49 protein-coding genes, 1 tRNA gene and 3 pseudogenes (1 of these 53 running past the window's edge) are annotated in these 56,240 nt (G+C 73.1%); 28 read left to right on the plus strand and 25 right to left on the minus strand.

What is annotated here, in order from left to right; genetic code table 11:
- Positions 1–12: 12 nt before the first annotated feature.
- The gene (locus AMK19_RS08585; RefSeq protein WP_073809718.1) at positions 13–261 is read right to left on the minus strand and encodes a DUF6879 family protein; all 249 of its coding nucleotides are present in this window, start codon (positions 259–261) and stop codon (positions 13–15) included.
- Between the two features lie 354 nt (positions 262–615).
- Between AMK19_RS08585 and AMK19_RS36980 the strand changes: the two are divergent.
- Both AMK19_RS36980 and AMK19_RS08600 read left to right on the plus strand, forming a co-directional pair.
- Positions 616–723: pseudogene (locus tag AMK19_RS36980) on the plus strand (VOC family protein); the annotation flags it as partial.
- A 96-nt stretch (positions 724–819) separates the two neighbouring features.
- Positions 820–1,479: an NAD(P)H-binding protein gene (locus tag AMK19_RS08600; RefSeq protein ID WP_073810790.1), complete on the plus strand. Its 660-nt coding sequence runs from the start codon at positions 820–822 to the stop codon at positions 1,477–1,479.
- A 36-nt stretch (positions 1,480–1,515) separates the two neighbouring features.
- On the opposite strand, the gene AMK19_RS08605 is transcribed toward AMK19_RS08600, so the two are convergent.
- Positions 1,516–2,493, minus strand: a complete 978-nt coding sequence (locus AMK19_RS08605; RefSeq protein ID WP_073809723.1) for an ROK family protein — start codon at positions 2,491–2,493, stop codon at positions 1,516–1,518.
- A 262-nt stretch (positions 2,494–2,755) separates the two neighbouring features.
- Between AMK19_RS08605 and AMK19_RS08610 the strand changes: the two genes are divergently transcribed.
- Together AMK19_RS08610 and AMK19_RS08615 are read left to right on the plus strand one after the other, a co-directional pair.
- Complete coding sequence (locus AMK19_RS08610) at positions 2,756–3,232, plus strand: DUF2690 domain-containing protein (RefSeq protein ID WP_073809726.1); 477 nt, start codon at positions 2,756–2,758, stop codon at positions 3,230–3,232.
- 31 nt (positions 3,233–3,263) lie between these two features.
- Positions 3,264–4,277, plus strand: coding sequence for a LacI family DNA-binding transcriptional regulator (locus tag AMK19_RS08615; protein WP_073809729.1), 1,014 nt, complete (start codon positions 3,264–3,266; stop codon positions 4,275–4,277).
- A 61-nt stretch (positions 4,278–4,338) separates the two neighbouring features.
- Here AMK19_RS08615 and AMK19_RS08620 read toward each other — a convergent pair whose 3' ends face one another.
- Entirely contained in the window at positions 4,339–5,031 is a 693-nt protein-coding gene (locus AMK19_RS08620) for a hypothetical protein (RefSeq protein ID WP_073809731.1), read from the minus strand.
- Between the two features lie 305 nt (positions 5,032–5,336).
- On the opposite strand from AMK19_RS08620, the gene AMK19_RS08625 reads away from it, so the two are divergent.
- Positions 5,337–7,283, plus strand: a complete 1,947-nt coding sequence (locus AMK19_RS08625) for a transglycosylase domain-containing protein (protein WP_073809733.1) — start codon at positions 5,337–5,339, stop codon at positions 7,281–7,283.
- Between the two features lie 21 nt (positions 7,284–7,304).
- On the opposite strand, the gene AMK19_RS08630 is transcribed toward AMK19_RS08625, so the two are convergent.
- Positions 7,305–8,597 carry a hypothetical protein gene (locus AMK19_RS08630; RefSeq protein WP_073809735.1) on the minus strand — a complete coding sequence of 431 codons (1,293 nt, stop codon included), beginning with the start codon at positions 8,595–8,597 and terminating at the stop codon, positions 7,305–7,307.
- 179 nt (positions 8,598–8,776) lie between these two features.
- Positions 8,777–9,832: a bleomycin resistance protein gene (locus AMK19_RS38570; RefSeq protein WP_443134995.1), complete on the minus strand. Its 1,056-nt coding sequence runs from the start codon at positions 9,830–9,832 to the stop codon at positions 8,777–8,779.
- A 241-nt stretch (positions 9,833–10,073) separates the two neighbouring features.
- Between AMK19_RS38570 and AMK19_RS08640 the strand changes: the two genes are divergently transcribed.
- Positions 10,074–11,675, plus strand: coding sequence for a cellulose binding domain-containing protein (locus AMK19_RS08640; RefSeq protein ID WP_073809738.1), 1,602 nt, complete (start codon positions 10,074–10,076; stop codon positions 11,673–11,675).
- 128 nt (positions 11,676–11,803) lie between these two features.
- On the plus strand, positions 11,804–14,197 hold the full coding sequence (locus AMK19_RS08645; RefSeq protein ID WP_073809740.1) for a glycoside hydrolase family 2 protein: 2,394 nt from the start codon (positions 11,804–11,806) through the stop codon (positions 14,195–14,197).
- A 44-nt stretch (positions 14,198–14,241) separates the two neighbouring features.
- Here the strand turns inward: AMK19_RS08645 and AMK19_RS08650 are convergent, their stop codons facing one another.
- Complete coding sequence (locus tag AMK19_RS08650) at positions 14,242–15,150, minus strand: aldo/keto reductase (RefSeq protein ID WP_073809743.1); 909 nt, start codon at positions 15,148–15,150, stop codon at positions 14,242–14,244.
- A 314-nt stretch (positions 15,151–15,464) separates the two neighbouring features.
- Here AMK19_RS08650 and AMK19_RS08655 point away from each other — a divergent pair, with 314 nt between their 5' ends.
- The 3 genes from AMK19_RS08655 to AMK19_RS08665 all read left to right on the plus strand — a co-directional run bounded on the left by AMK19_RS08655 (position 15,465) and on the right by AMK19_RS08665 (position 17,861).
- The gene (locus tag AMK19_RS08655; protein ID WP_073809745.1) at positions 15,465–16,130 is read left to right on the plus strand and encodes a DedA family protein; all 666 of its coding nucleotides are present in this window, start codon (positions 15,465–15,467) and stop codon (positions 16,128–16,130) included.
- A 160-nt stretch (positions 16,131–16,290) separates the two neighbouring features.
- Positions 16,291–16,971 carry an O-methyltransferase gene (locus AMK19_RS08660; RefSeq protein WP_073809748.1) on the plus strand — a complete coding sequence of 227 codons (681 nt, stop codon included), beginning with the start codon at positions 16,291–16,293 and terminating at the stop codon, positions 16,969–16,971.
- A 5-nt stretch (positions 16,972–16,976) separates the two neighbouring features.
- Entirely contained in the window at positions 16,977–17,861 is an 885-nt protein-coding gene (locus AMK19_RS08665; protein ID WP_073809750.1) for a Gfo/Idh/MocA family oxidoreductase, read from the plus strand.
- Here AMK19_RS08665 and AMK19_RS08670 read toward each other — a convergent pair.
- On the minus strand, positions 17,851–18,939 hold the full coding sequence (locus AMK19_RS08670; RefSeq protein ID WP_073809753.1) for a hypothetical protein: 1,089 nt from the start codon (positions 18,937–18,939) through the stop codon (positions 17,851–17,853). The genes AMK19_RS08665 and AMK19_RS08670 overlap by 11 nt on opposite strands.
- 115 nt (positions 18,940–19,054) lie before the next feature.
- Between AMK19_RS08670 and AMK19_RS08675 the strand changes: the two genes are divergently transcribed.
- The 4 genes from AMK19_RS08675 (at position 19,055) to AMK19_RS08690 (ending at position 23,760) form a co-directional block, all read left to right on the plus strand.
- Positions 19,055–19,138: transfer RNA gene (locus tag AMK19_RS08675), tRNA-Leu, on the plus strand.
- Between the two features lie 340 nt (positions 19,139–19,478).
- A complete protein-coding gene (locus AMK19_RS08680) occupies positions 19,479–21,680 on the plus strand; it encodes an MMPL family transporter (RefSeq protein WP_073809755.1) in 2,202 nt (733 codons plus the stop codon).
- Between the two features lie 152 nt (positions 21,681–21,832).
- Positions 21,833–23,083: a sensor histidine kinase gene (locus AMK19_RS37975; protein ID WP_073809758.1), complete on the plus strand. Its 1,251-nt coding sequence runs from the start codon at positions 21,833–21,835 to the stop codon at positions 23,081–23,083.
- On the plus strand, positions 23,080–23,760 hold the full coding sequence (locus tag AMK19_RS08690; protein ID WP_073809759.1) for a response regulator transcription factor: 681 nt from the start codon (positions 23,080–23,082) through the stop codon (positions 23,758–23,760). The genes AMK19_RS37975 and AMK19_RS08690 overlap by 4 nt, the downstream gene beginning before the upstream one ends.
- 49 nt (positions 23,761–23,809) lie before the next feature.
- Here AMK19_RS08690 and AMK19_RS08695 read toward each other — a convergent pair whose 3' ends face one another.
- On the minus strand, positions 23,810–24,136 hold the full coding sequence (locus tag AMK19_RS08695; protein WP_073809762.1) for a hypothetical protein: 327 nt from the start codon (positions 24,134–24,136) through the stop codon (positions 23,810–23,812).
- Positions 24,137–24,233: 97 nt separating this feature from the next.
- Here AMK19_RS08695 and AMK19_RS08700 point away from each other — a divergent pair, with 97 nt between their 5' ends.
- Positions 24,234–24,878, plus strand: a complete 645-nt coding sequence (locus tag AMK19_RS08700) for a TetR/AcrR family transcriptional regulator C-terminal domain-containing protein (protein ID WP_073809764.1) — start codon at positions 24,234–24,236, stop codon at positions 24,876–24,878.
- A 76-nt stretch (positions 24,879–24,954) separates the two neighbouring features.
- On the opposite strand, the gene AMK19_RS08705 is transcribed toward AMK19_RS08700, so the two are convergent.
- Complete coding sequence (locus tag AMK19_RS08705; protein ID WP_073809766.1) at positions 24,955–25,359, minus strand: peptidase inhibitor family I36 protein; 405 nt, start codon at positions 25,357–25,359, stop codon at positions 24,955–24,957.
- 329 nt (positions 25,360–25,688) lie between these two features.
- On the opposite strand from AMK19_RS08705, the gene AMK19_RS08710 reads away from it, so the two are divergent.
- A complete protein-coding gene (locus tag AMK19_RS08710) occupies positions 25,689–26,600 on the plus strand; it encodes an aminoglycoside phosphotransferase family protein (protein WP_073809767.1) in 912 nt (303 codons plus the stop codon).
- A 128-nt stretch (positions 26,601–26,728) separates the two neighbouring features.
- Entirely contained in the window at positions 26,729–27,676 is a 948-nt protein-coding gene (locus AMK19_RS08715) for a GNAT family N-acetyltransferase (RefSeq protein WP_073809770.1), read from the plus strand.
- A 56-nt stretch (positions 27,677–27,732) separates the two neighbouring features.
- Here the strand turns inward: AMK19_RS08715 and AMK19_RS08720 are convergent, their stop codons facing one another.
- Positions 27,733–28,581 carry a lysozyme gene (locus AMK19_RS08720; RefSeq protein WP_073809772.1) on the minus strand — a complete coding sequence of 283 codons (849 nt, stop codon included), beginning with the start codon at positions 28,579–28,581 and terminating at the stop codon, positions 27,733–27,735.
- 325 nt (positions 28,582–28,906) lie between these two features.
- Between AMK19_RS08720 and AMK19_RS08725 the strand changes: the two genes are divergently transcribed.
- Both AMK19_RS08725 and AMK19_RS08730 read left to right on the plus strand, forming a co-directional pair.
- Positions 28,907–29,782 (plus strand): metallophosphoesterase family protein, encoded by an 876-nt coding sequence (locus tag AMK19_RS08725; RefSeq protein WP_073809774.1) that lies wholly within the window; start codon positions 28,907–28,909, stop codon positions 29,780–29,782.
- Positions 29,783–29,850: 68 nt separating this feature from the next.
- On the plus strand, positions 29,851–30,432 hold the full coding sequence (locus tag AMK19_RS08730) for a GNAT family N-acetyltransferase (RefSeq protein WP_083646603.1): 582 nt from the start codon (positions 29,851–29,853) through the stop codon (positions 30,430–30,432).
- 108 nt (positions 30,433–30,540) lie between these two features.
- On the opposite strand, the pseudogene AMK19_RS38575 reads toward AMK19_RS08730, so the two are convergent.
- A pseudogene (locus AMK19_RS38575) lies at positions 30,541–30,639 on the minus strand (YkvA family protein); the annotation flags it as partial.
- A gap of 377 nt (positions 30,640–31,016) precedes the next feature.
- Here AMK19_RS38575 and AMK19_RS08740 point away from each other — a divergent pair.
- Positions 31,017–31,277: a hypothetical protein gene (locus AMK19_RS08740; RefSeq protein ID WP_073809776.1), complete on the plus strand. Its 261-nt coding sequence runs from the start codon at positions 31,017–31,019 to the stop codon at positions 31,275–31,277.
- Positions 31,278–31,336: 59 nt separating this feature from the next.
- Here the strand turns inward: AMK19_RS08740 and AMK19_RS08745 are convergent, their stop codons facing one another.
- Positions 31,337–31,918, minus strand: coding sequence for a hydrolase (locus tag AMK19_RS08745; RefSeq protein ID WP_073809779.1), 582 nt, complete (start codon positions 31,916–31,918; stop codon positions 31,337–31,339).
- Between the two features lie 135 nt (positions 31,919–32,053).
- Positions 32,054–32,545, minus strand: coding sequence for a glutathione peroxidase (locus AMK19_RS08750; RefSeq protein ID WP_073809781.1), 492 nt, complete (start codon positions 32,543–32,545; stop codon positions 32,054–32,056).
- 209 nt (positions 32,546–32,754) lie between these two features.
- On the opposite strand from AMK19_RS08750, the gene AMK19_RS08755 reads away from it, so the two are divergent.
- Together AMK19_RS08755 and AMK19_RS08760 are read left to right on the plus strand one after the other, a co-directional pair.
- Positions 32,755–35,088 (plus strand): heavy metal translocating P-type ATPase, encoded by a 2,334-nt coding sequence (locus AMK19_RS08755; RefSeq protein WP_083646604.1) that lies wholly within the window; start codon positions 32,755–32,757, stop codon positions 35,086–35,088.
- A 178-nt stretch (positions 35,089–35,266) separates the two neighbouring features.
- A pseudogene (locus AMK19_RS08760) lies at positions 35,267–35,971 on the plus strand (flavodoxin family protein); the annotation flags it as partial.
- A 72-nt stretch (positions 35,972–36,043) separates the two neighbouring features.
- On the opposite strand, the gene AMK19_RS08765 reads toward AMK19_RS08760, so the two are convergent.
- The 4 genes from AMK19_RS08765 to AMK19_RS08780 all read right to left on the minus strand — a co-directional run bounded on the left by AMK19_RS08765 (position 36,044) and on the right by AMK19_RS08780 (position 39,462).
- Positions 36,044–36,652 (minus strand): GNAT family N-acetyltransferase, encoded by a 609-nt coding sequence (locus AMK19_RS08765; protein ID WP_073809783.1) that lies wholly within the window; start codon positions 36,650–36,652, stop codon positions 36,044–36,046.
- A 156-nt stretch (positions 36,653–36,808) separates the two neighbouring features.
- Positions 36,809–37,783 (minus strand): hypothetical protein, encoded by a 975-nt coding sequence (locus AMK19_RS08770; RefSeq protein ID WP_073809786.1) that lies wholly within the window; start codon positions 37,781–37,783, stop codon positions 36,809–36,811.
- Positions 37,780–38,127: a PadR family transcriptional regulator gene (locus AMK19_RS08775; RefSeq protein WP_073809789.1), complete on the minus strand. Its 348-nt coding sequence runs from the start codon at positions 38,125–38,127 to the stop codon at positions 37,780–37,782. The genes AMK19_RS08770 and AMK19_RS08775 overlap by 4 nt, the downstream gene beginning before the upstream one ends.
- Before the next feature lie 351 nt (positions 38,128–38,478).
- Positions 38,479–39,462, minus strand: coding sequence for a LysR family transcriptional regulator (locus tag AMK19_RS08780; protein WP_073809791.1), 984 nt, complete (start codon positions 39,460–39,462; stop codon positions 38,479–38,481).
- A 218-nt stretch (positions 39,463–39,680) separates the two neighbouring features.
- Here AMK19_RS08780 and snpA point away from each other — a divergent pair, with 218 nt between their 5' ends.
- Entirely contained in the window at positions 39,681–40,307 is a 627-nt protein-coding gene (gene snpA / locus AMK19_RS08785; RefSeq protein ID WP_073809794.1) for a snapalysin, read from the plus strand.
- Positions 40,308–40,426: 119 nt separating this feature from the next.
- Here the strand turns inward: snpA and valS are convergent, their stop codons facing one another.
- The 3 genes from valS to soxR all read right to left on the minus strand — a co-directional run bounded on the left by valS (position 40,427) and on the right by soxR (position 44,403).
- Positions 40,427–42,970: a valine--tRNA ligase gene (gene valS, locus AMK19_RS08790; RefSeq protein ID WP_073809796.1), complete on the minus strand. Its 2,544-nt coding sequence runs from the start codon at positions 42,968–42,970 to the stop codon at positions 40,427–40,429.
- A gap of 72 nt (positions 42,971–43,042) precedes the next feature.
- Entirely contained in the window at positions 43,043–43,660 is a 618-nt protein-coding gene (locus AMK19_RS08795) for a hypothetical protein (protein WP_073809799.1), read from the minus strand.
- A 278-nt stretch (positions 43,661–43,938) separates the two neighbouring features.
- The gene (soxR, locus tag AMK19_RS08800) at positions 43,939–44,403 is read right to left on the minus strand and encodes a redox-sensitive transcriptional activator SoxR (protein WP_073809802.1); all 465 of its coding nucleotides are present in this window, start codon (positions 44,401–44,403) and stop codon (positions 43,939–43,941) included.
- Between the two features lie 95 nt (positions 44,404–44,498).
- Here soxR and fdxA point away from each other — a divergent pair, with 95 nt between their 5' ends.
- The gene (gene fdxA, locus AMK19_RS08805) at positions 44,499–44,822 is read left to right on the plus strand and encodes a ferredoxin (protein ID WP_073809803.1); all 324 of its coding nucleotides are present in this window, start codon (positions 44,499–44,501) and stop codon (positions 44,820–44,822) included.
- Between the two features lie 27 nt (positions 44,823–44,849).
- Here the strand turns inward: fdxA and lanL are convergent, their stop codons facing one another.
- The 4 genes from lanL to AMK19_RS08820 form a co-directional block, all read right to left on the minus strand.
- Positions 44,850–47,363: a class IV lanthionine synthetase LanL gene (lanL, locus tag AMK19_RS08810; RefSeq protein WP_073809806.1), complete on the minus strand. Its 2,514-nt coding sequence runs from the start codon at positions 47,361–47,363 to the stop codon at positions 44,850–44,852.
- Between the two features lie 2 nt (positions 47,364–47,365).
- The gene (locus AMK19_RS36445; RefSeq protein WP_198953271.1) at positions 47,366–47,521 is read right to left on the minus strand and encodes an SflA family class IV lanthipeptide; all 156 of its coding nucleotides are present in this window, start codon (positions 47,519–47,521) and stop codon (positions 47,366–47,368) included.
- 213 nt (positions 47,522–47,734) lie between these two features.
- Complete coding sequence (locus AMK19_RS08815) at positions 47,735–49,966, minus strand: MMPL family transporter (RefSeq protein ID WP_073809809.1); 2,232 nt, start codon at positions 49,964–49,966, stop codon at positions 47,735–47,737.
- Positions 49,967–50,088: 122 nt separating this feature from the next.
- On the minus strand, positions 50,089–50,571 hold the full coding sequence (locus tag AMK19_RS08820; protein WP_073809811.1) for a protein-tyrosine phosphatase family protein: 483 nt from the start codon (positions 50,569–50,571) through the stop codon (positions 50,089–50,091).
- Positions 50,572–50,907: 336 nt separating this feature from the next.
- Here AMK19_RS08820 and AMK19_RS08825 point away from each other — a divergent pair, with 336 nt between their 5' ends.
- Positions 50,908–51,792, plus strand: coding sequence for a hypothetical protein (locus tag AMK19_RS08825; RefSeq protein ID WP_083646607.1), 885 nt, complete (start codon positions 50,908–50,910; stop codon positions 51,790–51,792).
- 88 nt (positions 51,793–51,880) lie between these two features.
- Here AMK19_RS08825 and xylA read toward each other — a convergent pair whose 3' ends face one another.
- On the minus strand, positions 51,881–53,047 hold the full coding sequence (gene xylA, locus AMK19_RS08830) for a xylose isomerase (RefSeq protein ID WP_073809817.1): 1,167 nt from the start codon (positions 53,045–53,047) through the stop codon (positions 51,881–51,883).
- A gap of 318 nt (positions 53,048–53,365) precedes the next feature.
- Between xylA and AMK19_RS08835 the strand changes: the two genes are divergently transcribed.
- From AMK19_RS08835 to AMK19_RS08845, 3 genes are all read left to right on the plus strand, one after another.
- On the plus strand, positions 53,366–54,883 hold the full coding sequence (locus tag AMK19_RS08835; protein ID WP_073809819.1) for an FGGY family carbohydrate kinase: 1,518 nt from the start codon (positions 53,366–53,368) through the stop codon (positions 54,881–54,883).
- A gap of 35 nt (positions 54,884–54,918) precedes the next feature.
- Positions 54,919–56,163 carry an ROK family transcriptional regulator gene (locus tag AMK19_RS08840; protein ID WP_073809822.1) on the plus strand — a complete coding sequence of 415 codons (1,245 nt, stop codon included), beginning with the start codon at positions 54,919–54,921 and terminating at the stop codon, positions 56,161–56,163.
- A 61-nt stretch (positions 56,164–56,224) separates the two neighbouring features.
- Positions 56,225–56,240, plus strand: the start of a protein-coding gene (locus AMK19_RS08845) for an ArsR/SmtB family transcription factor (RefSeq protein WP_143200118.1). The gene runs 329 nt beyond the window's last position; only the first 16 of its 345 coding nucleotides appear in the window; it begins with the start codon at positions 56,225–56,227; the stop codon falls past the right edge of the window.

Below are 56,240 nucleotides of genomic sequence, written 5' to 3' on the forward strand. Positions count from 1 at the left end.
ACTCAATCAAGTTCAGTAGTCGCTCAACGGCCGGGTGGCGATGTGCACTCGCTGGACGCTGCGACCGGCCGCAGTGTGGTTCCTGAGCCTGTCGGTCCAACCGGACGTGTAGGCGTCCGGGTCGATTCGATTCCCGGCCAGGAAGTCCTCGATCTCTTCGGCCTCCCCTGCCACCTTGTATGCGGGCAGGGTCTCCAGTCGGAACGCCGACCCGGAGAACCCGTGCAGTTGCTGCTGCCAGCGCTCACCATCCAAGGACACGTACGGCCTCCTTCACCACTGCCACTGGCAGCTCCACAGCACCCTCGTGCGTCGGCACGGGAAGGTCGGCATACTGGTCGCCCTGAAGGACGAGGGTCCCCCGGTCGGTGACATGGACGTTGGGGCAGTCGCCGTCCTTGCAGTCCCCGTTGCCAGTGCCGGTGATTCTCGTGTGCGACATGCCAACCCCCTGGAGTGCACCCCGGATTGGGCTTCGGTCCGCAACGGTAGGGAACGCCGACGCCAGCTGTCCACGCACTCGGGGCACTATTCCCGTCGCGGACTGATGATCACGGTCATGGGTCGGCCGGAGTGCCGTGATGTATCCGGTCGTTGAGGAGGGCCCGGCTCTGACTGTTCCCCGATCGCCTTCCGCGTGCCGGTGCTGAACAGACGTACGCCGCCTACCTGGAGAACACCGACGGCTTCGAGGTCGAACTCGTCGCCATCGACACGCCCTGAGGCCTGGGTGGGGGAGAGGGTGTTGCTCGGCCGAACGGATGGATGGGCGGGGTCGGGTGCGAGGGGCGGTGGGGGGTGGGGACTACGGTCGGGGCCATGCGGATTGTCATTGCGGGTGGTCATGGTCAGATCGCGCTTCGGGCCGAGCGGTTGCTCAGCGCGCGGGGGGACGAGGTCGCGGGGGTGATTCGGCGGCCGGAGCAGGCGGGGGACCTGCTGGCGGCGGGCGCGGAGCCGGTGGTGTGCGACCTGGAGTCGGCGTCGGTCGCCGAGGTGGCACGGCATCTGGAGGGGGCGGATGCGGCGGTGTTCGCGGCGGGGGCGGGGCCCGGGAGCGGGGCGGCGCGGAAGGACAGCGTCGACCACCGGGCGTGTGTGCTGTTCGCGGACGCGGCGGAGGCGGCCGGGGTACGGCGCTTCGTCGTCGTGTCGAGCATGGGTGCGGACCGGGAGCCGGCGGAGGGGACCGATCCGGTGTTCGCCGCGTATCTGCGGGCCAAGGCGGCGGCCGATGCCGATGTGCGGTCACGGGCGGGGCTGGACTGGACGATTCTGCGCCCGGGCGGGCTGACGGACAGGCCGGGCAGCGGTCGGGTGGCGCTGGCGCCGTCCACGGGGCACGGGTCGGTGCCGCGCGACGACGTGGCGGCGGTGCTGGTGGCGCTGCTCGACGAACCGGCGGCGGTGGGACGGACGTTGGAGCTCATCGGCGGCAACTCGCCGGTGGACGAGGCGGTTTCGGCACTGGCGGGCTGAGCGTACCGCGGCTCGGGGGGCCTGCGGCGGCGTCCGTCAGGGGGCCGAGGGCGCGGCGTCGCGGGCCAGGGCGGCCGCGCCGATGAGGCCCGCGGTGGTGCCGAGGCGGGCGGGGGCGAGGGCGAGGCGGCGGGTGAAGGAGAGGGTCGCGTAGGAGTCGAGGTGGTGGCGGAGGGGGGTGAAGAGGGTGTCGCCGGCACCCGCGACGCCGCCGCCGATGACGGCGACGTCGAGCTCGACGAGGGTGGCTGTGGCGGCGATGCCGGCCGCCAGGGCCTTCGCGGCGCGGTCGAAGGCGGCCAGGGCGAGCGGGTCGCCGGCCTTCGCGGCGCGGGCGACGCCCGTCGCGGTGGCGTCGCCGTCGGGGCCGGGGCGCCAGCCGCTCCCGGCGGCGGTGCGGGCGATGGCGGTGCCGGAGGCGAGGCCTTCGAGGCAGCCGCGGGAGCCGCAGGGGCAGGGGCGGCCCTCGAAGTCGACGCTGATGTGTCCGAGGTGGCCGGCGTTGCCGGTGGTGCCGGTGTGCAGGCGGCCGTCGAGGACGAGTCCGGCGCCGACGCCGGTGGAGACGACCAGGCAGAGCGCGTTGCGGTAGGGGCGGGCCGCGCCGCGCCAGTGTTCGGCGGCGGTCATGGCGACGGCGTCCCCGCCGAGCACCACCGGCAGGCCGCGGACGGCGGGGTGCGCGGAGGCCTCGGCGTGGAGCGGGAACTCGCGCCAGCCGGGCAGGTTGACGGGGCTGACGGTGCCGGCGGCGATGTCGACCGGCCCGGCGCTGCCGATGCCGAGCGCACGCACCCGGGTCCACTCGGGGCGGCGGGCGAGCTCGTCCAGCACGTGCGAGACGGCGGCCATCAGTCGGTGGCGGTCGCCGTCCGCAGGAGTGGGGACCTGGAGTCGGTGCAGCAGGGCGCCCCGGGTGTCGACCAGGCCGCCGGCGATCTTCGTGCCGCCGATGTCGAGGCCCGCGAGCAGCGGTTCGTCGGGGGTGACGGGGCCGGCCGGGGGGTGGCTCATGGTGACGTCTCCGCAGGTGGGACGGGGAGCGCCGTGGTGCGTGGCAGGGCGCCGTCGGATCGATCCTGTGATTCTGGCCCGCTTTGACAACGTTGTCCAGCAGGTGCGGAAAGGGTGTTGCGGTGGCGTGGACCGCCGTGATTCCGCCATTCATGGGTCGTGTGCGGTCGATGAGGGTCGGGCGGCGCATGGGTGCGGCACGGGGCGGGGAGGTGTCCGGACGCCCGTGGGGATCCGTGCCCGCGGGAGAACGGAGGGGATCATGCGACGTGACATCGCCGCTGTGGCAGGCGTGTTGGCCCTGGCGGCCGGGGCGTTGACGATTGCGCCCTCGGCGCACGCGACGGAGACGACGGCAACGACCTTGACGGGAGGCTGCTGGTCCACCGGGTGCGACGGCAAGGACCCGTCGACGAACTGTCAGGGGGACGCCGTCACGGTGGGCAGCTTCTCGCTGCCGCAGGGCAGCGGATACCGGGTGGTGGAGATGCGCTACTCGCCGTCCTGCGAGGCGAGTTGGGCGCGGCTGTCGAACGGTTCGTACGACGTGCACAACGCCGCGCCGCCGTACACGAAGATCATCCGCAACAGCGACGGCCGGTCCTACCAGTGCACCGTCCAGACCAGCGGTGGCTCCTGCTACACGGCCATGGTCGGCGACCACAACGTCACCAGCTACGCGTACGGCTGGTACGACGCCGGCGTCGTGGTCTACACCGGTCGGACGGCGAACTACTGAGGCCGGGGGTGCCCGCACTATTCTCCGTGGCATGACGAGCAGCCTCCGCACCGGTGTCCGACCGACCATGAAGGACGTCGCCGCGGCGGCGGGCGTCGGCCTGAAGACCGTCTCCCGGGTGGTCAACGGGGAGCCCGGGGTGACGGACGGGACGGCGGGGCGGGTGCGGGAGGCGATCGAGGCGCTCGGGTTCCGGCGCAACGACAGCGCGCGGCTGCTGCGGACCGGCCGCACCGCGAGTGTCGCGCTGCTGCTGGAGGACATCAGCGACCCGTTCTCCTCCGCGCTGTCCCGGGCCGTCGAGCGGGTCGCGGCGGCCGAGGACTGCCTGCTGTTCACCGGATCCAGCGGCGAACGGGCGGAGCGGGAACGGGAGTTGGCTCTGGCGTTCTGCGCCCGGCGGGTGGACGGGCTGCTCGTGGTGCCCGCCGGGGACGACCACCGGTACCTGCTGCCGGAGATCGCCTCCGGCACGCCCGTGGTGTTCCTGGACCGGCCCGCCGGCGCCATCGACGCGGACGCGGTGCTCAGCGACAACGCGGGCGGCGCCCGCCGGGGCACCGCGCACCTGATCGCCCACGGCCATCGCCGGATCGGCTTCGTCGGCGACCTGCGGGCCATCCACACCGCCGCCGAACGCGAACGCGGCTACCGCGCCGCGATGGCCGAGGCCGGCCTGCCGGTGGACGAACGCTGGGTGGACTGCGGCCCCACCGACCGGGCCCGGGTCGGCGAGGCGGTGCGCCGCCTCACCACCGGACCGGACGCCGTCACCGCGCTGTTCACCGCCAACAACCGCGTCACCCTGGCCGCCCTGCACCACCTCCCCGCCGACCGCCGTCCGGCCGTGGTCGGCTTCGACGACCTGGAACTCGCCGACCTGCTCACCCCCGGCCTCACCGTGGTCGCCCAGGACCCGGCCGCCCTCGGCGCCCTGGCCGCCCGCCGCCTCTTCGCCCGCCTGGCCGGCGACCGCAGCGACCCCGCCCGGCTGGAGGTTCCGACCACCCTGATCGCGCGGGGGTCGGGCGAGATCCGGCCCTGATGAAGCGTCAGGAAGTTGATAGAAGCATGAGAGTTGATGCGCTATGGCTTTTGACGAATCATCAGGGCGTTGATGGCGAAGGCGAGTCGAGGAGTTCCAGCCAGTAGCGCTGGTCCGTGCCGATCCGGCCCGGCGGCAGGGCGAGCAGCCACCGCGTGAGCTCCGCGCCGACCGGGAGCTCGTCGTAGAAGCCGAACGCCAGCCCGGGCAGTTCGCCCCAGCGCAGCCACCCTTCCAGGACGTCGGTGAGGTGGCGGTCGGCGGTCGCGGTCCGGGTGGCCTCCCAGGTGCGCAGCCAGCGGGTGAGGCTGCCGGTGGCCGTTGAGACGGTCTCCAGGACCTCGGCGACGCCCGGCAGCGGGTCGGGCCGGTCCAGGGCGGCGGACCACCAGGAGTCCAGGACGTCGACGACCCGGTCGGCGTGCGGCCAGGCGTGCCAGTCGGCGGCGAGCAGCCGGGAGGCGATCAGCGGGCCGTCGACCCGCATCCGGCCGGTCGTCAACTGCCGCAGGATGCGCGGCGCGAGGCGGCGGTACAGGGCGGGGAAGTCCTCCCAGAGGTCGGTGCTCTTCGCTGCCGCCCGGTGCAGCAGGCGGTCCGGCACCAGGGCGGCGGGGCCGGACAGCAGGGCGAAGTCCTCGGGGTCCCAGCAGTGTTCGCAGCCGCGTACGGGCGGCCCGGGGCGTTCGGCCCGGCGGGCGGCGGTGTCGAGGGCGTCCAGGGTGTGGTGCAGGCGCTGCTGACTGGTCGTCATGGTTCCTGTCCTGGGGACTCCGCCGGTGCGAGCGGCGAAGAGCGCGACGCTACCAGAGGCGGTGGCCGGGCCCTGCGGGCGGGGCCACGTTGCGGGGGCGGCGGAAGGTTGCATCAAGGCTCCGTGGTGATCATCACACCGGGTGGGGTGAAACGTACGGACGGTGTGAGACGTCGAGATTCTGCGGGAGAGATTTGCCAATCGAGCAGATCGGGGTACGCATGGTGTCCGGCGAGCCGAGGGACGCGGTCGAGGAACAGCGGGAGGTCGAGGAAGGAGCACCGGGCGGGCCGCGGAGGCGCAGATTGCGCCGACTGCGGCCGGACTACCCACGCGCCGGCCGCCGGGGCGTGCGGCGCTGGCTCCCGTCCTGGCGTCAACTGGTGCTGCTCACCACGGGGTTCGTCGGTGCACTGACCGCCGCAGCGGTGGTGATGTACGCGCGGACGGACATCCCGACGGACCTGAACGCGTTCGCCACCCAGCAGAACAACGTCTACTACTGGGCGGACGGCACCGAAATGGCCCGCACCGGCCTGGTCAACCGGCAGGACGTGCCGCTGGAGCAGGTGCCGGAGAAGGTGCAGTGGGCAGTGCTCGCGGCGGAGAACGCGAGCTTCTACTCGGACCCCGGGGTCTCGGTGAAGGGCATCGCCCGGGCGTTCTACCGGATGGGGTCCGGCGGCGACACCCAGGGCGGCTCGACCATCACCCAGCAGTACGTGAAGAACGCCTACCTGAACCAGCGTCAGGACTTCACGCGCAAGCTCGACGAGGCGTTCATCGCACTCAAGCTGGACCGGCAGGTCGACAAGAAGGACATCCTCGGCGGCTACCTGAACATCAGCTGGTTCGGACGCGGCAGCTACGGCATCGAGCGGGCCGCGCAGGCCTACTACGGCAAGCACGTGTCCCAACTCAACGCCAGCGAAGGCGCGTTCCTCGCCGCCGTGCTGAAGGGCGCCTCGCTGTACGACCCGGCGCTCGGCGACGAGAACCGGGCCCGGGCGGTGGAACGCTGGGCGTGGATCCTGGACCGGATGGTCGAGATCGGGAAGCTGTCTGCCGAGGAGCGGGCCCAGTACAACGTCTTCCCGGAACCGCAGGCCCCGCAGCAGCAGGCCGGCCTGAGCGGGCAGACCGGCTACCTGGTGGACCTGGCGCGGGCCTACCTGCAGAGCCATGCCGATGTCTCGCCGGCCCAGTTCGACCTGGGCGGCTACCAGATCTACACCACCTTCGAGAAGCCCCGGCAGGGCGCGCTCACCCAGGCCGTCCAGGACGCCGCGAAGAACCTCGACCCGGACAACCGCCCCGCCGACCAGAACGTCCACCTGGGCGCGGCCTCGGTCGGCGCGGACGGGCGCATCCTCGCCGTCTACGGCGGACCGGACTACCTGAAGCAGGGCTTCAACAACGCCAACACCTCCAACGTGCCCGCCGGTTCGGCGTTCACGCCGCTGGTGTACGCCGCCGGGCTCGACCAGGGCGTCCAGCGCGAACGGCAGGGCAACCGCAAACCGGTCGGGCCCAGCACGTTCTACGACGGCGACAACGGCGTCGACCTGCAGACCCCCGAGGGCCCGTACTGGGCGCGGGACGGCAAGAAGGCCAAGTCCGCCAACGACGACGGCCGCAGCTGGGGGCCGATCAGCCTGCGGGCCGCCGTCGAACAGTCCGTCAACGGGCCGATGGAACAACTCGGCATGGACGTCGGCCTCGACAACGTCCGCCGCAGCGCGCTCGGCTTCGGGCTGCTGCCCGACAGCATGGGCGACCTGGTGCCCGGCTTCTCGCTGGGCAACTCCACGCCCAGCGCGATCCGGCTCGCCGACGCCTACACCGCCTTCGGCGGGCAGGGCATGCGCACCGACCCGTACTCCGTCGACCGGGTCAGCCGCAACGGCGCGGACATCGCAGTGGAACGCCCCGACGCCGTCCGGGCCGCCACCGTGACGGTGGCCGCCGAGATCGACACCGCGCTGCGCGGCGCGGTCAAGGACGGCACCGCCAAGGAGGTCGGGAAGGCCGTCCCCGACGCCGCCGGGAAGACCGGCGTCAACCAGGCGCGCACCGCGGGCTGGTTCGTCGGCTACCGGGGCGCCGTCGCCACCGCCGTCTCGCTGTTCCGGATGGACGCGAAGACGCTGGAACTCCAGCCGCTCACCGGGGTGGCCGGGGCGGCCCCGAACACCCCCGACCACACCACCCCGGCCGCGATCTGGGCTGCCTACACGAAGGCGGCGGGGTGATGAAGTCCTCGGCGCGACAGGCTACTTGAGGTAGGTCGGCCAGTCCGGGGCCTGGGCCGGGTCGAGGCGGCGGAGCTGGTCCAGGACCTTCGGGTCCTGGGCGTCCAGCCAGTCGGAGAGCTCCTTGAACGAGACGCAGCGGACGTCCTGCTTCTTGCAGACCTGCTTCATCACGTCCTCGATGGCCTGCATGTAGATGCCGCCGTTCCAGGTCTCGAAGTGGTTCCCGATGAACAGCGGGGCCCGGCTGCCGTTGTAGACCCGCGAGAAGCCGTCCAGGTATCCCTCGCGGGTCTGCTTCTCCCAGGAGGTGTACTTCTTCGGGTCGCCCTGGGTGCTGTCGCCGGACTGGTTGGCGAGGAAGTTGAAGTCCATCGACAGCACCTGCTTGTTGCCGAACGGGATCAGCTGGAGCGGAAAGTTCCACACCCCGCCGGCCTTCGACGGCCACACCTGGAACTCGCCCGGGGAGCTGGCGTCGTAGCGCCAGCCGAGCTCCTTCGCCACCGTCAGCAGGTTCTTCTGCCCCTCCAGGCACGGCGCGCGGCCGCCCGCGAGCTCCTTGCGGAAGTCGAACGGCAGCGGGGCCTCCTGGGTGAAGCCGGTGTTCGTCCTCCAGTTGGTGACGAACGAGACCGCCTGCTCGATCTCGCTGCGCCACTCGTCGGTGCTCCAGTCGCCGCCGCCCTTCGCGCCGCAGAAGTGACCGTTGAAGTGGGTGCCGATCTCGTTGCCGTCCTGCCAGGCCAGGCGCAGCTGTTCGAGGGTCTCCTTGACGTGCTCGCCGGTGGGGAAGGAGATGGCGGCGCTGCCCGGGTCGTGCTGCGGCGGGCGGTACAGCCCGTGCTTCGCCTCCGGGAGGAGATAGATCCCGGTGAGGAAGAACGTCATGCTGGCGTTGTTCTCCTTCGCCAGCTTGCGGAAGCGGGAGAACAGGTGGTCGTCGTTCTCCAGCGCGCCGTCCCAGGAGAACACCACGAACTGCGGGGGCTTCTCGCCGGGTTTCAGCTTCTCGATCTTGAGCTGGTTCGGCTGCGGCCCCGTGTCGGAGGTCGAGCCGTCGCCGAGCACCTTCACCTTGCCGTCCCAGGACGGGGAGGGCGACGTGCTCGGGCTCGGGCTCGGTGGTGGGGCGCTGCCCGTGGCGGGTGGTGCGGTGGAGAGCGACTGCTGCGCGGAGGACGAACCGCCGCCGGTGGTCAGGCTCACCGCGAGTGCGGTGACCGCGCCGGCCGCCACCACGGCCGCCGCGACCTGCGCGATTCTGACCCGCCGCGGCCTGCCGCCGCCGCCCGCCCGCCTGTCGTCCGTCATCGCTCGCCGTCCCCTCCGCCGTGCGGCCGCCCGGCTGGCAGACCGCTCGCTGGTAGGACGATCAGGATGATCGGAATGGTTACCTCGTGGCGGGAGGTATCAGCAGGCGGACGGCGTCGAGCTGACGCGACGTCAGGCCCGGCGGGCGGCGGACACCCCCGGGCGGATCTCGTTCGACCTCAGCTCGGGGAGCCGACGCGGTGCAAGGTGCCGTCCGGATCGACATAGCCGAACTCGCGCAGCCCGTACGGGGTGTCGGCCGGATCGGACAGCCGCCCCGGCGGATCGGCCGCCCTCCACTCGGCGTGCACCGCGTCCGCGTCCGACACGTACAGGTAGACCACCGCGCCGGTACGCAGCGGGTCGTGCTCCGCCCACTCGGTCAGGTGGAGCTCCACCGCGCCGCGCGAGACGAAGCCGTACCCGCGACCGCCCGCGTACGGTTCGGCCGTGAACCCCAGGCGGCGGTAGCGCGCCAGGGCGGCGGCCAGGTCGCGGACCGGCACCACCGGGGCGACCCGCTCGAACACGACAGGGCCGGGCTGTACAGACACGCGCTCCTCCTGGGGCCGGGCAGTGCGGTGGAAGTGCCAGTGTCCCCCGCCGTCCGGGGCCACGCCCTGCATGTCGGGTTCGGGCAGTGTCCTGTGGATCACTGCATAGAGGAAGTCGAAACCGGGTGGGCGTCCGCCTCGCGAGCCGCGCCGCCTGCGGTTGGCGATCTGGTTGGCGGGTTCCGGGATCACTGCCGTCCTGGTCCTGGGTCTTCCGCTCCCGATCCTGGGCACGCGGATGCCGCCCAGGTGAGCTCCGAACCCACCCGTCAGCGGCTGAGCAGGTCGAGGGCGAGGGTGCGGAGTTCGCGGTCGGCGTGGCCGCCGCCGGTGGGGGTGAGGGGGGGCGGGGGTCAGACGGTGGGGGGAGAAGGCGAGGGCGCGGAGGGTGGGGCGGAGGGGGTCGGGGGTGCGGCCGGTGGCGGCGAGGGCGCGGAGGGCGGTGAGGCCGAGGGCGGTGGGGGCGACGAGGGCGGCCAGGACGGGGACGGCGGGTGCGGATGCCGGGTAGACGCTGCCCTGGTGGTGCACCGTGCCGAACAGCTCGTGCACGGCCTCGTCGAGGGCCTCCGGATCCGGTGCGTACAGGGCGCGGATCAGCTCCGGGACGTCCTCGGCGGAGCCGTACGCGTGCGAGAGTGCGGCCCAGTCGAGCAGGTCGAGTTCGTTCGGCGGTCGCATGCTGTGCACTCCTCGGCGGATCGGGTGCGGCCGACGCTGTCGGGAGGTGGGGACAGCCGGCGGGGGCGTTGACAAGTCGCCCGGTACGTACGGGAGTTGAACGGAACATCGGCCTCGTTGACACCGTGCCGACAAGACCCGTACGGTCGCTCCACCTCAATCGGTCGACCGGTCGGGCCTGTCGGGGCTCACGCCGCCCGCCGGAGCCGAAGGAGCACCACCCTCCACGAAAGGGACACGCGTGCACCACGGACTCCGACCCAAGCCCCGCTCCCGGCGCCTCGCGCCGACGGCCCTCCTGCTCGCGGCCGTGCTCGCCGTCGCCGGCCTCGCCATCGGTCGAGCCGGCCGCGCCGAGGCCGACAGCGCGGACGCCTTCGCGACCCGCTGCGGGATCCACTTCTGCCTGAACGGCAAGGAGTACTACTTCGCGGGCGCCAACACCTACGACATGTTCACCTACGGCGGCAGCTACGGTGACACCGAGACCACGTTCATGGACAAGGCCCGGATCGACGCCCAGTTCGCGCACCTGCAGGCCGACAAGGTCGACGTCCTGCGGCTGTGGATGTTCAGCCACGAGGACTGGCACGGCTTCGAGAAGTCCAAAGGCGTGTACGACGAGCAGGAGTTCTCCGAGTTCGACTACATCATCCAGTCCGCCAAGGCCCACCAGGTGCGCCTGGTGCCGGTGTTCGAGAACTACTGGGAGGCGTACGGCGGCATCGACACCCGCCTCAAGTGGGAGGGCCTGTCCGGCGGACAGCCCGGACGGGCCGCGTTCTTCGACAAGACCCGCTGCCCCGGCTGCTTCACGTCCTACAAGAACTACCTGAACCACGCGCTGAACCGGGTCAACCACTACAGCGGCGTCGCGTACAAGGACGACCCGACCATCTTCGCCTGGGACTTGATGAACGAGCCGCGCTACCAGGACCAGAGCGCCGCCGAGAACGTCAACGGCACCACCTTGCGCGCCTGGGTCGACGAGATGGGTGCGTACGTCAAGTCCATCGACTCCAAGCACCTGTTGGGCGCGGGGCTGGAGGGTCACGGCAGCGCGTACGGCTTCGGCGGCGACGAGGGCAACCCGTTCGTGCAGGTGCAGCAGTCGCCGTACCTGGACTACACCTCCGCGCACCCGTACCCCACCGAATCCTGGGCGAACCTGAGCATCGACCGGACCAAGGCGCTGATCCGCTCCTGGATCTCCGACTCGCACGACAAGGTCGGAAAGCCGTTCTTCATGGGCGAGTTCAACGTCAACGGGGTCGACCGCTCGGCCTGGTGGGGGCAGCTGTACCCGGACTTCGAGGCGGCCGGCGGCGACGGCAGTGGGTTCTGGTGGTACGAGGACGGCAACGTGGACGGCAAGTTCGGCGTCCAGTCCGGCGCGCCCGAACTCTCGGTGTTCCGCGCCCACTCGGACCGGATGCGCGCCAAGTCAGGCCTCGGCGGCGGCACTTCGAGCCCCAGCCCGAGCCCCAGCCCGTCGCCCTCCAACAGCCCTGCGCCGGGCGGAAGTTGCTCGGTGCACTACGGGCTGTCGGACTGGGGCAGCTCCTTCAACGGGGACGTCACCGTCAAGAACACCGGCAGCAGCGCCGTCAACGGCTGGCAGCTGGTGTTCTCGTTCCCCGGCGGCCAGCAGGTGACGAACATGTGGAACGCGGTCAGCGCCCAGTCCGGCAAGCAGGTCACCGCGACCAACCCGTCCGGCTACAACACCGTGATCCCGGCCGGCGGGAGCGTCAACTTCGGCTTCAGCGGCAGCTCCACGGCCGGCACCAACGGCGTGCCGGCCGCGTTCACGCTGAACGGCGCGGCCTGCTCGACGTACTGACGGCAACCGGCCGGGCCGCCACCGCCGGAGCACGGCGGTGGCGGCTCCACCGGTTCGTGGACAGACTCGACGGGGCGGGGCTACGGTGCTGCTCGCGCCGCCCACCCGCCATCGAGGAGCCCGCACAGATGATGGACACCACCCCGCTCGACCAGGGCTGGAACCTGCACCACGACGGCGAGTTGCTGCCCGCGACGGTGCCCGGCTGCGTCCACACCGACCTGCTCGCGGCCGGGCTGATCCCCGACCCGTACCTCGACGCCAACGAGCTGGAGGTCGCCTGGGTCGGCCGCCGCGACTGGACGTACCGCCTCGACCTGCCCGCGTACGGCAGCGCCCACGAACGCACCGACCTGGTCTTCGACGGACTGGACACCGTCGCCACCGTCACCCTCGGCGGCGCCGTCCTCGGCTCCACCCGCAACATGCACCGCCGCCACCGCTTCGACGCCACCGGCCTGGCCGGCGAGCTGACGGTACGTTTCACCAGCGCCTACACGGAGGCCGAGCGGGTGCGCGCGCTGGTCGGCGACCGGCCCAACGAGTACCCCGAACCGTTCCAGTACATCCGCAAGATGGCCAGCAGCTTCGGCTGGGACTGGGGCCCGACCCTGCCCACCGCCGGCATCTGGAAGCCCGCCCGCCTCGAACACTGGTCCACCGCGCGGATCGCCGACGTCCGCCCGCTGATCACCGTCGACGGCGCCACCGGCCGGGTCGAGGTGCACCTCACCGTCGAACGCACCGCCACCGGCGCCGGACGCCCGCTCACCGCCCGCGCCACCGTCGCCGGCGCGCACACGGAGGCGGTCCTCGACGGCGACCGCGCCGTGCTGGTGCTGGAAGCCGCCGACGTCGAACGGTGGTGGCCACGCGGCCACGGCGCACAGCCCCGCTACGAACTCGCCGTCACGATCGCCGACGGCGAGACCCGACTCGACGCCTGGCAGCGGCGGATCGGCTTCCGCACCGTCGAACTGCACCGCACCCCCGACGCCACCGGCACCCCCTTCACGCTGGCCGTCAACGGCGAGCCGCTCTTCGTCCGCGGCGCCAACTGGATTCCCGACGACACCCTGATCACCCGCGTCACCCCCGCCCGCTACCGCACCCGCCTGGAACAGGCCGTCGACGCCAACGTCGACCTGATCCGGGTCTGGGGCGGCGGCATCTACGAACAGGACGCGTTCTACGACGCCTGCGACGAACTCGGCCTGCTGGTCTGGCAGGACTTCCCGTTCGCCTGCGCCGCCTACCCCGAGGAACAGCCACTGCGCGGCGAGATCGAGGCCGAGGCCCGCGACAACGTCGTCCGCCTGATGCCGCACCCCTCGCTGGTGCTGTGGAACGGCAACAACGAGAACCAGTGGGGCTTCCGCGACTGGGGCTGGGAGGAGAAGCTGAACGGCGACTCCTGGGGCGAGGGCTACTACCTCGGCCTGCTGCCCCGGATCGTCGCCGAACTCGACCCCACCCGCCCCTACAGCGCCGGCAGCCCCTGGTCCGGCAGTTGGGACCACCACCCCAACGACGTCGACCACGGCACCCACCACTCCTGGGACGTCTGGAACCGCGAGGACTTCGCCGCCTACCGCGCCACCGTCCCGCGCTTCGTCGCCGAATTCGGCTGGCAGGCCCCGCCCGCCCACGCCACCCTGCGCCGCGCCCTCCCCGGGGAGACCCTCGCCCCCGACTCGCCCGGCATGCGCCACCACCAGAAGGCCGGCGACGGCAACGGCAAACTCCGCCGCGGCCTGGAACGCCACTTCGGCCTCCCCGCCGACTTCGACCGCTGGCACTACCTCACCCAGCTGATCCAGGCCCGCGCCATCTCCACCGGCATCGAACACTGGCGCTCCCACTGGCCGCACTGCGCCGGCACCATCGTCTGGCAGCTCAACGACTGCTGGCCGGTCTCCTCCTGGTCCGCCGTCGACGGCGACGGCCGCCTCAAGCCCCTGCACCACGAACTGCGCCGCCTCTACGCCGACCGCCTGCTCACCCTCCAGCCCGCCGATCGCGACGGCGCACCCCGCACCGCCCTGGTCAACCAGTCCGCCCGGCCGTGGACCACCACCCTCCGGCTGCGCCGCCTGCACGCCGACGGCCGGCTGCTCGCCGAACACGCCGGGCCGGCCGTCGTCGCCGCCCGGTCGGTGCTCCGACTGCCGGTGGCGGAAGGGCTGTCGGCGTCCGGCCGGGACGAGTACCTGGTGGCCGACGCGGACGGGCTGCGGGCCGTGCACTTCCCCGTCGCCGACAAGGAATTCGCCTACCCGAAGCCCGAGTTCGACCTCGACGTCACACCGGCCGGGGACGGCGCGGCGGACGTCCGGATCACCGCCCGCACGCTGCTGCGCGACCTGCTGCTCCAGCCCGACCGCCTGCACCCCGCCGCCACCGCCGACCGCGGCCTGACCACGCTGCTCCCCGGCGAACACGCCACCGTGCGGGTGCACGGCGCGGGCCTGCCGACCGCCGCACAGGTCCGGGCCGCGCTGTTCTGCGTCGAACCCTCGTGAGCACCACTACACCGCAGGCGGGGCGCTGAGCCGACCCGCCGGGCTCAGGCCGGCGGGGCGTCCAGCAGGGCGAGGTGGGCGCCGGTGAGGCGCAGGCTCGCGGCGGCGAGGTTCTCGGCCAGGTGGGCGAGGCTGCCGGTGCCCGGGATGGCGAGGACGTGGGGGCCGCGGTGGAGGGTCCAGGCGAGGCGGACCTGGGCGGGGGTGGCGTCGAGTTCGGCGGCGACGGCGGCGACCCGGCGGTCCTGTTCGGCGGCCGCCGCGGCCTCGCGGTTGAGGCCGGCGATGGCGAAGAACGGGACGAAGGCGATGCCCAGTTCGGCGCAGAGGCCGAGCACGCCGGTCCGCTCGGCGTTCCGCCAGTCCAGCCCGAAGGAGTTCTGCACGCACACCACCGGGGCGATCTCCCGGGCCTCCCGGACGTGCTCGGGCTTGACGTTGGACAGCCCCAGGTGCCGGATCAGCCCGGCGTCGCGCAGCTCGGCGAGTGCCCCGAAGTGCTCGGCGACCGATTCGCAGTCGCGGCCGAGCCGGCGCAGGTTGACCACGTCCAGGTGGTCGCGGCCGAGCTGGCGCAGGTTCTCCTCGACCTGGCCGCGCAGCTCGTCCGGCCGGGCCATGCCCTGCCACTCGCCGGACGGGCCGCGGCCCGGGCCGACCTTGGTGACCACCACCACCTCGTGGCCCCGCCAGGCGGTCAGCGCCCGGTTGATCAACTCGTTGGCGGAGCGCAGCGGCGAGAAGTAGAAGGAGGCCGTGTCGACGTGGTCGACGCCGTGCTCGAACGCGGTGTGCAGCAGCCGGACGGCGTGCGCGCGGTCGATCGGAGCGCCGTCGGAGTTGCCCATCATGCCGTTGCCGGTGAGCCGCATCGCGCCGTAGCCGAGCCGGTTCACCTCCAGGTCGCCGAGCTTCCAGGTGCCTGCCGCCGCCGCCGGTGCGTCCGTGGCCATGGTGTTCCTCCCCGTGGGTGGTGCTGTCCGGTCACGGAGTATGGGGTGCGGCGAAGGGCCCGGAACAGCCCCGGCGGGTGCGCGGAATCTCACCCGAGGATCGGGAACGAACCGGCTGCGGCCGGGAGTTGGACCGGGTGTGGGCGAGCGGGGGAGAAGCCGCCCGGACCATGGCCGAGCTGCGCCTCAGGGGGACGCTCGGCCTGCGGGTCGGGAGCGGCTAGGCTGGCCGGGCTCGGGCCTTTTACCGAAGCTTTTCCCGTGTGCCGCCGTGCGTCGGCCGCCTGTCCCCGCCCCGACGGAGGTACTCCGCCTTGCACCTCGACCAGTGGATCGAGAGCGTTCCGCCGACCTCGGTGTACGTGATCATCGGACTGATCATCGGACTGGAGAGTCTGGGCATCCCGCTGCCCGGCGAGATCGCCCTGGTCACCTCCGCGCTGCTCGCCGCCAAGGGCGTCGTCAGCCCCTGGGGCGTCGCGGGCTGCGCGATCGCCGGCGCGATCATCGGCGACTCGATCGGCTACGCGATCGGCCACAAGGGCGGCCGGCCGCTGTTCGCGAAACTCGGCCGCAGGTTCCCCAAGCACTTCGGGCCCGACCATCTGGCCACCGCCGAACGGGCGTTCACGCGCTGGGGCATGTGGGCGGTGTTCTTCGGCCGCTTCGTCGCGCTGCTGCGGATCTTCGCGGGCCCGCTGGCCGGCACCCTGCGGATGCCGTACTGGAAGTTCCTGATCGCCAACGTGCTGGGCGGCGTGGTCTGGGCCGGCGGCACCACGCTGCTGGTCTACCAGGTCGGCAAGGTCGCCGAGCAGTACCTCCAGGGCGCCTCGTACATCGGCCTCGGCGCGGCCGCGCTGTTCGGCGTCGGCTCGGCGCTGGTGATCAAGCGGCGGGCGAAGAAGTCCCGCGCCGAGCACCCCGAGCAGTCCGGCGGCCCGAGCGGCGAGCCGCTCTCCGAGACGCTCGTCGACTGACCGCCGGCCGAGCCGCACCCGAGGCCGCCGCGTCCGTACCGGACGCGGCGGCCTCGGCGTGTTCGACGCTTCCGCAGCGGTGAACCCCGCCGTGTTCGGTGCACTCGCCGCCCCGGCCAGGGAGTAGGGTCGCAGCGCGAATCGATCACGGAGGTGGGGAATGAGCACGCAGCAGAACCCGGAGCAGTGGGCGGCGGTCGACGACTACGTCGCCGACCGGCTGATCGGCGAGGACGAGGCACTGGACGCGGCCCTCGAGGCCGCCGACCGGGCCGGGCTGCCGCCGATCGCGGTGTCCGCGAGCCAGGGCAAGCTGCTCCACCTGCTGGCCCGCATGCAGGGCGCCCGCCGGATCCTGGAGATCGGCACGCTGGCCGGCTACAGCGCGATCTGGCTGGCCCGCGCGCTGCCCGACGGCGGCCGCCTGACCACGCTGGAGATCGACCCGGCGCACGCCGCCGTCGCCACCGCAAACCTGGAGCGGGCCGGCCTCGCCGACCGCGTCGAGGTCCGGCTCGGAGCGGCCCGCGACACCCTGCGGCAGCTCGTCGAGGAAGACGTCGAGCCGTACGACCTGGTGTTCGTCGACGCCGACAAGCCGAACATCCCGCACTACCTGGAGGCGTCGATGGCGCTCACCCGGCCCGGCTCGGTGATCGTGGTCGACAACGTGGTGCGCGGCGGCAGGCTCGCCGACGAGCACAGCACCGACGAGGCCGTGCGCGGCGTCCGGCAGCTGCACGAACTGCTCGCGGGCGACAAGCGCCTGGACGCCACCACCGTGCAGACCGTCGGCCACAAGGGCTACGACGGCTTCACGCTGATCCGGGTGGAGGGCTGAGCGCCGTGCGGATCGGACTGCTCGGGACCGGCCCGTGGGCCGGGTTGGTGCACGCCCCCGCCCTCGCGGCCCATCCGGACGTCGAGTTCGCCGGCGTGTGGGGCCGTCGCCCGCAGGCCGCCGCCGATCTCGCGGCCGCGCACGGCGTGCCCGTGTACGAGGCGGTCGACGACCTGCTGGCCGCGGTGGACGCCGTCGCCGTCGCGCTGCCGCCCGACGTCCAGGCCGAGTACGCCGTCCGCGCCGCCGCGGCCGGCAAGCACCTGCTGCTGGACAAGCCGGTCGCCGCGACCGTGGACGCCGCCCGCGCCGTCGAGGACGCGGCCGCCGCGGCCGCCGTCGCCTCGGTGGTGTTCTTCACCGTCCGGTTCGGCGACACGCAGGGCGCCTGGATCGCCGAACAGGCCGAGCGCGGCGGCTGGTTCACCGCCCACTGCCACTGGATCGGCTCGGTGTTCACCACCGACAGCCCCTACGCCGCGTCCCCGTGGCGGCAGCAGAAGGGCGCGCTGTGGGACGTCGGCCCGCACGCGCTGTCCGTGCTGCTGCCCGTCCTCGGCGACGTCGAACGGGTCGACGCCGCGCCCGGACCCGGCGACACCGCGCACCTGATCCTGCGCCACGCCGGCGGCGCGTCCAGCACCGTGACGCTCAGCCTGACCGCCCCGCCGGAGGCCTCCGCGAACGGAGCGGGCGTCGAACTGCGCGGCGCCGCGGGCGTCACGAGCCTGCCCGACCGGGACGCGCCGCCCACTGCCGCGTACGGCCGCGCGCTCGACGCCCTGCTGGCGGCCGTCGCGACCGGCGCCCCGCACCCGTGCGACGTCCGGTTCGGGCGGCGGGTGGTGGAGGTGCTGGCGCAGGCCGAGGAACAGCTGCTCAGGGGTTGACCGGGCGGCGGTCGGCCGGGCGGCGCGGCGGGATCGGGGTCGCGGCGAAGTCCCGCGGACCGGTCCACAGCGCCGGCACCGCATCCGCGCGGCGGGCCAACTCGTAGGCGATCGCCTCGTAGTTGACCCGCCAGCCGCGGAAGTGCGCCCACGCGTCCGCGATCGGCCGCTCCAGCCGCATCCCGGCCGCCGTCACCATCGCGACCGCCGCGTCGAACTCCGCGAACGTCAACCGGATCGGCTCCTCCGGCTCCGGGTCCGGTTCGAACGGGATCCGCAGCGCCGTCGCGATGTCCCGCAGCGCCGTGAACCCGGCGCGCAGCAGCAACCGTGCCTCCGGCGGGGCCGAACGCGGGTTCACCGCCAACTGCATGGCCGCCGCGTCCATCACCGCGATCAGGCCCACCACCCAATTGCGGTACGGCTGCGGGGAACGGAACGAGATCAGCACCGGATAGTTGGAGTGCCCCTCGCCGAGATCCGCCGCCAACCGCTCCCAGTCCCGGTACAGCTCCGGCAGTTCGCTCTCCGTCCGCACCAGCGCCTGCCGGGCCAGCAACTCCGGCCCCCAGGCCGGCTCGCCTGCCCGCGACTGCAGCAGCGTCACCTCCAACTCCCGCCGGTTGTACGCCGAGTACAGCGTCGGCAGGTAGGCGATCAGCAGCGCGATGATCAGCGGACCGTTCGCCGCCGCCAGGAAGTCGATCACCGACAGGTGCAGGCGGTCGCCGCTCGCGAAACCCAGCGTGAACAGGCTCGACCCGGCCTCCCGGAACGCGACGTGCCACGGCAGGTCGGACGTCCCTATCAACAGCAGCGTGTACGCCGTCAGCGTCGACAGCAGCCAACACCCCAGCATCCCCAGCAGGATCAGCGGAGCCAGCCACGTCTGCGCCCGGTCGATCGCCCGGTACCCCCCGAACGGTGCGGCCACCGTCCGCACCAGCCGCCGCAGCACCGACCACAACCGGATCGCCAACGCCGAGTACAGCCCGCGCGGCACCACCAGCGTCCGCAGAATGCTGGCCGCCGTCCAGGCCAGCAGCGCCGCCCCGACCACGGTGAGGATCACTCTCATCCGGCCATTGTGACGCCCCGCCACCGCCCCACCCCGGACGGAGGCCCCCGAAACCTGCGGTAAGCTTCTCAGCAGGTCGAACGGGGCAGAAGAGCAACCGGCGGCCACACCCTTTGCGCGGGTGGCGGAATAGGCAGACGCGCTGGATTCAGGTTCCAGTGCCCGAAAGGGCGTGGGGGTTCAACTCCCCCCTCGCGCACAACGGTCATCCGACCCAATGCGGCCGGTCGATCCGACATCATGTCGGATCGACCGGCCGTTTTGCGTTCCCGGGCACCGGTCGGGCGGGTGTAAAGGCCGGGGACGCCGGGGGGTGTGACGGTCCGTCGGGCACCGGCGGGCGGTCCGTAGGGAGGACCGGGCGGTCGGGGACCTACTGCGGACGCAGTACACAGCAGCCTGCACAGGGACGACGACGCAGGTGGGGGCGGTGACGAACGATGGAACACGCTGTGGGCGGACCGCGCCGGAACCGGTGCGCGGCGCCGCCCGCGGCATGTTCCGCGACCGTGCACCGAACCGAAGGAGGCCGCACCCCCGTGGCCACGTTCCTGTACCGCCTGGGCCGCTGGGCCTTCGACCGGCGCAAGCTGGTGACCCTGCTGTGGGTCGCCGTGCTCGCCGTCGGCGGAGTGCTCGCGGCCAAGGCGCCCGCCCCGCCCGCCGACGGCTTCTCGATACCCGGCACGGAGGCGCAGCAGGCCTTCGACCTGATGAACGAGCGCTTCCCCGGCGGCCACGCGGACGGCGCGCAGGCCCGGATCGTGTTCGTCGCCCCCGACGGGCAGAAGATCACCGCCGAGCCGAACCAGCAGATCGTGCAGAAGACGGTCGGCGAGCTGGCGCACGCCGCCGAGGTCACCGGCGCGGTCGACCCGTTCCAGGCGCACACCGTCTCCCAGGACGGCACCACCGCGTACGCCACCGTCAGCTACTCGGCCAAGGCCGGCGAGCTGTCCGGGGAGGCGACCGCCGCGCTGGAGCAGGCCGCGCAGCACGGCCGGGACGCCGGGCTGAAGGTCGAGATGGGCGGCACCGCGCTGGCCGGCCACGGCGAGGCGGGCGGCAGCAGCGAGGCGATCGGCATGGCGCTGTCCGCCGTCGTGCTGGTGATCACCTTCGGCTCGCTGGTCGCGGCGGGCCTGCCGCTGCTGACGGCCGTGGTCGGCGTCGGCCTCGGCATGGCGCTGATCACCGCGCTGGGCAGCACGCTCGGCCTGTCCTCCACGACCGGCACGCTGGCGATGATGCTCGGCCTGGCGGTCGGCATCGACTACGCGGTGTTCATCGTCTCCCGCTACCGCGCGGAGCTCGCCGAGGGCCGCGCCCCGCGCGAGGCCGCCGGGCGGGCCGTCGGCACGGCGGGCTCGGCCGTGGTGTTCGCCGGCCTGACCGTGGTGATCGCGCTGGCCGGCCTGTCCGTGGTCGGCATCCCGATCCTGTCCAAGATGGGCATGGCCGCCGCCGGAACGGTCGTCATCGCCGTGCTGGTCGCGCTGACCCTGGTGCCCGCGCTGCTCGGCTTCATCGGCCGCAAGGTGCTGCCCCGCAAGGAGCGCAAGGCCGCCGCGAACGGCGCCCGCCGGGCGGCCGGCGACAACGGCGGCACCCGCTGGGCCCGGTTCGTGCTGCGCCGCCCGCTGCTGGTGCTGATCGGCGGCGTGATCGGCCTCGGCGTGATCGCCGCCCCTGCGCTGGACCTGCGCCTGGGCCTGCCCGGCGACGAGGCGAAGTCGACCTCGACCACCGAGCGCCGCGCCTACGACCTGCTGTCCCAGGGATTCGGCCCGGGCTTCAACGGCCCGCTGACCGTCGTGGTCGACGCCAAGGGCACGCCCGACCCGAAGGCCGCCGCCGAGCAGGTCGCCAAGACCGTCTCCGGCCTGCCCGGAGTGGTCGCGGTCGCCCCGCCGATCTTCAACCCGGCCGGGGACACCGCCCTGGTCAACGCGATCCCGGAGACCGGCCCGGCCGAGCCGAAGACCAAGGACCTGGTCCAGACGATCCGCGACGACGCGGCCGGCCTGAAGTCCGCCACCGGCGCGACCGTGCTGGTCAGCGGCACCACCGCGATGAACATCGACGTGTCGCAGAAGCTCAGCGACGCGCTGGTGCCCTACCTCGCCGTGGTGGTCGGCCTGGCCGTCGTCCTGCTCCTGCTGGTGTTCCGCTCGGTGCTGGTCCCGGTGAAGGCCGCGGTCGGCTTCCTGCTCTCGGTGGCCGCCGCGCTCGGCACCGTGGTCGCGGTGTTCCAGTGGGGCTGGCTGGCCAGCCTGATCGGCGTCGACCAGACCGGGCCGGTGATGAGCATGATGCCGATCTTCATGGTCGGCGTGGTGTTCGGCCTGGCCATGGACTACGAGGTGTTCCTGGTCACCCGGATCCGCGAGGCGTACGTGCACGGCGAGAGCCCCTCCGAGGCGATCGTCACCGGCTTCCGGCACAACGCCCGGGTGGTCACCGCCGCCGCGCTGATCATGATCTCGGTGTTCGCCGGCTTCATCGGGATGAGCGAGCCGATGATCAAGATGATGGGCCTGGGCCTCGCCGCCGCCGTCGCGCTCGACGCCTTCGTGGTCCGGATGGCGCTCGTCCCGGCGGTGCTGGCGCTGCTCGGCCGCCGCGCCTGGTGGCTGCCGAAGAGCGTCGACAAGGTCCTGCCGGACATCGACGTCGAGGGCGCCAAGTTGCAGTCCGCGGCCGACGGGACGGCCGAGGACCGGCAGTCCGTCACCGTCTGACCTGCGTCACCGTGCTCCGGGCTCGGACGGTTGTTCGGGCCCGGAGCGTTACCGTTGCAGAACGGGGCCACCCCCTGCGGAGCAGGCCCCGCCGCCGCGCGCCGACCCGGCGCACCCCCCGTCGAACCCCAGGGCCCGGCCCGGAGAGCACCGTGACGACCACCGACCTGTGGCAGCGCCTGCGCCGCGACCACCCCCGGCTGCTGGACGCCGCAGGCGGCACCGGGCTGCTGCTGGTCGTCGCCCAGGGCGTCAGCGCCGACCAGAACAACGGCCACTTCTTCCTGCCCGGCGCGGCCTCCGTCCTGTTCGCCGCAGCCTCCACCGCCGCCGTCTTCCTGCACCGCCGCTTCCCGCGGGCCGTGGTCGCCGCCACCCTGGCGTGCACCATGGCGCTGGGCGTGACCAGCGCCCGGCTCACCGTCGCACTGGCCGCGCCGCTGCTGGCGGCGCTGTACTGCCTGGCCGTCCGCACCGACCGCTCCACCGCGCTGCGCGCCTCGGTCGCCAGCGCCGTCCTGCTCGCCGTGACCGCGCTGGCCTTCGGCCCGGACGGTCCGGTCGGCGAACGGCTGGGCGTCCTGGCCTGGGCGCTGCTGCCCGGCGCCCTCGGCGACTCGGTCCGCAACCGCCGCGCCCACCTGGCCGCGATCGAGCGGCGCGCCGAACGCGCCGAGCGCACCCGCGAGGAGGAGGCCCGCCGCCGGGTCGCCGACGAACGCATCCGGATCGCCCGCGACCTGCACGACGTGGTCGCCCACCACATCGCCCTCGCCAACGCCCAGGCCAGCATCGCCGTCCACCTGATGGACCGGCACCCCGACCGGGCCCGCGAGGTGCTCAGCCACCTCACCGACGCCACCGGCTCGGCCCTCCAGGAACTGCGCGCCACCGTCGGCCTGCTGCGCCGCGCCGAGGAACCCGCCCCGCTGGAGCCCGCGCCCGGCCTCGACCGGCTGCCGGACCTGATCACCGCCTTCGAACAGGCCGGGGTCCCGGTCCGGCTGACCGTCGCGGGCGAGCCCCGCCCGCTCTCCCCGGGCGTCGACCTGACGGCGTTCCGGATCGTCCAGGAGGCACTGACCAACGTCGCCAAGCACGCCCGCGGCACCGACGCCGAGGTCACCCTCGCCTACACCGGCAGCCGGATCGCCCTGTCCGTCGCCAACGGCCGGGGGCTCGGACGGCCGGCCCCGGCCCCGCTCCGCCAGGACGGCCCCGGTGGCCCCGGTGGCTTCGGCCTGATCGGCATGCGCGAGCGGGCGGGCGCGGTCGGCGGCCGGCTCACCGCGGACGGCCGCCCCGACGGCGGCTTCCTGGTCACCGCCGACCTGCCGCTGCGCACCGGCAGCCGCGACACCCCCGCCTTCGCCGACCCCGAGGAAAAGGACTCCCCCCGATGACCATCCGCGTCCTGCTCGCCGACGACCAGGCCCTGCTGCGCGGCGCCTTCCGGATGCTGATCGACGCCGAGGACGACATGGAGGTGGTCGGCGAGGCCTCCAACGGCCGCGAGGCGGTCGAGTGCGCCCGCGCCACCCGGCCCGACCTGGTGCTGATGGACATCCGGATGCCCGGCGGCGACGGTCTCGCCGCGACCGCGGAGATCTGCGGCAGCGAGGAGCTGTCCGGCACCCGGGTGCTGATCCTGACCACCTTCGAGATCGACGAGTACATCGCCCAGGCCCTGCGCGCGGGCGCCGACGGCTTCCTCGGCAAGGGCGCGGCGCCCGCGGAGCTCCTCGCCGCGATCCGCACCGTGGCGGTGGGCGACGCCCTGCTGTCGCCCGCCGCCACCCGCGCGATGATCGACCGGTTCCGCGCCCAGCCGGGCCCGGCCGCCGGGGCGCCGGCCGGCGCCGAGCGGCTGGAGGTGCTCACCGCCCGCGAGCGCGAGGTGATGGCACTGACCGCGACCGGCCTGACCAACGAGGAGATCGCCGAGCGGATCTTCGTCAGCCCGTTCACCGTCCGCACCCACGTCCACCGGGCGATGGCCAAGCTGGACGTCCGCGACCGCGCCCAGCTCGTCGCCCTCGCCTACCAGTGCGGCCTGGTCCCACCGGGCCGCCCCGCCTGACGGCCCGTCAGGCGGGCGCCGAGGGCTCGGGCGGGCCCACGTCGCCGCGTCAGGCGGCGATCGGGTGGGCGAGGGCGTCCTCCGAGACGATGCGGTAGACGGCGTTGACGGTGGGCTCGCTCACCAGGTGGCGGATGCGCCGGTAGCGGCGTTCCTCGATCGGGGCGAGGCGTTCCATCCAGCGCGGAATGTCCTCGGCCTCGACGCCCTCGATCAGGGCGACGGTGCACAGTTCGCGCGGGTTCTCCAGGTTGAGGGCGCTGAGGACGACGCGCGGGTCGTCCGGGACGACCTCGTCCGGGATCCAGGCGCGGCGGAACTCGTCGTAGTCGACGCCCTCGTTGAGCGAACGGATCATCACGGCAACGAGCTTCACGGTGGGTCCTCCCCTGTCGGCATCGATTCTTACGCTGTAAGAATCGTGAGGGGGATAGATTTTCTTGCACTGTAAGAGATGTCAAGGAGGATGCTGCATGGCCGATCGGCGCTCCCGCCCCCGCACGGGTCTGACCAGGGAGAAGATCCTCGATGCCGCGATCGCGTTCGTCGACGAGCACGGACCCGAAGCCCTCTCCACCCGCCGCCTGGGCGCGGCGCTCGGCGTGGAGGGCATGACGCTGTACCACTACGTCCCCAGCAAGGCCGTGTTGCTGGACGGCATGGTCGAGCGCCTTGTTCTGCAGGCCGCCGACGAGGCCGGCCCGGCGCAGGACGCGCCCTGGACGGAGGTGGTCCGTGACACCGCGAACGCCCTGCGCGCCGTCCTGCACCGGCACCCCGGCATGCTCGCCGTCATCGCCACCCGCCCCGTCAACTCCCCGGCGGCGCTTGTCCTTTTCGATCGCACCCTGGGCCGTCTGCATTCCCAGGGCGTTCCGCTCGACCTCGCCATGGACGTCCTGAACGCCGCCATGACCTTCACCATCGGCCATACCCTCGCCGAGATCGGCCGCACCCCCGGCACCCCTGCCGCCGCCTTCGAGTCTGCCTCTCCCTCCGACGCCGGCCCTCACCTCGGCGAGGCTCTCGCCGTCGGTGCCGGCCTCGACTTCGAACGCCGCCACCACCGCACCCTGGCCATGATCATCGACGGCTACGCGGCCCTGGCGGTGTGCTGACCGGCGCGGGGGTCCGGACGGCGTGGAGCCCGTGCGGGTGCGGGTGCACCGGCACGGGCTCGTCGGGGGGTGCCGGCTACTGGGGGCGGAAGGAGCGGATCTGGTAGCTGCCCTGGAGGTTGCCCGCGCCGCCGGAGGTGGTGGAGCCGACGCGGTGGTTGTAGTTGGTGCCGGTGTAGTACTGGACGCGGTGGTCGGTCCTGTTGGCGACCGAGCGCACGGGGTGGCCGTTGCGGATGAACGAACACATGTCCGCGGTGTTGGCGACCCGCGGGTACTGCCAGGACGCCCAGGAGCACTGGGTGCCGCCGCCGCCCCAGTCGCTGTAGATGCAGAAGTAGCCCGTGCGGCAGTGGTCGTACGACCGGACGGCGGCCGTGCGGGCGGTGCTCGCGGTGTCGGCGGCGGCGGCCGTCGGGGCGAAGCCGAGGGTGGTGGCGATGAGGCCGGCCGCGAGGGCCGGTGCGACGCGTCGGAACATGGTGCGTGGCTCTCTTCCTGGACGACGGGCGGACGGGGAGGATGGCGCGCGGCCCTGCGGCGTGCGGTCGGTGACGCCCGGGCGACGGCGCGCTCGTTCGGTCGGCGGCGGCTCTTCGGACTCACAACCTGCGGTCACACAAGGTGACTTGGGGAAATCCTAATGACATGACGGGGTGTGGCAAGGAGCGCGCGGCCCCGCTCGGCGGGCGGGCCGGAGCACGCCGCAGCGCCCGTGGCCGTGGTCCGCCCCGAGGACGAAGGGCACCACCCGGCGCGGCAGCGGGGGAGTGCGCCCGGTCACGGGGAGGAGGCGTAGCGTGGGCGGGCATGAGCATCGAGGAGTCCGGGATCACCGCCGAACTGATCACCCGTCTGCTGCGCGAACAGCACCCCGACCTGGCCGAACTCCCGGTCCGGTTCGGGGCGTTCGGGTGGGACAACCAGCTGTGGCGGCTCGGTGAGGACCTTGCCGTCCGGATGCCGTGGGCGACCGGCGACGCGGACGCGCTGCTGCGCAAGGAGCACGCGTGGCTGCCCGCACTGGCGGCGGACCTGCCGCTGCCCGTGCCGGTGCCGCAGCGGCTCGGCGAGCCCAGCACGGCGTTCCCCCGGCCCTGGCTGGTCACCACCTGGGTACCGGGCGAACCGGCCGACCGCGCCCCCGTCACGGACGGTGCGGCCGCCGCCGACGCCCTGGCCGGGTTCCTGACGGCCCTTCACCGGCCCGCCCCCGCCGAGGCCCCGGCCGGACGCGGACGCGGCGGCCCGCTCGCCGAGCACGACCGGTCGTTCGAACAGGGCCTCGCCGAGACCACCCGCCTCGGCCTGATCACCGACCCGGACGGCATCCGCGCCCTCTGGCGCGACGCCCTCGCCGCACCCGCCTGGACCGGCCCGCGCAGCTGGCTGCACGGCGACCTTCACCCCGCCAACCTCCTTACTGCAGACGGCAGTTACAGCGGCGTCGTGGACTTCGGCGACCTCTGCGCCGGCGACCCCGCCTGCGACCTCGCCGCCGCGTGGACGCTGCTCCCCGCCGACGCCCGGGACCGCTTCCACCACGCCTACCGCCCCGCCGCCGACCCCGCCACCCGCCGCCGCGCCCGGGGCTGGGCCGTCCTGCGCGCGTTCGGCGGCCTCCTCATCGGCGAGGCCGGCCGCGCGGGCCGCCCGGGCGGCAAGCCCAGCTGGCTGCCGCCCGCGCAGGCCGCGATCCAACGGCTGCTCGACGCGGCGTGACGCGGCGGGTCCCCGGCGGCCACCCGCATCGGCCACCCCCGGCGCTGCGCTCAAAATCCTTTCCGCCCAAGGGTGTTGAAGCGGTAGAAAGGCCGGGTTTGCGGATCCGACGGCGAAGGAGGGGGAGCGTGGCGCTTCCGGAGGGATGGACGGTGCGGGCGGCGGAGCTCGGGGATGCCGAGGCCGTGTGCGGGTTGCTCAACCAGGTGGACGAGATCGAGGTGGGGCGGGCGTTCACCGATCTCGCGGAGGTCGAGGAGGACCTCGGGCACCCGTCGATGGACCTGGCGCGGGACTCGTGGCTGCTGCACGACGCGGGCGGGCGGCTGATCGGATACGGCGTCGTGCGTGACCGTTCGGCGGGGGAGCGGATCGACCTCGACCAGTACGTGCTGCCGGGCCACACCGACGCGGGGCTGCACCTGTTCGAGCTGATGGAGGCCCGGGGCGCGGAGCACGCGCGGGCCAACGGCGCCGACCGGGCCGTGCTGCACCTGATGCTGAGTGCCCGACCGACGTTCGACACCGTCGCGTTGGCCGGTCGCGGCTGGCGGCAGGTGCGCCGTCACCACGCGCTCACCCGGGACGTCGACCCGAAGGCGGACCCGTTCCCGGACGCCCCGGCGGGGGTGCGGGTGCGGGCGTGCAGCACCGAGGACGACCGGCGCACCGTGCACCGGCTGATCCACGAGACATTCGCCGGGCACTACGACTTCCGGCCGCGCAGCTACGAGAAGTGGTGCGCGGACACCGGTGCGGACAGCGCCGACTGGTCGCTGGTGTGGATCGCCGGGCTCGACGGGCTCGGCGACGTGGCCGTGCTGCGCACCCGGGACGACCGGTCGGACGCGGCGTGGGCCTCGCACATCGGGGTGAGCGAGGCGGTGCGCGGCCGGGGCCTGGGCGGCTTCCTGCTGCGGTACTTCTTCGCGGTATACGCCGAGCGCGGCCGCACCCGGGTCGGTCTGGGGGTGGACACCGAGAACGCGACCGGCGCGCCCGCGCTGTACCGCGACCACGGGATGGTGCTCGACTTCGCCGTCGACAGCTGGGAGTTGATCGTCCCGGTCGGGTGAGCCGCAGGTCCGCCCGCGACCGGAGCGGGGTGGAATCCGGTCGCGGGCAGGGGACGTCAGCCGTTGGCGAGGGCCTGGACGCGGTCCGGGGCGCCGTTGAACCAGTTCTGGTCGCCGGGCAGGGTGCCGGAGTCGGCGTACTGCCAGATGGTCTGGTACGACCAGCCGGCCGGCAGGGTGCCGACGGAGGAGGCGTAGCGGGCGATCCAGAGCGGGTTGGTGGCGCCGAAGGAGCTGTTGTTGCCGGTGCAGGTGGTCCACCAGTCGGTGGTGGTGTAGATCACCGGGTAGCGGCCGGTCTTGGTGTGGACGGTGTTGGAGAAGTCCCGGATCCAGCTGACCATGCCGGCCTGGCTCAGGCCGTAGCAGGTGGCGCCGTAGGGGTTGTACTCGATGTCCAGGGCGGGCGGCAGGGTCTTGCCGTCCTTGGACCAGCCGCCGCCGTGGGCGACGAAGTACGCGGCCTGGGTGGCGCCGGAGGAGGCGTTCGGCAGCGCGAAGTGGTAGGCGCCGCGGATCATGCCGACGTTGTAGGAGCCGTTGTACTGCTGGGCGAACGAGGGGCTGGTGTACGTGGTGCCCTCGGTGGCCTTGACGTAGGCGAAGCGGCCGCCGTTGGCGTAGGCGGTGCTCCAGGCGACGCTGCCCTGCCAGTTGGAGACGTCCATGCCCTTGGTCTGGGTGGCGGCCAGTGCGGCGATGCCGTTCGGGGCGGCGTCGCCGCGGCCCTCGTGGGCGACGACGGTGGAGCCCGCGTGGTCGAGCTCGGGGTGGAAGTTTGCGGGGGTGCTCGGCTTGGCGGCCTGGGCCGGTGCGGCGGTGGCGACCGCGCCGACCAGCAGGGCGGCGGACGCGACCGCGGTGGCGGCGCGGCGGAACGTGCGGCTGGTGCCGGAAGCGGGCATGACGAGTCCTCAGTGGGGTGAAGGGCGGCGGCCGGTTTTCGGTCGCCGCGGAGAACATATAGTCATGGACCCGTCAGTCAACAGAGTGTTGAAACCACACATCGTCAGAAGGTATGTAGAGCAAACAAACATAGGTGCGACTACCGAACACCTGGGGTTCCACCGGATGTTGACGCACCGACAGGGACGGGCTCGTGCTGGCGTCGCCGACCACCCGGCGGTAGCGTGTCAACGCGCGTCCCACTGCCGGGATGCGCCGACGGATCCGCACCGATGCGTCGGCGGGCCCGGCCGACCGGCCGGCGGACACACAACTGGGGGAGCGGTGGCGGATTCACGCCTGCTCGCGGTAAGCGACCTCCACGTCGGCGTCAGCGAGAACCGGCCCGTCCTCGACGCGCTGCGACCGACCGGCCCGGACGACTGGCTGATTGTCGCCGGTGACGTCGCCGAACAGGTCGACGTCGTCGCGGACACCCTGGGCCTGCTCGCGGAGCGCTTCGCCAAGGTGGTCTGGACGCCCGGCAACCACGAACTGTGGACCACCACCCAGGATCAGGAGCCCGTCGACGCGCCCGAACGCTACCGGCACCTGGTGGAACGCTGCCGGGCGATCGGCGTCGCCACCCCCGAGGACCCGTTCCCCGTCTGGTCCGGCCCGGACGGCCGCTTCGCGGTCGCGCCCGTGTTCACGCTCTACGACTACAGCTTCCGGGTGCCGGGCGTGCGCACCAAGGCCGAGTCGCTGGCCCGCGCCCGCGAGAACGGCGTGGTGTGCACCGACGAGTTCCGGATCAGCCCCGCGCCCTACGCGGGTGTCGACGACTGGTGCCGCGAGCGCGTCGAGACCACCGAGAAAGCGCTTTCCGCACACGACCCGGACCTGCCGCTGGTCCTCGTCAGCCACTGGCCGCTGGACCGCCGCCCCACCGACGTCCTGCACTACCCCGACTTCGCGCAGTGGTGCGGCACCGAGCTCACCGCCGACTGGCACCGCCGCTTCAACGTCGCCGCCGTCGTCTACGGTCACCTGCACATCCCGCGCACCACCTGGTACGAGGACGTCCGCTTCGAAGAGGTCTCGCTCGGCTACCCCCGCGAGTGGCGCCGCCGCGGCCACCCGCGCGGACTGCTCCGGCAGATCCTGCCCTACCCGGGCCCGCCCGAGCAGCCCGTCCCGGCGGCCGAGCCCACGCCCTGACCGGGCCGGCGGTCGGGAGGGGCCGTTGTGGCACGATGGGCGTTCGAGCACCCGAAGGAGCGCACCGCATGACCGCCGAGCCCACCGCCTCCCGCCTCGCCGACGCCGGCCCCGACGCCGGCCCCGACGCCGGCCCGGCCTTCCGTGCCGCGCGGCCGCAGGACGTGCCGGCCGTGGTCGCGCTGGTCGAGTCCGCGTACCGGGGCGACGCCAGCCGGGCCGGCTGGACCACCGAGGCGGACCTGCTGGACGGGCGGCGCACCGACGAGGCCGCCGTCGCCGAACTCCTCGGCCGCGTCGAGTCGGTGGTGCTGCTGGCCGAACAGGAGGGCCGCCTGCTGGCCTGCTGCCACGTCGAACGGCGCGGCGCCACCGGCTACTTCGGCATGTTCTCGGTCTCCCCGGCCGCCCAGGGCGGCGGCCTCGGCCGGCAGGCGCTGGCCCGCGCCGAGGAGTGGGCCCGCGCCGAGTGGGGCGTCACCGCGATGGAGATGACCGTCATCGAGCAGCGCGCCGACCTGATCGCCTGGTACGAGCGCCGCGGCTACACCCGCACCGGCGTGTACGAGCCGTTCCCGTACGGCGACGAGCGGTTCGGCATCCCGCTCCGCGCCGACCTGCGCTTCGAGAAGCTGGTCAAGTCGCTGTAGCGGCAGGGGAGTTCAGCTGTCGGCGGGAAGCTCGCCGACAGTGCCGCCGCGACCCGCCCACTCCAGGTACCGGCCGGACTCCCGGGTCAGGCCGACCAGGAACCACAGCAGCAGGCCGGTGTCGTCGCTCCAGCCGATCACCGGGATGAAGTCCGGCAGCACGTCGATCGGGCTGACCAGGTACACCGCGACCGCGAACGCCAGCACCAGCAGCTTGCCGGGCCCCACCCCCGGGTAGCGGCGCAGCAGCACGTCCCGCAGCAGGCGGGGCAGCGCCCCCACCCGGGCCGACAGGCCGGGTGCGCCGGGCCGCCGGGTCTCCCGGTACAGGCCCCACGCCGAACGCGTCACCGCCAGGCCGTCCAGCCCGCGCATCCGTGCCGCCGCCGCACCCTTCGACGCCTTGCCCTTGCCCACGCGGTCCTCCCGACGAACCCTCCGATGTGCCTTCCACGGTACGGGACCGCCCGCCGTCCACCGGAGGCCGTGACGCTCCCGGTACACCCGCCGCCGAACGGTGACACCTGCGGCGGCACCGGCGGTGCGAGCGTGCGCGGCGGCGGGGCGCGGCCGAAGCTGGCGGCATGACGACCACCAGCAACACCACCAGCAGCAACGGGACGGGCGCGGCCGGCGAGCCCCTGGTGCGGGTCGCGGAGTTCCGCACCGACAGCCGCTACCGCCTCGTCCACTTCAAGGACGAGGGCTGGAAGCCGCTCGCCCCCGAGGAGTTCGAACCCGAGGTGAAGCACCACTACCCCGACCTCGACCCGCACGACCCCGTCCGGGTGCACTGGGACGACCGCCCCTGGCAGTGGCCGACCTGGCACCCCGGCGAAGCCTGAGCCTGTTCTCGAACCCCGGAACCCGCCCGGCAGCACGCCCGGACGGGTTCCGGCGCGTCTCAGCGGGTCTTGGCCAGCAGGTCGAGGATCTCCTCGGTGGTGCCGGTCTCGCCCAGGCGCGGGAAGATCCGCTGCACGCTGTTGCGGTGCGCCTCCGGATCCATGTCGGTCATCGCGTCCACGGCCGTCGTCACGTGGTAGCCGTGCTCGTACGCGGCGCGGGCGGTGGACTCCACGCCGATGCTGGTCGCGACGCCCGTCAGCACGAGCTGCGTCACCCCGCGGCGGCGCAGCTGCACGTCCAGGTCGGTGCCGTGGAACGCGCCCCAGTTGTGCTTGGTCACCACCACGTCGGTGGCCGGGTCGTGCAGCTCGGGCGTCAGGGTGTCCCAGCCCTCCGGCATGGCCCTGCCGGGGCGCGGCTGCTCGGTGCGGCCGGGCAGCAGGTCCGCGCCGTCGGCGGCGAACGACACCCGCACCAGCACCACCGGGAGCCGTGCGGCGCGGAACGCCTCCGCGAGGCGGACGTTGCGCTCCAGCACCTCGCGCATCGGGTGCGGGTCGCCGGGCACGGCGGTGATGGCCTGCTGGAGGTCGATGACCACCAGGGCGGTGGTCGGGTCGAGCGCGGTGACGGACACGGGAGTGCCTTTCGTCGTAACGGGGGCAGCCGGAACGGGCCCGGACTGTCCAGTCTCACTGCGCAGGTTACCTGTACAGTTTTGCCGCCCGCAGGCGGTACCGGACAATCCGGGCCCGTTCCGGGCCGCGAGCCGTCAGCCGCCCAACTGCGCCTCGATCGCCGCCACCAGCTCCGACGACTCCGGCTCGGTCCGAGGCCGGAACCGCCCGACCACCTCGCCGTCCGCGCCGACCAGGAACTTCTCGAAATTCCACTGGACGTCGCCCGCCTCGCCCGAGGCGTCCGCGACCTCCGTCAGCCGCGCGTAGACCGGGTGCCGCCCCGCCCCGTTCACCTCGACCTTCTCGAACAGCGGGAACGACACCCCGTACGTGGTCGAGCAGAACTCCTGGATCTCCTCCGCCGACCCCGGCTCCTGCCCCGCGAACTGGTTGCACGGGAACCCGAGCACCGTGAACCCGCGCTCCCCGTACACCTCCTGCAACCGCTCCAGACCCGAATACTGCGGCGTCAGACCGCACTTCGACGCCACATTCACCAGCAGCAGCACCTTGCCCCGGTGCTCCGCCAGCGACGACGGCTCACCCGCCAGCGTCCGGATCGGAAGCTCGAACAGCGACTCCATCTGCCCCACCTGCCCTCTGTACGCCGGACCCCGGACACCCCGGGGACCGGACGGGAACACCAACGCCCCCGAACCTACCCCGCCCGCACCCCCGACCGGGGGACCCGGGATCATGCGGCCCCCACCCCGGGACCGACGGCCCCTGGCCGGACCGTCCGCGGAGAGGTGCACTGGAAAGGACAGCCGCAGCCCGAGCGGAGGAGACGCCCATGGCACCGCACACCGCACCCAGCGAGCAGGGCGGCGCCCGACAACTGCTGAGCGGCGGCGGCATCGAACCCGTCCTGCTCGGCGCGGTCGCCGTCGCCACCCTCGCCGGCCTGATCGCCTGGGCCGCCGGCGCCCACGGCGTCGCCGACCAGTGCTGGATCGTCGCCACCGCCGCCGCCATCGCCCCCGCCCTGATGTGGGTCGTCCAGGCCCTGCGCCGAGGCCGCGCCGGCGTCGACCTGATCGCCGTCCTCGCCCTCGCCGGCACCCTCGCCACCGGCGAATACCTGGCCGGCGCACTGATCGCCCTGATGCTCTCCGGCGGACGCTGGCTCGACGCCGCCGCCGAACGCCGCGCCACCCGCGACCTGCGCGAACTGCTCCGCCACGCCCCCCGCACCGCCCGCCGCCGCACCGGCGACACCACCGAGACCGTCCCGCTCGCCGACATCCGGATCGGCGACCGCCTCGTCGTCGGCCCCGGCGAGACCGTCCCCGTCGACGGACGCATCACCGGCCACCGCGCCGTCCTCGACGAATCCGTCCTCACCGGCGAATCCGCCCAGGTCACCCGTCGCATCGGCGACCCCGCCCGGAGCGGCGCCGTCAACGCCGGCAGCGCCTTCGACCTGCGCGCCACCGCCACCGAGGAGCACTCCACCTACGCCGAGATCGTCCGCCTCACCCAACAGGCCGGCGCCGAACGCGCCCCCGTCATCCGCCTCGCCGACCGCTACGCCGCCTGGTTCCTGCCCGTCGCCCTCGCCGCCGCCGCACTCGCCTGGCTGCTCAGCGGCGACGCCGTCCGCGCCGTCGCCGTCCTGGTCGTCGCCACCCCCTGCCCGCTGCTGCTCGCCGCACCCGTCGCCATCGTCTCCGGCATCTCCCGCGCCGCCCGCAGAGGCGTCGTGGTCCGCGACGGCGCCGCCCTGGAGACCCTCGGCCGGGCCCGCACCGTCTGCCTCGACAAGACCGGCACCCTCACCACCGGACGCCCCCGCGCCTTCGACATCGCCACCGCCCCCGGCCACACCCCCGCCGAAGTCCTCGCGCTGGCCGCCGCCGTCGACCAGTACTCGCCGCACGTCCTCGCCGAGGCCATCACCGCCGCCGCGGCCGAACGCGACCTCACCCTGCCACCCGTCCACGACGTCTCCGAACAACCCGGCACCGGCGCCGTCGCCACCCTCGCCGACGGCAGCACCGCCACCGTCGGCCAACGCGACACCACCGACCTCCCCGCCTGGGCGCGCGCCGCCGACAACCGGGCCGCGCTCGACGGCGCGGCCCTCGCCTGGGTCACCGTCGACGACCGCCCCATCGGCGCCGTCCTGCTCCGCGACCCCGTCCGGCACGACGCCCCCCGCACCGTCCGCCGCCTGCGCGCCGCCGGCGTCACCCGACTGCTCATGATCACCGGCGACCGGCCCGAACCCGCCCGCGAGATCGCCGCCGTGGTCGGCCTCGACGACGTCCGCGCCCGGCAGTCGCCCGCCGACAAGGTCGCCGCCGTCCGCGCCGAACGCGCCCGCGCCGTCACCGTCATGGTCGGCGACGGCGTCAACGACGCCCCCGCGCTCGCCGCCGCCGACGTCGGCGTCGCGATGGGCGCACGCGGCGCCAGCGCCTCCTCCGAAGCCGCCGACATCGTCCTCACCACCGACCGCGTCGACCGCCTCGCCGACGCCGCCCAGATCGCCACCCGCTCCCGCCGGATCGCCGTCCAGTCCGCACTCGGCGGCATGCTGCTCTCCCTCGTCGCCATGGGCTTCGCCGCCTTCGGCCTGCTGCCGCCGGCCGCCGGCGCCCTGCTCCAGGAACTCATCGACGTCGCCGTCATCCTCAACGCCCTGCGCGCGCTGCGGCCCGGCCGCGGCATCGGGCCCGAAATCGACGCCTCCACCGAGGAGTTGGTGCAGCGCTTCGCCGCCGAGCACGACGACCTGCGGGACGTCCTGGAAGCCGTCCGGGAGGCCGCCGACCGGCTCACCTCGTCCTCCTCCGCCGAGGCGCTCGTCGCCGTCCGGCACGTCGACCAGCTGCTCACCACCCGCCTGCTGCCGCACGAGGAGGCCGAGGAACGCGAGCTCTACCCCGCCCTCGCCGACGCCCTCGGCGGCCCCGAGACCACCGCCACCATGAGCCGCGCCCACACCGAGATCCACCGGCTCGCCCACCGCATCACCACCCACCTCGCGCACGCCGAGACGGCCGGCGCGCTCGCCCCCGAACAGCACGACGACCTGCGGGCCTGCCTCTACGGCCTGCACTCCGTGCTGCGGCTGCACTTCGCACAGGAGGAGGAGAACTACTTCTCGCTGAGCGCCGCCTGACGGGTTTCGCGACGGGTTTCGCGACGGGTTCCGCGACGGGCTCCGTGAGGGGTTCCGCGACGGGCCGCCGTCGAGTGGCGCGCCGGGGCGTCCGCCGGACGGCCGACGGTCCTCCGGCGGCGGACGGCCGCATAGTGCGATGGGCCTCTGCCTCCCCGCTCCCCGCCCCTCGGAACGGATGCCGATGGCCACCTCCACCGATCTGCGCGCCGTCTTCGTCAACTGCACGCTCAAGCGTTCCCCCGAACGAAGCCACACCCAGGGCCTGATCGACCTCAGTGCCGGCATCCTCCACCGCCAGGGCGTCCAGGTCGAACAGATCCGCGCCGTCGACCACGACATCGCCACCGGCGTCTGGCCCGACATGACCGAACACGGCTGGGACACCGACGAATGGCCCGTCCTCTACTCCCAGATCATGAACGCCGACATCCTCACCCTCGCCGGACCGGTCTGGCTCGGTGACAACTCCTCCGTCATGAAGCAGGTGATCGAGCGGCTGTACGCCTGCTCGTCGATCCTCAACTCCCATGGCCAGTACGCGTTCTACGGCCGGGTCGGCGGCTGCCTGATCACCGGCAACGAGGACGGCGCGAAGCACTGCGCGATGAACATCCTGTGCAGCCTCCAGCACCTGGGCTTCGTCATCCCGCCCCAGGCCGACGCCGGCTGGGTCGGCGAGGCCGGGCCCGGGCCGTCGTACCTCGATCCCGGCTCGGGCGGGCCGGAGAACGACTTCACCAACCGGAACACGACGTTCATGACCTGGAACCAGCTGCACCTGGCGCGGATGCTGAAGGACGCGGGCGGCATCCCGGCCCACGGCAACCAGCGCTCCGAGTGGGACGCGGGCTGCTGGTTCGACTTCGAGAACCCCAAGCACACCGTTGAGCGCCGCCTCGCTCGTACAGCGTTCGCGCCGTGGCCCGGCTGTCGGAGCAGGGCGCTTTCGTGCTCAGGCGCCGGGGTGGAGGTCCAGCATCATGTCGAGCGACAGGGAGCCGTCCGGCTCGGTGAACGAGCCGATCGGGCGGAAGCCGTTCTTCTCGTAGTAGCGGACGGCGCGGGGGTTGTCGGCGCGGACGCCGCCCCACAGGATGATCCTCGTCCTGCCGAGGAGTCGTGCGGTCTCCGCGACGAGTGGCAGGACCAGCGTCCCGAGGCCCCGGCCCTGGTGGTCGTCGGCCAGGGTGGGGCCGAACCGGCAGTCGGTGGACTCGTCGAGGCGGATGCCCGCGCTCCGGTAGCGCGCGATGTCGGACGGGACCAGGGCGAGGCCGAGTTCGAGCAGGCCGACGATCCGGCCGGACGGCCCGTCCTCCAGGACCAGCCTGAGCTTGTCGTAGCGGGCGATCGCGTCGCACAGTTCGCGGGCGTGGGCGAGGTCGTACCCGTCGAACGTGCTGAACCGTCTCGACGCGGGGGACAGCGCCGCGAGGAAGTCGGCCAGGCGTCCGCTGTCGGCGTGCGTCAGGGGGCGGAAGACGACCACCGAGCCGTCCTCGGCGTTCGGACGGCGCGTCAGGCGGAGCGGATTCTCGGCGATGTCGGTCAGAGAGAGCACGTCAACGGTCCATCCGTGCAGCAGTTTTGGCGGGGTGAGCCGAGCGGCTTCCGGAACTCGACGCGATCGGCACGGCCGACGCCTCCGTCCGGCCAGGTGCGCGCCCGTCCGGCCGGGTGGTGCCGGAGGTCGGACGGGCGGGGTGCGGGTGGCGGGTCAGGCCGGGTTGGGCGGTTCGGTCGCGCGGGGCCGGCGGAGGAGCTGGACCGCTCCCGCCGCTGCGGCCGCAACGGCGAGCGGGACGAGGCAGAAGCCGGTGAACCAGGCCGCCAGGCCCTGCTTGTCGGGGTCGGTCACGGCCGCGACCGCGAGGTGCGCCAGCCAGGGCAGGGTGGCCAGGACGACTCCGACCGCCCGGAGCGTGTCGGGCCGTCGTCCGGACAGACGCCGCATCAGCACCACGGCCGACACCGTGCACAGCCAGATCGGGAGCAGGCCGATGGTCGCCACCGTCACGCCGCCGACGACCACGGCGCCGAGCCGGTTCGCCACGATCATCGGCAGTGCGACGCCCAGCGCGATGCCGGCGATCTCCCACCGCCCCCGCGAGGTGACGTTCACCAGGTCGGACGGCGCGAGGAGGAGCAGCAGGCCGACGACCGCCAGGCCCGCCATCTGACCGATCTGCCACACCGCGTGCGTCCCCTCCCACCACTGGAGGGCGACGGCGAGGAACGCGGCGAACGCGCCGGCGGCCCGGGCGAGCCGCCACCGGCCCGCGACGGCGAGCACCAGGGCGAGCAGCCACGGCAACTGGTCGGCCAGCAGCATGACCGCGCTCACCAGGGCGTAGACGAAGCCGAGGCCGAGGTACGGGTGGCGGACCCGGTTCGCCGCCTCGTGCAGATACGGCAGCAGGAAGAACATGCAGCGGCCGACGCCGAGGGCGAGGGCGACGGGCGCCGCGCTCGCGAGCACCCGGCCGGCCGGGTCGGTGGGGCCGATGCGCAGCCGCAGCCGCAGGGCGTGCGTGGCGAGGTCGAGGCGCTCGCGGAGCATCGCGCGGCCGCCCATGCCCTCGGTGGTCTCGGTGAAGACGGTGGCGATGTCCTCGCCGTGGGCGGCCCGGTAGCGGGCGGGGTAGAGGCTCATCAGCAGGCGGCCGGTGCGCGGGACGTCGTGGGCGGTCATGCGGTGGCTCCGTTCGGGCGCAGGCGGGCGACGGCGAGTCGGCGATCGGCCTCGGCGACGGCCCGGCGGAGGCGTTCGGTCTCCTCGGCCAGCAGGTTCTGGCCCTGGGACGTGAGGCTGTAGGTGCGACGCAGCCGTCCGCCGACCACCTCCTCGCTCTCGATCCCGACCAGCCCCTGGTGCAGCAGCCGGTCGAGCGCCGTGTACAACGTCCCGGTGCTGAGCCGGGTGCGGCCGCCGGAGACGGCCAGCACCTCCTGAATGATCGCGTACCCGTGCCGAGGCGCATCGGCCAGCACGGTGAGCACGAGCCGCGTCGGCTCGCGGAGTTGATGGTCGGTCATGGGCAGAGCATAGGTCCAGTATCGCCATATGTCGATTGGCTACCCATTGGCTCGGTCGAGGCCCTGGTGGCCGGCCGAGGGAGGCGGCGACGGTCGCGAACTCCGGCGTCGGGCCAGGTGCTTGCGCATCCGCGCGCACATCGTCCGGTGTCGCTGGAGGGAGCTGTCCTCGGCTTCCACGTCCCAGGAGTCGAGTGCGCGGCCGAAGGCGCAGTGGCCCAGGCGTTCGTAGAGGGCGCGGATCCGTTGCTCGGCGGAGCGGATGAGCCGCGTGCCGATCCCGCAGGACTGCGGGGCCGGGTGGGCGCCGAGCTGCCGGAGCGTGCCCGGGCGGGTGCGGGCGTCAGGGCGTCAGGGCGGCGGGCCTGCCGGGGCGAGGAGGGTGTGCAGGGGGCGGTTGTGGTGGCGCAGCCAGGCGCGGTAGGCGGGGTTGGTGCTGGCCAGGTCGAGGTAGGCGTGGCAGAGGTCGACCCAGAGGCCGTCGAGGGCGGGGCCGCCGACGGTGTCGGGGCGCCAGGTGAGCAGTAGGCGGACGGCGAGCGGGTCGCCGTGGACGGGGCGCAGGGCGGTGCCGGGGCCGGGTGGGGAGGTGGGCTGGCAGGGGCGGACGGCTTCGCCGGAGGCGACGAGTTCGGCGGCGGTGGCGTTGTCGCGGACCTGGACGACGCGCGGGTCGAGTCCGGCTTCGGCGAAGACCCGGCGCAGTGCGGCGTACTCGTGGTCGGCGGTCGGGTCGACCATCCAGGTGTCGTGGGCGAGGTCGGCGAGGGTGACGACGGGCCGGCCGGCGGCGGGGTGGGTCTCGGCGAGGGCGACGAACTGGGGTTCGCGGGCGACCAGCACCCGCTGCTCGGTGCCGGTCGGCACCTGGAGCGGAAATCCCTCGCTCTCGTGGACGAAGGCGATGTCGAGCTGTTCGGCGGCGACCAGGTGGATCAGGGCGATCGCCGAGATGTCGATGTGGATGGTGGTGTCGGTCTCCGGGAGCCGGTCGTGGATGCGGCGCAGCCAGGCGGCGACCGCGCGGCTGCCGACGCTGCCGATCCGCAGTCGGCGGCGGCCGGGCCAGGCAGCCTCGGCGCGGGCGGCGGCGAGGAGGGCGTCCATCCCGGTGATCACGGGGCGGGCGCGGGAGAGCACCGAGTGGCCGAGGGCGGTGGGGCGGCTGCCGGTCTGTTCGCGGGTGAACAGACGTCCGCCGACGGTCCGTTCGATGCGGTGCAGCTGGGTGGTCAGCGACGGCTGCGTCATGCCGAGTCGACGGGCGGCCTTTCGGACGCTGCCGGTGTCCGCGATGGCGCACAGCACCCGCAGGTGTCGGACGTCGAGCTCCATCACGGGAGCATAGCCAGGGCGCCCACTCTTCGCCAAGGGCATGTCAAGAACTGTCGACGGTCCGTCAGATCAAGGGTCGCGCACGGGTATTGCCCCGAGCTATCGCCGGTTGCCATCTCCGCACCCGGCCCGCCCTGCCCCAAGCTCGGTGCAACAACTCGTCACCGCGTCCCGGACGGCCTCCCCTCGGTCCCGGGACCCGCGAATGGAGTCCCCACATGAACCGCTCCATGACTGTGCTCGCCGCTGCCCTCGGGCTGGTCCTCGCGGCCGGCACCGCCGCCGTGCCCGCCGCCGCAGCCACCACCCAGGGCTACACCCCGTCCGCGGGCATCGCCGCCAACTCCTCCGAGGACGCCAACAACAAGGCGTTCTTCGAGGCCGTGATGAAGTCGGCCCGCGCCAAGCAGGCCGCCAACCCCTACCTGGCGGCCGTCACCGTCACCTACGACGCCAGCTCGGCCCCGACCTTCCGCACCGTCATATCCCAGAGCGCGTCCATCTGGAACTCCTCGGTCGGCAACGTCCAGCTCCGCTCCGGCACCAACGCCGACTTCCGCTACTACGAGGGCAACGACTCGCGGGGCTCGTACGCCTCCACCGACGGCCACGGCCGCGGCTACATCTTCCTCGACTACGCGCAGAACCAGCAGTACAGCTCGGTGCGCGTCACCGCCCACGAGACCGGCCACGTGCTCGGCCTGCCCGACCACTACTCCGGCCCGTGCAGCGAGCTGATGTCCGGCGGCGGCCCCGGCACCTCGTGCACCAACCCGTACCCGAACGCCACCGAGCGGAGCCGGGTCAACAGCCTCTGGCAGTACGGCCTCGCCAACGCCGGCTGACATCGAGCACCCCCAGCCACTTCGGGGGACGCAGGGAAGGCCGCACCGCAGACCCCCGCCGACTTCCGGTCGGCGGGGGTCTGCGGGCGCGACCACAGGGCGATCTACCGCAGAGCGATCTACTGCAGGGCGATCTCGTAGGTGAGGGCTTCGGCGTCGGACTCCTCGAGGGTCAGTTCGCCGACGCGGCCGGCGGAGCGGACGTCCGGGGCGACCTGGCGGAGAGCGGCCAGGAGGGGGGACGGGCCGTGGGCGGTGAGGGTGGCGACGTCGGCGCGCATGGAGAGCCGGGCGGCGCTCTTGGCCTTGCGGACGGCGGCGATGGCCTCGCTCGCGAGGTCGAGGAGGGCGGCGTCGGCGTCGGCCGGCGGGGTCTCGGCGGGCCAGGGGGCGCGGTGGACGGAGCCGGGCTGCCACCAGCTCCAGGCCTCCTCGGTGGCGAACGGGAGGTAGGGGGCGAGCAGGCGCAGCAGCACGGACAGGGCGTGGGCGAGGGTGGCGCGGGCGGATTCGGCGGCTGGGTCGCCGGGGTCGCCGTAGGCGCGGTTCTTGACCAGTTCGAGGTAGTCGTCGCAGAAGAGCCAGAAGCACCGTTCGGTGACCTCCAGGGCGCGCGCGTAGTCGTAGCCCTCCAGCAGCGCGGTGGCCTCGTCGGCGACCTGGGCGAGGCGGGCGAGCAGCGCGCGGTCGAGCGGTTCGGTGACGGCGGCCGGTGAGGCGCCCGCGCCGAGGCCGAGGACGAACTTCGTCGCGTTGAGGATCTTGATGGCCAGGCGGCGGCCGATCTTCATCTGGGCGACCTCGAACGCGGTGTCCGTGCCGGGCCGCGCGGAGACCGCCCAGTAGCGCACCGCGTCGGAGCCGTGCTGGTCGAGCAGGTTGAGCGGGGTGACGACGTTGCCCTTGGACTTGGACATCTTCTTGCGGTCCGGGTCGAGGATCCAGCCGCTGATCGCGGCGTTGCGCCAGGGCAGTTCGTCGTGTTCGAGCTCGGCGCGGACCACGGTGGAGAACAGCCAGGTGCGGATGATCTCGTGGGCCTGCGGGCGCAGGTCCATCGGGAAGACACGTCGGAAGAGGTCGTCGTCGACGCTCCAGCCGGAGGCGATCTGCGGCGTCAGGGAGGACGTCGCCCAGGTGTCCATGACGTCCGGGTCGCCGGTGAAGCCGCCCGGGGCGTCGCGCAGGTCGGCGGTGAAGCCCGGCGGGACGTCGCTGGTCGGGTCGATCGGCAGGGCGTCGTCCGGCGGCAGGATCAGCTCGTCCGTCGGCTCGCCCGCCGCGTCGCAGCGGTACCAGAGCGGCACGGGGACGCCGAAGTAGCGCTGACGGCTGATCAGCCAGTCTCCGGCCAGGCCCTCGACCCATGCCTGGTAGCGGTGCTGCATGTGCTCCGGGTGCCACGCCAGTTCGCGGCCGCGGGCGAGCAGCCGTTCGCGCAGCTCGGCGTCCCGGCCGCCGTTGCGCAGGTACCACTGCCGGCTGGTGACGATCTCCAGCGGCTTGTCGCCCTTCTCGTAGAACTTCACCAGGTGGTTGAAGTGCCGCGGCTCGCCCGCCAACGCGCCTTCCGCGCCCAGCAGTCGGACGATCCGCTCGCGGGCCGTGTGCGGCGTCGCGCCGGCCAGCTCGGCGTACCCGGCGCGGGCCCGCTCGCTGTCGAGGCCGGCCGGCGCGTCCGGCAGGAAGCGGCCGTCGCGGCCGAGGACGCCGCGGGTGGGCAGGTCGAGTTCGCGCCACCACACGACGTCGGTGGTGTCGCCGAAGGTGCACACCATGACCAGGCCGGTGCCCTTCTCCGGGTCCGCCAGCCGGTGCGCGAGGACGGGGACCTCGACGCCGAAGACCGGCGTGGTCACCGTGGTGCCGAACAGCTTCCGGTACCGCGCGTCCTCCGGGTGGGCGACGAGGGCGACGCACGCCGGAAGCAGCTCGGGCCGGGTCGTCGCGATCTCCAGCGGCCCGAACTCCGCGCTGTGGAACAGGAGATGGTGGTAGGCGCTGGGCCGCTCGCGGTCTTCCAGCTCGGCCTGCGCGACCGCCGTGCGGAAGGTGACGTCCCAGAGCGTCGGCGCCTCGGCGCGGTACGCCTCGCCGCGGGCGAGGTTGCGCAGGAACATCCGTTGGGAGATCGCGCGGGCCAGGCCGTCGATGGTCTGGTAGGTGCGTCCCCAGTCGACGGAGAGGCCGAGGCGGCGCCAGAGGCTTTCGAAGACCTTCTCGTCCTCGACCGTCAGACGTTCGCACAATTCGATGAAATTACGGCGGGAGACGGGGATCTGCTGCTTTCCGGGATTCTCCGGCGGTGTGAAATCCGGGTCGTACGGCAGCGAGGGCTCGCACCGCACCCCGAAATAGTTCTGCACCCGGCGCTCGGTGGGCAGCCCGTTGTCGTCCCAGCCCATCGGATAGAAGACCTGCTTGCCCCGCATTCGCTGGAAACGCGCGACGGCGTCCGTCTGCGTGTAGCTGAAGACGTGGCCGACGTGGAGCGAGCCGCTGACCGTGGGCGGCGGGGTGTCGATCGAATAGACCTGCTCGCGCGATGCGGAGCGGTCGAACGCATATACACCCTGCTCGTCCCAGAGCGGGGCCCACTTGGATTCGAGGCCGTCCAGCGTGGGCTTGTCGGGCGCGCCCGGGCGAGCGGAGGTGTGCGTCATGCCTGCCGATGGTAGCCGCCGGGTGGGGGCGGCGAACAACGATTAATCGGCGCGGTGTGACGCACCGTCAATTCAGCGGAGCAGCGCGAACACCGTGGCGGCGACGGCGCCGAGAGCGGTGGCGGCGAGGACCTGGGCGAGGGTGTGGGCCTTCAGCACCAGGCGCGACCAGCCGATCGCCGCTGCGCCCGGTGCGGCGAGCAGCATCCACGGGCCCATGGCGAGCACCAGGATCATCACGGCGCCGCCGGCCATGCTGTTGTGGATGGAGATCTGCCATCCGACGGTGACCAGCAGGGTGGCGACCAACCCGACCAGCATGGCGACGACCAGCGCGAACACCTCGGCGGGCGCGTGCAGGACGTACAGCAGGACGATGCCGGCGACCACCGAGACCAGGCTCAGGGCGAGGGGCAGGATCCGCTGACGCCGCACGCGGATGTGCTTGTCGGTCAGGCCGCCGCGCCGAACGCCGAACTCGACGATGCCGATCGGGACGACGCCGCAGAACAGCGCGGCGAGCAGCCCCCAGCCGACGCCGGACCAGGAGTGGGTGCTGTGCCGGCCGATCAGCAGCAGGAGCGCGATCACCAGGTTCGCCGGCGCGAAGCCCTCCGTGACGATCCTCGCGATCCGCTGCCGGGCGGTGCTCTCGGCGAACCTGGGTGGTACGGGCGGTGCGAACGTCACGTGACGGCTCCGGGGGTCTGTGGGCGTGGGGCGATCGGACGAGGTCGGCGTAGCGGATCCGGCTCGGCGGGTCCTGTTCCTCGATGTGGGCCGCTGAACTGCTTCGGTGCGCCGGGCCGGCCTCAGCAGCCGCCGGGTGCGTTCGACGGCTTCGTCCGTGAACCGGTCGAATTCCGACGTGACTCTCGGAGGCCGGTCGGCCGGTCGGCCGGTCGGCCGGTCGGTCGGAGTCGGCGCGGTCGGTCGGTCGGTCAGAGTCGGCGCGGTCGGTCGGTCGGTCAGAGTCGGCGCGGTCCGGCGCCGTCCTCGGCGAGGGCGTCGCCCGGGTTCAGCAGGGCGCAGGCCTTCATGGAGAGGCAGCCGCAGCCGATGCAGCCGGTGAGTTCGGCCTCCAGCCGTTCGATGGCCTGCCGGCGCTCCTCCAACTGCCGCCGCCAGACGCGCGAGGCGCGCTGCCACTCGGCGTGGCTCGGCGGGCGGTCGAGGGGGACGTCGGCGAACGCCTCGCGGAGGTCCTGCAGCGGGATGCCGATGCGTTTCGCCACCGAGACCAGGGCGACCCGGCGCAGCATGTGCCGGGGGTAGCGGCGCTGGTTGCGGTCGTCGCGCTCGGAGGCGATCAGGCCGAGCTCCTCGTAGAACCGCAGCGCAGACACCGCCACCCCGGTCCGCGCACTGACCTCGCCGATGCTCAGCCAGTCGTCCGGGGCGGCGCCGTTCTCGTCGCGTCGATGGCGCGTCATCCACAGCCTCCTGTTGACCTCAACATTACTTGAGGTCCTACGGTCGGCCGTGCCGGAGCGGCAAGCAGCACCGACCAGGAGAGGAGGGCGGCCGCATGACCTTCGTCATCGCCCAGCCCTGTGTGGACGTCAAGGACCGGGCCTGCATCGACGAGTGCCCGCTCGACTGCATCTACGAGGGCCCGCGGATGCTCTACATCCAGCCCGAGGAGTGCACCGACTGCGGCGCCTGCGAGCCCGTCTGCCCCGTCGAGGCGATCTGGTTCGAGGACGACGTCCCGGAGCAGTGGCAGCACTTCACCGCCGTGAACGCCGAGTTCTTCGACGACCTCGGCGCCCCCGGCGGCCACACGAAGCTCGGCCCGATCGCCCACGACCACCCGACGGTGGCGGCCCTCCCGGCCCAGGGCACCGAGTAGCCGAGCAGCCGAGCAGCCGAACAGTGGTTAGGGGAGCAGGGTGGGGCCGGGGGCGTGAGGGGAAGCGAGGCGGCGGAGGAAGGTGAGGACGCCGGCGGTGCCGGTGGCGAAGGGGAAGGCGGGGGCGGTGAGGGTGGGGTCGGGGAAGACGGGGTGGTGCGGGGGGCCGGCGGCGCGGGTGAGGAGGAGGGTGGCGACGGTGTCGGCACCGGTGCGGAACTCCTCTGTGGCAGGCGCGAGTTGGAGCATCAGGTGGCCGACGCCGGCCAGGCCGCAGCAGTGGGTGACCAGGGGCATGCGAGGGGCGACGGCCAGGCAGGTGCGGGCGGACTGTTCGGCGAGGGCGCGGTGGGCGCGGTCGCCGAGGACGTCTGCGGCGTGGGCCAGGACGGTGCCGATGCCGGCCAGGCCGCGGCACCAGGAGCCGTAACGGCGGCTCGCCGCAGGGTGGTTGGCGGCGGCGATGATCGCGGGGGTGGCGGCGGCGAGCTGCGCGCAGGCGCGGTCGGCGTGGTCGAGGGCGGCCGGGTCGCCGGTGGTGCGGGCGTATTCGAGGAGGAAGTGGGCGACCCCGGCATCGCCGTGGGCGAGGCCGTGGGTGAGGGCGGCGTCGCCCGGGCGCGGGTCGGCAGTGGGGGTGAGGCGGGCGCCGCCGGTGGTGAGCAGGTCGTGGCAGGCGGCGGCGACGGCGAGATGGCGGGCGTCGTGCGGGGTGTCGTGCGGGGTGTCGTGGCGGGCGAGCAGGAGGTGGCCGAGGCCGATGCCCGCGACCCCGTCGATCAGATCGGCCTCCGGGGGGCCGCTGCCGTCCGTGCCGTGGGTGGGGAGGGCGACGGTGGCGGCGGGTGGGCGGCCGGCGGCGGCGAGGAAGAGGTCGACTCCCGTCCGGCCGGAATACAACCCCGCTGGCAGCGCCCGGGTTTGGCGGGACGTCCAGTCGGCGAGCGCCGTGACGGCGTCGCGGGCACCCGGGCGGTCGAGGTGGTGGAGGAGTTCCAGTCCGAGGCCGGCGCTGCCGCCGTACAGGTCGATCGGGGTCGGGACGGCGGCGCGGGCGGCGAGTTCGGGGTCGGCGATCCGACGGGCCTCGGCGACGCAGTACGCGGCGGTGCGGTCGAGGATCTCGGCGAGCAGGTCGGGGGAGAGGCGAGGGGGCAACGGGCGGGTGGAGCGCGGCGGTTGAGTGGAGCGGCGGAGGTGCTCCGCGCCCGCCGTGCGGACGGCCGCGTCGAGGTCCGTCAACTCGGCGACCAGCAGCCGGAGATGGCGGTGCGCCGGCTCGGGAAGGGCGAACTCCAGTGCAGCCAGGGTGCGTTCGCGGTTCACGGCCGGGTCTGGGTCCAGGATCACCGGGTCCATGCCGGTGGCGGCGAAGTGCAGCGTCATGCCCAACGCGTAGTAGTCGTCGGCGGGTTCGGGCGCGACGCCGGGGCGGACGAGCGGGTCGCTGTAGCCGGGGGTGGAGCCGGCGGGGCCGGTGCCGTGGACGGCACTGGTGCCGAAGTCGATCAGGTGGGGGCGGCTGTCGGGGGCGAGGACCACGTTGTTGGGCTTGAGGTCGCGGACGACCACGCCCCGGCGGTGCACGCCGTCCAGGACGCGGAGCAGCTCGCGGGCCAGCGGCAGCACCGCGCGCGGTCCCAACTGGGCATCCTGGTACGGGCCTTGGGTCTGGACCTCGCGGCGCAGGTCGCGGTCGCCGCAGCTGGTCATCACCAGGTACTCGTCGTCGCGGTGCCGGAAGTGGTCGAGTGTGCGCGGCACCCCGGGTGTGTCCGCGAGCAGGTCGAGGACGGCCCGTTCGTGGCGCAGGCGGTCGCGGGTGTCGGCGCCGCTCTCGTCCTCGGCGACGTACGCGCGGGCCTGCTTGACTACCACGGGCGTGCCGGTGGACCGGTCGAGCGCGCGGTAGACGTTGCCCTGCGGCTTGCGGGTGATGCCGACGGTGACGCGGTAACGGCCGCCGCCAAAACCGGAGTTGGCCGGATCTGGGGCCTGGGAGGCGGGCGGCGGGGCGAACGGGTCCTCGGCCCAGGGCGGGCAGCGGTAGGCGGTGCCGGCCAGGCCGTCGAAGACGCGGCCGTCGGGGCCGGTCATCACGGACTCCAGGCGGCCGCTGCGCCCGGTGCGGTACTCGCCGGTGAACGGGCCGTACCGGTAGTACACCGGTGCGTCGGGGTCGAGGCGGCGGTCGCTGACGATCTGTGGGCCCGGCCGGCCGTGCAGTGCGGCGACCAAGGCCCGGGCGAGCGGCCGGAGTTCGTCCGGCGCGGGGTAGACGGTGAGCGCCTTGCCGACCGAAGCGGCGTTCTTGGCACCGGAGTTGAGGGCGCGCAGGGTGTCCGGGTCGCGGGCCCACTTGGCGTGGCAGACGTGCTGCTCCAGCAGTGGCCGGACGGCGGCGAGAACGGCGTCCAGGGTGCCGGGGCGGGCGGAGATGTGGAGCTTCCAACCGTGCTCCATCGCCGGCATCCGCGGGTCGAGCAGGTACGACCAGATCTCGTCGGACCAGGCGCGGCGGCCGGCGATGGGCGCGGTCACCGTCAGAAGTCGCAGGCGACGCGGGTGGTGGCGGTCACCCACGGGTCGGCGAGACAGGCCGTGGGGTCGTGGTCCGCACGGTCGTCGTCCTCGAAGACGAGGAGCTCGTCGTCGACCAGCAGCGGACCGGCGTCGCGGATCTCGGTGGCAACGGGCATGTGGCGCCTCCAGGTCGTGTGGTGTCTCCGGCGCCGCGCCGCGGGTCGGCGAACGCCGTGGACCGCCCGGCCCGGTGGGGCCGACGTCCTGGAGCACGAAGGTAGGGAGCATCGGTGAACCTGACAAGAGGGCGCGGCGGATCGCTTTCACAGGACAAGCACAAATGGGACGTGGGCAATCGGATTCCGAAGACGTGATCAACTGCCGTGGAGCTACTCGGCGTTGTGACCCTCCGTGTCGATATGCGGGAGCACCCGGTCCAGTGCGCGGGGCGTCCACCAGGCGGCGGGGCCGAGCAGCGTCATCGCGGCGGGCACCATCAGCAGGCGCACGACGGTCGCGTCGATCAGCACGCTGACGGCCAGGCCGAGGCCCATCATCTTGATGACCACGTTGTCGCTGACGATGAACGCCGCGAACACGCTCACCATGATCAGTGCCGCGCAGCCGATCACCCGCGCCGTGGTCTCCAGCGCGTGCGCCACCGAACCGCGGCTGTCGCCGGTCAGCAGCCACCGTTCGTGCACCCGTGACAGCAGGAACACCTCGTAGTCCATGGAGAGGCCGAACACGATCGCGAACATCATCATCGGCACGTAGCTCTCGATCGGGACCTTCCCCGCCACCCCGAGGGCCGGTCCGCCCCAGCCCCACTGGAAGACGGCGACCAGCACCCCGTACGAGGCCGCGATCGACACCAGGTTGAGGACCGCCGCCTTCAACGCGACCAGCGGCGCCCGGAACACCAGCAGGATGATCAGAAAAGCGAGGGCGACGACCACGGCGATGATCGGCAGCAGCCGGCTCGCCACCAGGTCCAGGAAGTCCACCTGCGCCGCCGTGGTGCCGGTGACGTACGTGGCGGCGGACGTCCCCTTGACGGCGTTCGGCAGCACGGTGTCCGCCAGGTGGCCGACCAGGTCGGTGGTGGCCTGCTCCTGCGGGGCCTGCGCCGGGGTGACGGTGGTGAACAGCACGTCGCCGTCGCCGCTGGTCTGCAACGGCGCGGTGCTCGCCGTGTTCGGCACGCCCGTCAACGCCTGCTGCACGGACGAGGCGAGCGCGGGACGGTCCGAGGCCGGCACGGACGTCTGGTCGACCACCACCGTGAGCGGCCCGTTGGAACCCGGACCGAACGCGGCGGACATCAGGTCGAACGCCCGCCGGTCGGTGAACGACACCGGATCCGCGCCGTCGTCGATGTGCCCGAGCTGGATCGACGGCAGCGGCACCGCCAGGATCAGCACCGTCACCAGCCCCGCCGCCAGATACCACCACGGGCGGTGCTCGACCCGGCGCGCGTAGCGGTGCCACATCCCGGTGGCCGACTCCTCGTCGGGGCCGCTGCCCTCCGCGACCGGCGTCCGCACGGTGAAACGATCCATCCGGCGGCCGATCAGGCCCATCATCGCGGGCAGCAGCGTCAGCGCGCCGCACACCGCCGTCACCACCGTGACGCCCGCCGCCAGGCCCAGCTTGGCCATGAACGCGATGCCCGACACCGACAGGCCCGCCAGCGCGATCACCACCGTGCAGCCGGAGATCAGCACCGCCCGGCCGCTGGTCGCCACCGCGCGGCCGGCCGCCGCCACCGGGTCCGCGCCGTCCATCAGGTTCTGCCGGTGACGGGTCAGCAGGAACAGCGCGTAGTCGATGCCGACGCCCAGCCCGATCATCGTGGCGAGCGTCGGCGCGACCGTCGCGAACGTGGTCAACGCCGCCAGCAGGCCCAGCAGCCCGAGCCCCACCACCACCGCGACCAGCGCACTCACCAGCGGCAACCCCGCCGCGATCACACTGCCGAAGCCGACCAGCAGCACCAGCACCGCCACCGCGAACCCGATCAGCTCGCTCACCCGGTCGTCCGGCGCCGGCCGAGCCAACTCGCCCAGCGGGCCGCCGTACTCGACCTGCACCCCCGCCTGCCGCAGCGGCGCCACCGCACTGTCCACCTGCGACAGGTAGTCCGCGCCGAACGTGGACGGATTGGCATCGAAGCGCACCGTGATGTACGCCGTACGCCCGTCGGACGACAGTGCGCCTCCGGGCGGCGCGCCCTGCCCCGGCGGGGGCAGCGGATCCTGCGCGGACAGCACGTGCGGCAGGTGCTGGAGGGACGTCACCGCCTGGTCGACCTGCGCCTGGAAGTCCGTCAGCGGCTGGTCGTCGTGCAGCACCACCTGTGCGCTCGTCCCGCCCGCGGACGGCTCGTGCGCCTGAAGCACGTCACGGCCGTCCTGCGCCTGCGTACCGGGCACCGAGAAATCGTCCGAGTACGCACCGCCTACGGTCCGGTTGGCGATCTGTACGCCCGCCAGCAGCAGCAGCCACCCCACGACCACCACCACCGGATGGCGCGCGCACCAGGAGCCCACCCGCCACAGCAGCCCGCGGCGCGGAGCCGACGGCGGGCGTTCGGACCGGTCCGACGCGGATGAGGACATCGACCCTCCCAGGGGCGCACCGTCACCACGCACAGTGACCGGGAGTCCCACGGTAGGCGGATTCGGTCGGCGGGTGCGCCCGCCCGCGGTGCGACACGGGTGGACCACCCGAACGCCGGGTTTCAGTGGCCGAGGCGGCTGGTCCAGGCGCGCTGCTCGGCGGTGTCCGGGACGGCGAGGCCGCGGGCGCGGGCGATGCGCTCCCACGCGGTGTCGGCGTCCAGGCCGTCGAGGATCAGGACGGAGGCCGCCAGCAGCGAGGACCGGCCGATGCCTGCCCGGCAGTGGAGCACCAGGTGCGCGCCGGCCCGCAGGCGGGCGGTCAACTCGTCGAGGGCGGGCCGGACTTGCGCGTGAACGGGGGTGGTGAAGTCCGGTATCGGGAGGCTGCGGAAGCGCAGTCCGGCGGCGACGGCCAGCTCCGGTTCGGCGGTGAGGCCGAGTTCGGCGCACTCGGGCGGTGTCAGGGCGCTGACCAGGTCGGTGACGCCGGCGGCGGCGAGTGCGCTCAGCTCGCCCGCGAGCCAGTCGCCGCCGCGCGGGCGGGCCATGGTGCTCAGGCGGCCGGGGCCGGGTCGTTCGACCGTGAACAGGGTGGGGCGCATGGCGAGTTGACCTTTCGGGTCGAGGGGCGGGGTACCGACGTCGGGTGTCTCGGGCGTCTCGGGCGTCTTGGGCGTCTCGGGCGCCTCGGGTGTCTTGGGCGTCTCGGGTGGGGCCGGAGGTGGTCACGGCGGCGGGCCCGTGGCGGAGGGGAGCCGGAACGGTCGACGGCTCGGTCCGGAGGGGTATCACGCCGGACGGGTGCCGACGACAGTACCGCGTCCGAGGCCGGGTGGACACCGAACGCCTGTGACGGGTGGGGCTGATGATTTTGCATCAGCTTTGTGAGTGCTATGTTCGATTGCGGAACACCCAAGTGATTTTCAAGGGGGGAAATCATGCGGCGACGCGTGATCCGCACTGCCTCGGCAGGCCTGCTGGCCGCCGCCGTCATGGCCGGTCTGGCACCGTCCGCCCAGGCCGCCGACCCGGTGCCGCCGACGCCCAAGTGCCAGGTGCCGGTCGACCCGTGGCCGGGCGGGTCGTACCTGTACCGGGGGACCGAGATGCGTGCGGGCGGCAGCACTCTCGTCGGCCAGGACAACAAGTCCGTGCTGATGATGGAGGCGGACGGCAACCTGGTGCTCTACCTGGTCAACTCGACGGGCGGTCCGAAGCACGAGATCTGGAGCAGTGGCACCTCGGGCCACCCGGGCGCCTATGCCATCCTCCAGGCGGACAGCAACCTCGTGGTGTACGCGGCCGGCGGCAGCGCCGAGACTGGCGGCGCGCTCTGGTCGTCCAACACCTACGGGCAGCACGGCGGCGTGCTGACCCTCTACCCGGGCGGCTCCCTCCAGCTCGTCACGAACGAAAAGGGATGGGGCACCTCCACCTACGAGGCGCCGTCCGCCTTCTGCCCCAACATCCCGCGATCGCCGGGCCTGATCACTCCGGGCGGCTGGGCGCAGTCCGACTCGGTCTGGCTGCTGCTTCAGCAGGACGGGAACCTTGTGATCTTCCGCAAGAAGGACAACAAGGAAATCTGGGCCTCCGGTACGTGGGGCCACGGCGGTGCCATGCTGTGCATGCAGGAGGACGGCAACCTGGTGCTCTACAAGCCGGCGCCCAAGCTGGTCGACTCGATCTGGTCCACCGGCACGTTCTGGAGCCCCGGCGCGTACGCGCTGCTCCAGGACGACGGCAACTTCGTCATCTACAAGCGCGCCGGCGGCCCGGGCAAGGGTGGCGCGATCTGGTCCACCGGCACCTACGGGCAGTAACCAAGTCGGAATCGGAGAGCGCCATCCCCTCGCGGGACGGCGCTCTCTTCGCACATCTGCCGTGCTGGATACAGATATTGACGAAGGATCAGCGTGCGCCGAGCAGGTGCTCGATGGCGAGCTGGTCGAGGCGCTCGAAGGCCATGCCGCGTTCGGCGGCCGCGGTGACGTCGAAGTCCTCGAACGCGGCGCGGTCGGCGAGCAGCGCGGCGAGGCCGTCCTCGGCGGTGGGGCGGGCGAGCTGGTCGAGGCGGGCGGCGAGCAGGGCGGCCTGGACCTCGGGGTCGGCGCGGAACGCAAGGGCGCGCTCCTTGAGCAGCAGGTAGTTGCGCATGCAGCCGGCTGCGGACTCCCACACGCCGTCGACGTCCTCGGTGCGCGGCGGCTTGAAGTCGAAGTGGCGCGGGCCCTGATAGTCGGCCGACTCCAGCAGGTCCACCAGCCAGAACGCCTGGCGCAGGTCGCCCGCGCCGAAGCGGAAGTCCTGGTCGTACTTGATGCCGGACTGGCCGTTCAGGTCGATGTGGAACAGCTTGCCCGCCCACAGCGCCTGCGCGATGCCGTGCGGGAAGTTGAGGCCCGCCATCTGCTCGTGGCCCACCTCCGGGTTGACGCCGACCAGTTCGGGCCGCTCCAGGCGCTCGATGAACGCCAGCGCGTGGCCGATGGTGGGCAGCAGGATGTCGCCGCGCGGTTCGTTCGGCTTCGGTTCGATCGCGAAGCGCAGGTCGTACCCCTGCTCGACGACGTACTCGCCGAGCAGGTCGAACGCCTCCTTCAGGCGGTCCAGCGCGGTGCGGACATCCTTGGACGCGCCGTGCTCCGCGCCCTCGCGGCCGCCCCATGCGACGTAGACCGTGGCGCCGAGTTCGACGGCCAGGTCGATGTTGCGGATGGTCTTGCGCAGGGCGTAGCGGCGCACGTCCCGGTCGTTGGCGGTGAACGCGCCGTCCTTGAACACCGGGTGGGTGAACAGGTTGGTGGTGGCCATCGGCACCCGCAGGCCGGTGGACTCCAGGGCGGCGGCGAACCGCTTGACGACGGCCTCGCGCTCCGCGTCCGAGGAGCCGAACGGGATCAGGTCGTCGTCGTGGAACGTCACGCCGTACGCGCCGAGTGCGGCCAGCCGCTCGACCGTCTCGACCGGGTCCAGCGCCGGGCGGGTGGCGTCGCCGAACGGGTCGCGGCCCTGCCAGCCGACCGTCCACAGGCCGAAGGTGAACTTGTCGTCGGGGGTGGGGGTGAGCCGGCTCATCGCGTACTCCAAACGCTGGGGATCGACCGAGGGGACTCGACCGGGGGAATCGACCGGGGGAATCGACCGGGGACGGGGAGGGTCTATTCGTCAGGCCGGAAGACAAATTAATATGGGCCCGCCCCGCGAGGGAAGCCCCTGGGCCGAAGCCGTGCGGGACACCCCGGGAAACGCAAACGGAAAGCGCTTTCCCTCTCCCCGGGGAGGACGCGGCCACGCAGGCCACGCAGGCCACGCCGGGGATGCAGGCCGCGCAGGCCACGCGGACGACGCAGACGATGTGGACCCCACGCAGACGAGGCAGACAGGAGCACGCCCATGGCACACCCGCAGGTGGTGATCGGCGTCGACAGCTCGACCCAGTCCACCAAGGCCCTGGCCGTCGACGCCACGACCGGACGCGTCCTCGGCGAAGGCCGCGCCCCGCACCGGGTGGACTCCCGGCGCGGCCAGGAGAGCGACCCCCAGCAGTGGTGGGACGCCCTCAACACGGCCGTCGCCGCCACCGGATGGGCCGACCGCGCCCAGGCCCTGGCGATCGGCGGACAGCAGCACGGACTGGTCACCCTGGACGCCGCCGGACACCCCGTCCGACCCGCGCTGCTCTGGAACGACGTCCGCTCCGCGCCCCAAGCCGCCGAACTGGTCCGGGAGTTCGGCGCCGACTGGTGGGCCGCCGAACTCGGCAGCGTCCCCGGCGCATCCTTCACGGCCGCCAAATGGGCCTGGCTGCGCGACAACGAACCCGCGCACGCCGACCGCACCGCAGCCGTCCGCCTCCCGCACGACTACCTCACCGAACGGCTCACCGGCCACGCCGTCACCGACCGCGGCGATGCCTCCGGCACCGGCTGGTGGACCCCCGACGGCCCGCACCCCGCCGTCCTCGAACGGATCGGACTCGACCCCGCCCTGCTCCCCGCCGTCGCCCCCGCCGGAACCGCCGCCGGCCGGGCCCGCCCCGGCGGACCGCTGCGCCCCGGCACCCCGATCGCCACCGGCACCGGCGACAACATGGCTGCCGCCCTCGGACTCGGCCTCACCGCCGGCACCCCCGTGCTCAGCCTCGGCACCTCCGGCACCGTCTACACCGTCGCCCACACCCGCCCCGCCGACCCCACCGGCACCGTCGCCGGCTTCGCCGACGCCCTCGACGGCTGGCTGCCCCTCGCCTGCACCCTGAACTGCACCCTCGCCGTCGACCGCATCGCCACCCTGCTCGGCCGCGACCGCGCCGACGTCGAACCCGGCGGCACCGCCGTCCTGTTGCCCTACCTCGACGGCGAACGCACCCCCGCCCTCCCGCATGCCAGTGGACTGCTGCACGGCCTGCGCCACGACACCACCGCCGGCCAACTCCTCCAAGCCGCGTACGACGGCGCCGCGTACTCGCTGCTCGCCGCGCTCGGCGACGTCCTCGCCGTCGACTCCCCGGACTGCGGCCCGGACTGCGGCCCGGACTGCGGCCCGGACCGAGGCCCGGACCGAGCCCCTGACCGAGCACCTGACCGAGCCCCGGCCCAAGGCCCGGACCCCGCGCAGCCGTTGCTGCTGATCGGCGGCGGCGCCCAGGGACGTGCCTGGCAGGACACGGTGCGCCGGCTCTCCGGCCGCCCGGTCCAACTGCCCGCCGCCCGCGAACTGGTGGCCCTCGGCGCGGCCGCGCAGGCCGCCGCGCTGCTCACCGGCGAACCGGCCGACGCCGTCGCCCGCCGCTGGGGCACCGCCGACGGGCCGGTGCTGCCCGCGCTCGAACGCGACGACGCGGCCCTCGAACGGATCGCGACTACCATTTCGCAGACGGCGGCCCTGCAAGGCGGCGGCGCACAGCAGTGACGGCAGCCCGGGCGGCGGAGCGGAGACGAACGATCGTGGCAGCGGACGGGCAGCAGCCGGCCGACGGCGAACGCGCCCCTCGGCGCGGCCCCGCCTCCCAGCAGGACATGCGGCGGCAGAACCTCGCCCTGGTGATGCGCACCGTCGCCGCCGCGCACCCGCTGTCGCGCGCCGACGTGGCCGGCCGCACCGGCCTGACCCGCACCGCCGTGTCCAGCCTGGTCGACGAACTCATCGCCGGCGGACTGCTGGTGGAGGGCGAGTTGGAGCGCAGTGGCCGGGTCGGCCGGCCCGGCCGCGCCCTCGTGCTGAACGACAGCGGCCCGGCCGGGCTCGGCCTGGAGGTCGGCGTCGAGCACCTCGGCGCGTGCGTCGTCGACCTGCGCGGCGACGTCCGGATCGAGCTCCACCGGGCCGCGCCGAACGCCGCCCGGCCCGCCGATCGGACCCTCGCCGAACTGGCCGAACTCGCCGCGCAGATCGAGGCGCAGGCCGTCGCGCTCGGACTGCGGGTGGTCGGCCGGGTGCTCGCCGTGCCCGGCAGCGTGCGGGTCCCCGTCGAAGGGCCCGGCCGCTACCTCGAACACGCCCCCAACCTCGGCTGGCACCACCTCGACCTGCCCGCAGCCTGGCCCGGCCCCGGCACCGCCCCCGCCGTCGAGAACGAGGCCAACCTCGGTGCGATGGCCGAACTCTGGCAGGGCGTCGGCTCCGGCACCTTCGTGCACATCTCGGCCGGCGAGGGCATCGGCGGCGCACTCGTCCTCGACGGCCGCCTGTTCGGCGGCGTGCAGGGCTTCGCCGGTGAACTCGGCCACCTCACCGTCCGCCCCGACGGCCGCCCCTGTTCCTGCGGCGCCCGCGGCTGCCTCGAACCCTACGCCGGTCTTGCGGCGGTGCTGCGGTCTTCCAATCTGACGGTTCGTCATGATACCGACGCCGTCGGCGAGTTGGTGCGGTGTGCGGAGGCCGGTGACCCCGCCGTGCTGCGCGCGCTGCTGCACGCCGGGACGGCGCTCGGCACGGCGCTCGCCGCGACCGTCCACCTGATCGACCCGGCCACCCTGGTGCTCGGCGGCGCGTACGCCGACCTCGCCCGATGGCTGCTGCCCGCGATGCGGACCGAGCTCGCCGCGCTGATCCGCGTCCGCCCCTGGCCCGACGACGCCCTGCGCGCCTCCCCGCTGGCCCGCCGCGGCCCCGTCCTCGGCGCGGCCCTCACCACCGTGCAGCGCCTCCACGCCGACCCGGCGGCGCTCTGGCAGTCGGGCACCGGCTGAGCCGGGCCGATACTTCACCGTCCTCTTGACTGTTCGAGGATATGGGCGGACAGTTAAGTGCATGCCTAAGCAACAGG

It is taken from the genome of Kitasatospora sp. CB01950 (genome assembly GCF_001905465.1).
Taxonomy (GTDB): domain Bacteria; phylum Actinomycetota; class Actinomycetes; order Streptomycetales; family Streptomycetaceae; genus Kitasatospora.

Coding starts and splice junctions, on each gene's coding strand:
- AMK19_RS08600 (WP_073810790.1), top strand. CDS start 820: ATGCGGATTGTCATTGCGGGTGGTCATGGTCAGATCGCGCTTCGGGCC.
- AMK19_RS08605 (WP_073809723.1), bottom strand. CDS start 2,493: ATGAGCCACCCCCCGGCCGGCCCCGTCACCCCCGACGAACCGCTGCTC.
- AMK19_RS08610 (WP_073809726.1), top strand. CDS start 2,756: ATGCGACGTGACATCGCCGCTGTGGCAGGCGTGTTGGCCCTGGCGGCC.
- AMK19_RS08615 (WP_073809729.1), top strand. CDS start 3,264: ATGACGAGCAGCCTCCGCACCGGTGTCCGACCGACCATGAAGGACGTC.
- AMK19_RS08620 (WP_073809731.1), bottom strand. CDS start 5,031: ATGACGACCAGTCAGCAGCGCCTGCACCACACCCTGGACGCCCTCGAC.
- AMK19_RS08630 (WP_073809735.1), bottom strand. CDS start 8,597: ATGACGGACGACAGGCGGGCGGGCGGCGGCGGCAGGCCGCGGCGGGTC.
- AMK19_RS38570 (WP_443134995.1), bottom strand. CDS start 9,832: ATGCGACCGCCGAACGAACTCGACCTGCTCGACTGGGCCGCACTCTCG.
- AMK19_RS08645 (WP_073809740.1), top strand. CDS start 11,804: ATGATGGACACCACCCCGCTCGACCAGGGCTGGAACCTGCACCACGAC.
- AMK19_RS08650 (WP_073809743.1), bottom strand. CDS start 15,150: ATGGCCACGGACGCACCGGCGGCGGCGGCAGGCACCTGGAAGCTCGGC.
- AMK19_RS08660 (WP_073809748.1), top strand. CDS start 16,291: ATGAGCACGCAGCAGAACCCGGAGCAGTGGGCGGCGGTCGACGACTAC.
- AMK19_RS08670 (WP_073809753.1), bottom strand. CDS start 18,939: ATGAGAGTGATCCTCACCGTGGTCGGGGCGGCGCTGCTGGCCTGGACG.
- AMK19_RS08690 (WP_073809759.1), top strand. CDS start 23,080: ATGACCATCCGCGTCCTGCTCGCCGACGACCAGGCCCTGCTGCGCGGC.
- AMK19_RS08700 (WP_073809764.1), top strand. CDS start 24,234: ATGGCCGATCGGCGCTCCCGCCCCCGCACGGGTCTGACCAGGGAGAAG.
- AMK19_RS08705 (WP_073809766.1), bottom strand. CDS start 25,359: ATGTTCCGACGCGTCGCACCGGCCCTCGCGGCCGGCCTCATCGCCACC.
- AMK19_RS08710 (WP_073809767.1), top strand. CDS start 25,689: ATGAGCATCGAGGAGTCCGGGATCACCGCCGAACTGATCACCCGTCTG.
- AMK19_RS08720 (WP_073809772.1), bottom strand. CDS start 28,581: ATGCCCGCTTCCGGCACCAGCCGCACGTTCCGCCGCGCCGCCACCGCG.
- AMK19_RS08730 (WP_083646603.1), top strand. CDS start 29,851: ATGACCGCCGAGCCCACCGCCTCCCGCCTCGCCGACGCCGGCCCCGAC.
- AMK19_RS08740 (WP_073809776.1), top strand. CDS start 31,017: ATGACGACCACCAGCAACACCACCAGCAGCAACGGGACGGGCGCGGCC.
- AMK19_RS08750 (WP_073809781.1), bottom strand. CDS start 32,545: ATGGAGTCGCTGTTCGAGCTTCCGATCCGGACGCTGGCGGGTGAGCCG.
- AMK19_RS08755 (WP_083646604.1), top strand. CDS start 32,755: ATGGCACCGCACACCGCACCCAGCGAGCAGGGCGGCGCCCGACAACTG.
- AMK19_RS08770 (WP_073809786.1), bottom strand. CDS start 37,783: ATGACCGCCCACGACGTCCCGCGCACCGGCCGCCTGCTGATGAGCCTC.
- AMK19_RS08775 (WP_073809789.1), bottom strand. CDS start 38,127: ATGACCGACCATCAACTCCGCGAGCCGACGCGGCTCGTGCTCACCGTG.
- AMK19_RS08780 (WP_073809791.1), bottom strand. CDS start 39,462: ATGGAGCTCGACGTCCGACACCTGCGGGTGCTGTGCGCCATCGCGGAC.
- snpA (WP_073809794.1), top strand. CDS start 39,681: ATGAACCGCTCCATGACTGTGCTCGCCGCTGCCCTCGGGCTGGTCCTC.
- valS (WP_073809796.1), bottom strand. CDS start 42,970: ATGACGCACACCTCCGCTCGCCCGGGCGCGCCCGACAAGCCCACGCTG.
- soxR (WP_073809802.1), bottom strand. CDS start 44,403: ATGACGCGCCATCGACGCGACGAGAACGGCGCCGCCCCGGACGACTGG.
- fdxA (WP_073809803.1), top strand. CDS start 44,499: ATGACCTTCGTCATCGCCCAGCCCTGTGTGGACGTCAAGGACCGGGCC.
- AMK19_RS36445 (WP_198953271.1), bottom strand. CDS start 47,521: ATGCCCGTTGCCACCGAGATCCGCGACGCCGGTCCGCTGCTGGTCGAC.
- AMK19_RS08815 (WP_073809809.1), bottom strand. CDS start 49,966: ATGTCCTCATCCGCGTCGGACCGGTCCGAACGCCCGCCGTCGGCTCCG.
- AMK19_RS08820 (WP_073809811.1), bottom strand. CDS start 50,571: ATGCGCCCCACCCTGTTCACGGTCGAACGACCCGGCCCCGGCCGCCTG.
- AMK19_RS08825 (WP_083646607.1), top strand. CDS start 50,908: ATGCGGCGACGCGTGATCCGCACTGCCTCGGCAGGCCTGCTGGCCGCC.
- xylA (WP_073809817.1), bottom strand. CDS start 53,047: ATGAGCCGGCTCACCCCCACCCCCGACGACAAGTTCACCTTCGGCCTG.
- AMK19_RS08835 (WP_073809819.1), top strand. CDS start 53,366: ATGGCACACCCGCAGGTGGTGATCGGCGTCGACAGCTCGACCCAGTCC.